Source organism: Rhodanobacter sp. ANJX3 (genome assembly GCF_014200755.1).
Classification (GTDB): Bacteria; Pseudomonadota; Gammaproteobacteria; order Xanthomonadales; family Rhodanobacteraceae; genus Rhodanobacter.
The window spans coordinates 459,799-516,905 of the sequence record NZ_JACHCM010000004.1 but is presented as its reverse complement, the minus strand read 5'-3'; the positions used below and the strand labels follow the sequence as shown (position 1 = coordinate 516,905).

Annotated in this window: 51 protein-coding genes (3 of these 51 cut by a window edge); 23 read left to right on the top strand and 28 right to left on the bottom strand. The window is 63.5% G+C overall.

The genetic code is table 11. The annotated features are described in order from the left end of the window. From HDE76_RS13990 to HDE76_RS13970, 5 genes are all read right to left on the bottom strand, one after another. Positions 1-217, bottom strand: the start of a protein-coding gene (locus HDE76_RS13990; protein ID WP_184508431.1) for an acyltransferase. It extends 932 nt beyond the left edge of the window; the window shows 217 of its 1,149 coding nt (coding positions 1-217); it begins with the start codon at positions 215-217; the stop codon falls past the left edge of the window. Then, on the bottom strand, positions 218-1,120 hold the full coding sequence (gene xerC, locus HDE76_RS13985; RefSeq protein WP_179482114.1) for a tyrosine recombinase XerC: 903 nt from the start codon (positions 1,118-1,120) through the stop codon (positions 218-220). 7 nt (positions 1,121-1,127) lie between these two features. Next, positions 1,128-1,811: a DUF484 family protein gene (locus HDE76_RS13980; protein ID WP_184508427.1), complete on the bottom strand. Its 684-nt coding sequence runs from the start codon at positions 1,809-1,811 to the stop codon at positions 1,128-1,130. Positions 1,812-1,959: 148 nt separating this feature from the next. Continuing rightward, the gene (gene dapF / locus HDE76_RS13975) at positions 1,960-2,808 is read right to left on the bottom strand and encodes a diaminopimelate epimerase (protein WP_179482112.1); all 849 of its coding nucleotides are present in this window, start codon (positions 2,806-2,808) and stop codon (positions 1,960-1,962) included. 13 nt (positions 2,809-2,821) lie between these two features. Beyond that, entirely contained in the window at positions 2,822-3,040 is a 219-nt protein-coding gene (locus HDE76_RS13970; protein ID WP_179482111.1) for a lipoprotein, read from the bottom strand. A gap of 125 nt (positions 3,041-3,165) precedes the next feature. Here HDE76_RS13970 and HDE76_RS13965 point away from each other — a divergent pair, with 125 nt between their 5' ends. Then, positions 3,166-3,855, top strand: coding sequence for a hypothetical protein (locus HDE76_RS13965; protein WP_179482110.1), 690 nt, complete (start codon positions 3,166-3,168; stop codon positions 3,853-3,855). 57 nt (positions 3,856-3,912) lie between these two features. Here the strand turns inward: HDE76_RS13965 and HDE76_RS13960 are convergent, their stop codons facing one another. After that, a complete protein-coding gene (locus tag HDE76_RS13960) occupies positions 3,913-4,386 on the bottom strand; it encodes an N-acetyltransferase (protein WP_184508424.1) in 474 nt (157 codons plus the stop codon). Positions 4,387-4,727: 341 nt separating this feature from the next. Here HDE76_RS13960 and HDE76_RS13955 point away from each other — a divergent pair, with 341 nt between their 5' ends. After that, positions 4,728-6,212, top strand: a complete 1,485-nt coding sequence (locus tag HDE76_RS13955) for a RimK family protein (RefSeq protein ID WP_179482107.1) — start codon at positions 4,728-4,730, stop codon at positions 6,210-6,212. 19 nt (positions 6,213-6,231) lie between these two features. Here HDE76_RS13955 and HDE76_RS13950 read toward each other — a convergent pair whose 3' ends face one another. Next, positions 6,232-6,504, bottom strand: coding sequence for a hypothetical protein (locus tag HDE76_RS13950; protein ID WP_179482105.1), 273 nt, complete (start codon positions 6,502-6,504; stop codon positions 6,232-6,234). A gap of 200 nt (positions 6,505-6,704) precedes the next feature. Between HDE76_RS13950 and aroE the strand changes: the two genes are divergently transcribed. From aroE to HDE76_RS13930, 4 genes are all read left to right on the top strand, one after another. Next, positions 6,705-7,535 carry a shikimate dehydrogenase gene (gene aroE / locus HDE76_RS13945; RefSeq protein WP_184508421.1) on the top strand — a complete coding sequence of 277 codons (831 nt, stop codon included), beginning with the start codon at positions 6,705-6,707 and terminating at the stop codon, positions 7,533-7,535. Continuing rightward, positions 7,532-7,798 carry a YkgJ family cysteine cluster protein gene (locus tag HDE76_RS13940; RefSeq protein ID WP_343205712.1) on the top strand — a complete coding sequence of 89 codons (267 nt, stop codon included), beginning with the start codon at positions 7,532-7,534 and terminating at the stop codon, positions 7,796-7,798. Before aroE ends, HDE76_RS13940 begins: the two co-directional genes overlap by 4 nt. A 118-nt stretch (positions 7,799-7,916) precedes the next feature. Next, the gene (locus HDE76_RS13935; protein WP_255481593.1) at positions 7,917-9,695 is read left to right on the top strand and encodes a peptide-N4-asparagine amidase; all 1,779 of its coding nucleotides are present in this window, start codon (positions 7,917-7,919) and stop codon (positions 9,693-9,695) included. A 237-nt stretch (positions 9,696-9,932) separates the two neighbouring features. Then, entirely contained in the window at positions 9,933-10,400 is a 468-nt protein-coding gene (locus HDE76_RS13930) for an energy transducer TonB (RefSeq protein ID WP_255457889.1), read from the top strand. 37 nt (positions 10,401-10,437) lie between these two features. On the opposite strand, the gene HDE76_RS13925 is transcribed toward HDE76_RS13930, so the two are convergent. Then, complete coding sequence (locus tag HDE76_RS13925; protein WP_218862521.1) at positions 10,438-10,767, bottom strand: low molecular weight protein tyrosine phosphatase family protein; 330 nt, start codon at positions 10,765-10,767, stop codon at positions 10,438-10,440. Continuing rightward, positions 10,767-11,303: a gamma carbonic anhydrase family protein gene (locus HDE76_RS13920; RefSeq protein ID WP_184508418.1), complete on the bottom strand. Its 537-nt coding sequence runs from the start codon at positions 11,301-11,303 to the stop codon at positions 10,767-10,769. The genes HDE76_RS13925 and HDE76_RS13920 overlap by 1 nt, the downstream gene beginning before the upstream one ends. Positions 11,304-11,739: 436 nt before the next feature. Here HDE76_RS13920 and HDE76_RS13915 point away from each other — a divergent pair, with 436 nt between their 5' ends. Together HDE76_RS13915 and HDE76_RS13910 are read left to right on the top strand one after the other, a co-directional pair. Continuing rightward, positions 11,740-11,943 carry a DUF6229 family protein gene (locus HDE76_RS13915; protein ID WP_184508415.1) on the top strand — a complete coding sequence of 68 codons (204 nt, stop codon included), beginning with the start codon at positions 11,740-11,742 and terminating at the stop codon, positions 11,941-11,943. Between the two features lie 105 nt (positions 11,944-12,048). After that, positions 12,049-14,949: a type 2 lanthipeptide synthetase LanM family protein gene (locus tag HDE76_RS13910; protein WP_184508412.1), complete on the top strand. Its 2,901-nt coding sequence runs from the start codon at positions 12,049-12,051 to the stop codon at positions 14,947-14,949. A gap of 38 nt (positions 14,950-14,987) precedes the next feature. Here HDE76_RS13910 and HDE76_RS13905 read toward each other — a convergent pair whose 3' ends face one another. Next, positions 14,988-16,715, bottom strand: a complete 1,728-nt coding sequence (locus tag HDE76_RS13905) for a patatin-like phospholipase family protein (protein ID WP_184508409.1) — start codon at positions 16,713-16,715, stop codon at positions 14,988-14,990. 150 nt (positions 16,716-16,865) lie between these two features. Here HDE76_RS13905 and HDE76_RS13900 point away from each other — a divergent pair, with 150 nt between their 5' ends. Further along, positions 16,866-18,923: a M3 family metallopeptidase gene (locus tag HDE76_RS13900; RefSeq protein WP_184508406.1), complete on the top strand. Its 2,058-nt coding sequence runs from the start codon at positions 16,866-16,868 to the stop codon at positions 18,921-18,923. A gap of 152 nt (positions 18,924-19,075) precedes the next feature. Here the strand turns inward: HDE76_RS13900 and HDE76_RS13895 are convergent, their stop codons facing one another. Continuing rightward, positions 19,076-19,285, bottom strand: coding sequence for a cold-shock protein (locus HDE76_RS13895; RefSeq protein WP_007809889.1), 210 nt, complete (start codon positions 19,283-19,285; stop codon positions 19,076-19,078). Positions 19,286-19,622: 337 nt separating this feature from the next. Between HDE76_RS13895 and xth the strand changes: the two genes are divergently transcribed. The 5 genes from xth to HDE76_RS13870 all read left to right on the top strand — a co-directional run bounded on the left by xth (position 19,623) and on the right by HDE76_RS13870 (position 24,858). Continuing rightward, positions 19,623-20,405: an exodeoxyribonuclease III gene (xth, locus tag HDE76_RS13890; RefSeq protein ID WP_184508403.1), complete on the top strand. Its 783-nt coding sequence runs from the start codon at positions 19,623-19,625 to the stop codon at positions 20,403-20,405. Next, positions 20,402-21,079: a YecA family protein gene (locus tag HDE76_RS13885; protein WP_179482085.1), complete on the top strand. Its 678-nt coding sequence runs from the start codon at positions 20,402-20,404 to the stop codon at positions 21,077-21,079. Before xth ends, HDE76_RS13885 begins: the two co-directional genes overlap by 4 nt. An 87-nt stretch (positions 21,080-21,166) precedes the next feature. Then, positions 21,167-22,948, top strand: coding sequence for a zinc ribbon domain-containing protein (locus HDE76_RS13880; RefSeq protein ID WP_184508400.1), 1,782 nt, complete (start codon positions 21,167-21,169; stop codon positions 22,946-22,948). 53 nt (positions 22,949-23,001) lie between these two features. Further along, positions 23,002-23,907 (top strand): hypothetical protein, encoded by a 906-nt coding sequence (locus tag HDE76_RS13875; protein ID WP_184508397.1) that lies wholly within the window; start codon positions 23,002-23,004, stop codon positions 23,905-23,907. A 117-nt stretch (positions 23,908-24,024) separates the two neighbouring features. Next, a complete protein-coding gene (locus HDE76_RS13870) occupies positions 24,025-24,858 on the top strand; it encodes a pirin family protein (RefSeq protein ID WP_179482078.1) in 834 nt (277 codons plus the stop codon). 49 nt (positions 24,859-24,907) lie between these two features. Here the strand turns inward: HDE76_RS13870 and HDE76_RS13865 are convergent, their stop codons facing one another. From HDE76_RS13865 to HDE76_RS13830, 8 genes are all read right to left on the bottom strand, one after another. After that, positions 24,908-27,679: a carbohydrate binding domain-containing protein gene (locus HDE76_RS13865; protein ID WP_184508394.1), complete on the bottom strand. Its 2,772-nt coding sequence runs from the start codon at positions 27,677-27,679 to the stop codon at positions 24,908-24,910. 160 nt (positions 27,680-27,839) lie between these two features. After that, entirely contained in the window at positions 27,840-28,661 is an 822-nt protein-coding gene (locus tag HDE76_RS13860) for a carbohydrate ABC transporter permease (RefSeq protein ID WP_179482076.1), read from the bottom strand. Beyond that, complete coding sequence (locus tag HDE76_RS13855; RefSeq protein WP_179482074.1) at positions 28,658-29,542, bottom strand: sugar ABC transporter permease; 885 nt, start codon at positions 29,540-29,542, stop codon at positions 28,658-28,660. The genes HDE76_RS13860 and HDE76_RS13855 overlap by 4 nt, the downstream gene beginning before the upstream one ends. 10 nt (positions 29,543-29,552) lie before the next feature. After that, positions 29,553-30,746, bottom strand: a complete 1,194-nt coding sequence (locus HDE76_RS13850; protein WP_255457893.1) for a sugar ABC transporter substrate-binding protein — start codon at positions 30,744-30,746, stop codon at positions 29,553-29,555. Positions 30,747-30,859: 113 nt separating this feature from the next. Next, positions 30,860-32,209, bottom strand: a complete 1,350-nt coding sequence (locus tag HDE76_RS13845; protein WP_255457887.1) for a glucoamylase family protein — start codon at positions 32,207-32,209, stop codon at positions 30,860-30,862. A 202-nt stretch (positions 32,210-32,411) separates the two neighbouring features. Continuing rightward, on the bottom strand, positions 32,412-33,932 hold the full coding sequence (locus HDE76_RS13840; protein ID WP_184508388.1) for a tryptophan halogenase family protein: 1,521 nt from the start codon (positions 33,930-33,932) through the stop codon (positions 32,412-32,414). Positions 33,933-34,031: 99 nt separating this feature from the next. Beyond that, positions 34,032-37,067: a TonB-dependent receptor gene (locus HDE76_RS13835; protein WP_179482068.1), complete on the bottom strand. Its 3,036-nt coding sequence runs from the start codon at positions 37,065-37,067 to the stop codon at positions 34,032-34,034. A 40-nt stretch (positions 37,068-37,107) separates the two neighbouring features. Further along, positions 37,108-38,130, bottom strand: a complete 1,023-nt coding sequence (locus tag HDE76_RS13830; RefSeq protein WP_184508385.1) for a LacI family DNA-binding transcriptional regulator — start codon at positions 38,128-38,130, stop codon at positions 37,108-37,110. 599 nt (positions 38,131-38,729) lie between these two features. Between HDE76_RS13830 and HDE76_RS13825 the strand changes: the two genes are divergently transcribed. Beyond that, a complete protein-coding gene (locus HDE76_RS13825) occupies positions 38,730-39,188 on the top strand; it encodes an SPFH domain-containing protein (RefSeq protein ID WP_179482064.1) in 459 nt (152 codons plus the stop codon). A gap of 170 nt (positions 39,189-39,358) precedes the next feature. Next, positions 39,359-39,988, top strand: a complete 630-nt coding sequence (gene rsmG / locus HDE76_RS13820; RefSeq protein ID WP_179482062.1) for a 16S rRNA (guanine(527)-N(7))-methyltransferase RsmG — start codon at positions 39,359-39,361, stop codon at positions 39,986-39,988. Between the two features lie 54 nt (positions 39,989-40,042). Here rsmG and HDE76_RS13815 read toward each other — a convergent pair whose 3' ends face one another. Then, a complete protein-coding gene (locus tag HDE76_RS13815) occupies positions 40,043-41,401 on the bottom strand; it encodes a GH1 family beta-glucosidase (protein ID WP_184508381.1) in 1,359 nt (452 codons plus the stop codon). 142 nt (positions 41,402-41,543) lie between these two features. On the opposite strand from HDE76_RS13815, the gene ugpC reads away from it, so the two are divergent. From ugpC to HDE76_RS13795, 4 genes are all read left to right on the top strand, one after another. Further along, positions 41,544-42,635, top strand: a complete 1,092-nt coding sequence (gene ugpC / locus HDE76_RS13810) for a sn-glycerol-3-phosphate ABC transporter ATP-binding protein UgpC (protein ID WP_184508378.1) — start codon at positions 41,544-41,546, stop codon at positions 42,633-42,635. 89 nt (positions 42,636-42,724) lie between these two features. Continuing rightward, positions 42,725-43,600: a ParA family protein gene (locus HDE76_RS13805; RefSeq protein WP_184508375.1), complete on the top strand. Its 876-nt coding sequence runs from the start codon at positions 42,725-42,727 to the stop codon at positions 43,598-43,600. Positions 43,601-43,602: 2 nt separating this feature from the next. After that, positions 43,603-44,478: a ParB/RepB/Spo0J family partition protein gene (locus tag HDE76_RS13800; protein WP_184508372.1), complete on the top strand. Its 876-nt coding sequence runs from the start codon at positions 43,603-43,605 to the stop codon at positions 44,476-44,478. 336 nt (positions 44,479-44,814) lie between these two features. Continuing rightward, complete coding sequence (locus HDE76_RS13795) at positions 44,815-45,531, top strand: glycosyltransferase (protein ID WP_184508369.1); 717 nt, start codon at positions 44,815-44,817, stop codon at positions 45,529-45,531. Between the two features lie 20 nt (positions 45,532-45,551). Here HDE76_RS13795 and HDE76_RS13790 read toward each other — a convergent pair whose 3' ends face one another. Together HDE76_RS13790 and HDE76_RS13785 are read right to left on the bottom strand one after the other, a co-directional pair. After that, positions 45,552-46,496, bottom strand: coding sequence for a patatin-like phospholipase family protein (locus HDE76_RS13790; protein ID WP_184508366.1), 945 nt, complete (start codon positions 46,494-46,496; stop codon positions 45,552-45,554). Positions 46,497-46,659: 163 nt separating this feature from the next. Continuing rightward, entirely contained in the window at positions 46,660-47,643 is a 984-nt protein-coding gene (locus HDE76_RS13785; RefSeq protein ID WP_179482049.1) for a YafY family protein, read from the bottom strand. Positions 47,644-47,683: 40 nt separating this feature from the next. Here HDE76_RS13785 and HDE76_RS20785 point away from each other — a divergent pair, with 40 nt between their 5' ends. Both HDE76_RS20785 and HDE76_RS13780 read left to right on the top strand, forming a co-directional pair. Then, the gene (locus HDE76_RS20785; RefSeq protein ID WP_255457886.1) at positions 47,684-47,806 is read left to right on the top strand and encodes a hypothetical protein; all 123 of its coding nucleotides are present in this window, start codon (positions 47,684-47,686) and stop codon (positions 47,804-47,806) included. Positions 47,807-47,846: 40 nt separating this feature from the next. Continuing rightward, complete coding sequence (locus HDE76_RS13780) at positions 47,847-48,689, top strand: DUF481 domain-containing protein (protein ID WP_179482047.1); 843 nt, start codon at positions 47,847-47,849, stop codon at positions 48,687-48,689. A 185-nt stretch (positions 48,690-48,874) separates the two neighbouring features. On the opposite strand, the gene hemC is transcribed toward HDE76_RS13780, so the two are convergent. After that, entirely contained in the window at positions 48,875-49,792 is a 918-nt protein-coding gene (hemC, locus tag HDE76_RS13775; RefSeq protein ID WP_179482045.1) for a hydroxymethylbilane synthase, read from the bottom strand. Positions 49,793-49,917: 125 nt separating this feature from the next. On the opposite strand from hemC, the gene HDE76_RS13770 reads away from it, so the two are divergent. Further along, complete coding sequence (locus tag HDE76_RS13770; protein WP_184508365.1) at positions 49,918-50,673, top strand: Bax inhibitor-1/YccA family protein; 756 nt, start codon at positions 49,918-49,920, stop codon at positions 50,671-50,673. 71 nt (positions 50,674-50,744) lie between these two features. Here the strand turns inward: HDE76_RS13770 and tkt are convergent, their stop codons facing one another. After that, positions 50,745-52,799, bottom strand: a complete 2,055-nt coding sequence (gene tkt, locus HDE76_RS13765; RefSeq protein ID WP_184508362.1) for a transketolase — start codon at positions 52,797-52,799, stop codon at positions 50,745-50,747. 135 nt (positions 52,800-52,934) lie between these two features. Continuing rightward, positions 52,935-53,636 (bottom strand): VIT family protein, encoded by a 702-nt coding sequence (locus tag HDE76_RS13760; RefSeq protein ID WP_218862519.1) that lies wholly within the window; start codon positions 53,634-53,636, stop codon positions 52,935-52,937. Between the two features lie 111 nt (positions 53,637-53,747). Then, a complete protein-coding gene (pgm, locus tag HDE76_RS13755; protein ID WP_179482039.1) occupies positions 53,748-55,400 on the bottom strand; it encodes a phosphoglucomutase (alpha-D-glucose-1,6-bisphosphate-dependent) in 1,653 nt (550 codons plus the stop codon). Next, positions 55,397-57,107 carry the 3' portion of a glucose-6-phosphate isomerase gene (pgi, locus tag HDE76_RS13750; RefSeq protein ID WP_184508359.1) on the bottom strand. Its footprint extends 2 nt past the window's final position, so the window shows 1,711 of its 1,713 coding nt (coding positions 3-1,713); its start codon straddles the right edge of the window (only 1 of its three bases is visible, at position 57,107); the stop codon is at positions 55,397-55,399. Before pgi ends, pgm begins: the two co-directional genes overlap by 4 nt. After that, positions 57,106-57,107, bottom strand: partial view of a transaldolase gene (tal, locus tag HDE76_RS13745; protein ID WP_184508358.1) — a 2-nt sliver only. Its footprint extends 1,102 nt past the window's final position; only 2 of the gene's 1,104 nt are visible here; its start codon lies beyond the right edge, outside the window; only part of the stop codon is in view: it crosses the right edge, with 2 bases visible at positions 57,106-57,107. The genes pgi and tal overlap by 4 nt, the downstream gene beginning before the upstream one ends.

The window sequence follows — 57,107 nt, the reverse complement described above, 5'->3', positions numbered from 1 at the left end:
CCGCCGGTGCCCCCGGAAACCAGGATCGATTCACGTGCATCAGAATCGTACCGATGGCGAGAATTCCGCGTAATCCGTCGACCGCAGGAAAGTAGCGCGCCGGCTGATCGCTTCGCGCAAGATCGTCGACAGCACGGATCGCGTCGTTGTCCAAAATGGTTCGGCGCTCGTTGGAGTTAGGCAGATCCGGCGACGATGACCGCAGAAGCGTGCGCATTCAGCCCCTTTTCCGTGCGCGCGGGTGCGCGGCGTCGTACACCTTGGACAGGTGCTGGAAGTCGAGGTGCGTGTAGATCTGCGTGGTGGCGATGTCGGCGTGGCCGAGCAGCTCCTGCACGGCGCGCAGGTCGCCGGAGGATTCCAGCATGTGGCTGGCGAACGTGTGCCGCAGCAGATGCGGGTGGATGTGTTTGGGAATGCCCTGCTGCAGCGCCAGCTTTTTCATGCGCAGCTGGATCGTGCGTGGATTGATCGGCGCGCCGCCGCGGCCGCGGAAGATCGCACTTTCGGCGATCATGCCCTCCTCGGCGCCGAGCGCGCGCAGCGCGCTCACGGCATGCCGACCGACCGGTACGATGCGGGTCTTGCTGCCCTTGCCGAGTACGCGCACTTCGCCGCCGTCGAGGTCAAGATCGAGCCAGCGCAGACCGACCAGCTCGGACAGGCGCAGGCCGCTGGAATAGAACAGTTCAAGCATGGCGCGATCGCGCACGGCCAGCCTGCCTCCGCTGTCGGTTTCGACCAGCGCGCTGGCTTCGTCGACATCCAGCACCTGCGGCAGCTTGCGCCGTACCTTCGGGCCGCGCACGCCCAGCAGAGGGTCGTGGCTGAGCCGACCTTCGCGGGTGAGCTGGCGAAACAGGCTGCGGCAGGATGACAGCAGCCGCTGCAGGCTTTTCGGCGCCAGTGCTTCTCTGCCCTTGCTGCCGCGATGTTCGGTGGCGACAAAGCTGCGCATGCGGTTGGCGTCGAGCGCATCGAACGATGCGATGGCGTTTTCCTGCATAAAGCGGGTCAACTTCGCCAGGTCGCGCCGGTAGCCGGCGACCGTGTGCGGGGACGCCTGCCGCTCGCTGGCGAGGCGTCCCAGCCAGTCCTCGATCTGTCGTTCAGGCGTCACTGTCGGCTCAGGAAACGTCCCGCGAGCGGGCCAGGGCCGCGGTGATCGTGGCGGCGATCATTTTCAGGAACAGATTGCCCATGCCGGGCTGGAAGCGGTCCGGATCGCCGCTGCCTATCGCCAAAATGCCGGCGGCACCCAGGCGCATCATCGCCACCGAGCGGGTTTCGGACGCGGCGCTGCCGAACAGTCGCTCCAGCCTTTCCTTCGACAAGCGGCCGGACATCGGCTCGTTCTGCTGCAGAAAGTCGCTGAACTCCGGCAGTGCATCCGGTCCCGTCACCTGCACCAGCCATTCGGCGCGCGGCAGCAGCGCTTCGCTGCCGAACAGCACCAGGCGCACCTGATCGGTGTGGAAATCGGCCGTCAGTTTGGCCACCACACTGCGCGCCGTGACTTCGATAGTGTTGGCACGCAGCAGCGCAACGGTAAGCGCATGCACGCGCTCCATCAGCTTTTCGTTCTCGGCCGCAATCGCGATGAGTTCGGCCAGCCGGCGTTCGAGCTCGGCGTTTTTCTCGCGCAGACTCTGCAGCTGATAAGTCGCCAGCGAGGCGACCGGACCTTTGTCGTGCGGCATCTTCAGCTGTGCCGCCAGCTCCGGATAGTCGCTGAGGAATTCCGGATGCAGCTTCAGGTAGGAGGCAACAACACGCGCCTGGGTCGCGTCATTGAGCAGGGTGGCGGTCATGCGGGTACCTCGGAGCAGGGCGGGTCGAAACAAGGCCTGTGCGCGCAAAAAGCGGCGTCGGCTGGCGCAGTGTGCGATGGACCGGCCCGCGCTTCAACTGCGAGGCCCGATGAGCGACGAAAACGCATGGGAAATCGCGTGCCAGCGTTTACGGCAAACCCTCGGGCACGATCCATTCGCCGTCGAAGACGAAGGTTGCCGAGCCGCTCATCCACAGTGGCTGGCCGGGGCCGGTCCAGTCGATCTGCAGCATGCCGCCGGGCAGGCTCACCTGCACGCTGTCGTCGACATCGCCGCGTTGATGCAGCACGGCCATGGCGGCGCAGGCACCCGTGCCGCAAGCCAGCGTCCATCCCGCGCCACGCTCGTGCACGCGTAGCTTCAGGTGACCCCGATCGATGCGCCGCACGAAGCCGGCGTTGACGCCTTCAGCGAAGCGTGCGTGGGTAGATAGCAGCGGGCCGAGCCGTTCCAGTTCGGGACTGTGCAGATGCTCGACCTCGATCACCGCGTGCGGGTTGCCCATCGAGACCACGCCGATCTGCCGTATGGCGCCAGCGATATCGATCGGGTAATGCGTGGCCGCGCGCGTCGCATCGAAGCCGCTTTGTGCCGGCTCGAAGACGGGTACGCCCATGTCGACGACGACTTCATTGGCGTCGATCAAGCGTACGGCTACCGGACCGGAGGGGCTTTCGATGCGTACCGTCTCGCCGATCGCCAGCGCACCTTCCCGATGCAACCAGGCGGCCACGCAGCGCACGCCGTTGCCACACTGGCCCGAGGGCGAGCCGTCGGCATTGGAGATGCCGTAATAGAACGCGCAGGTAGGATCGCTCGGCCGGCCGATCCCCAGCAGCTGATCGAAACCCACGCCGGTATGCCGATCCGCCATGGCGCGGATCTGCGCCATCGTCATGGAAAAAGGCGTGTCGCGGCAGTCCAGCACGACAAAATCGTTGCCGATCCCATGCATCTTGGAAAAGCGCTGCTTCATGATCGATCGCGACTCAGTACTGCGTGTTGTCCGGCCGCTGGTTGTCGGGTATCGCGCTGTTACCAGTGATGGCTGGCTGCTGCGGTTTTACCGTGCTGGTGGCCGAGGCTGGTACCGGCTTGGTGGCCGGCGGCAGGTACAGCGGGCCTTTCTGGCCGCAGCCGGCGAGCGTGCTGGCTGCGATGCAAAACGAGACCAGCAAAAGCGAATTCAGTGAGATCGGTCGGCGCATGACGAGGTTTCCTGAAGAGGCATGCAGTATAGCGAGGCGCGCCCGATTCACCGCAGCACGGCGTGGTCATGCCGTTATGATGCGCGCATCGAATCACGTTACGCCCGGGCGGCGAGGATCTCACGATGGACTGGAGCACATTGCTGCGCATGCCGATGACCGTGCTGCTGGTGCTGGCGGCGGTTTTCCTGCTGATCACGCTGGTGCAACTGGTCGTACTGCGTCAGCACTTGCACGGCGGTCGCCGAGCTGCCGCCGCGGGACGCGCGCTGCTATGCGTGATTTTCTTCGTGCTGGCTCTGGTTCTGGGCGGCACCGGTTACGCGCTGCGCGGCTATCGACTGCTCAGCGAAGAGACGCCGGTGGTCGACATCGAGGCCCATATTCTCTCGCCACAGCGCTGGGCGCTGACCCTGAGCTGGCCCGACGGCAGTACGCGGCAGGTCGAACTCGCGGGCGACGACTGGCGGGTCGAGGCCATCGTGTTGAAATGGAAGCTGCCCGCCCTGCTTTCGGGCATCCCGCCGCTGTACCGGCTCGATCGTCTGTCCGGTCGCTACGACGACCCCGCCCAGGAAATGAGCGCGCCGCGCACGGTCGTCAGCTTCGATCACGCCGATGGTTTCGATCTGCTCGACCTGCACAAGCAGTATCCCGACTGGCTGCCCGAGGTAGATACCTTGTACGGCAGCGGCGCCTTTCTGCCGCTGGTGGATCAGGGGCACTACACCGTGAGCCTGATGCGTACCGGCGCGCTGGTGGCCAGGCCGGACGAAGCGACACAGCAGAAGATCGGTCAGCCGTTCGGCGGCTGATGCGCGCCGGACGCCGGCCTCGGGTTGTTCAGAAAGCGCTGCCGTGAAAGCGATCGTTCAGTCGAGCTGCTTCTCGTAGCGCCAGCCATCGGCACCATCCTGGTAGTAGCCGGGGAGTGAACCGATACATCGGTAGCCGAGGCGCTCGTACAGCTTGATGGCGCTGACGTTGTCGGTGCGCACTTCGAGCCGCAGCCGTCGGCAGCGGCGCAGTCGAGCCGCCGCCTCGGTCGCCTCGACCAGCGCGGTACCTACGCCCTTGCCGCGCGATTCGGGCTGGCTGGCCAGCGAGTAAAGCCGCGCCACGCTGCTGCCTTTGCGGAAAAACACCACGGCGGTGCCGAGAAAGCGGCGGTGGTTGGCGCTGGCGACCAGCACCAGTGCCGTATCGCTGTCGAGATGACGCCGATACTGGTCGCGCGTCATGCGATCGCTGTCGAAGGTGCGATCTTCCAGCGTGACCAGATCGTCGAGATCGGAGGTTTCGGCGCGGCGCACGCGCACGCTGGCGGTGGACGGCGTTGGACGCATGCTGGCGGGATCCTGGTGTCGCACGTTTTCCAATGCCATCGGCGGCTGACGGTCAGTGGAAGAAAATCCTGATGCCATGGAGTCGAAGTCCCGCAGTAGATGAGTGACGCGGCGGATGTGCAGAGAAATCGAATCGCCATTCGAACCGCGCGGACTCTAGCAGCCGGCGGCATTCGCCGCGTGTATTTTTCATTGCAGCCAACGTCGGCGCGGATCGCGTTTAATCCCGCTTCAGCGCTTTGACTTGTGCGATGCCGCCCCTGTGCCAAACTGCGCGCCGTGCAAATCGCGCCCCGCCACTGCTGGGCAATCTGCTCCAACCGCATTGCCTGAGTGGTGTCATGACCCGTCTGGTCATCGTTGTCGAAAAAGCCTCCGACTGGGCTTCGTACTACCCGTCCGTCGACGTGATGAGCGCGATGGACTATCTGCGCGAGCCGATCAGCAACGACGACGAGCGAACCCACGTCATCAACCTGTGCCGCAGCTACAAATATCTCGGTACCGGCTATTACGTGTCGCTGCTGGCCGAAGCGCGCGGGCACAAGGTGATGCCGTCGGTACGCACGGTCAACGATCTGCGCCGCCGCTCGCTCTACGGTGTGGATATCGACGATCTCAACCAGAAGCTCACGCACTTTCTCCCTGCCGGCGGCCGCGATACCACCGACCTCGGCATCTTGGTCTACTTCGGCGAGACGGCGTATCCCGCGCTGCAGGATCTGGCGCGGCAGGTGTTCGAAACCTTTCCCTGCCCGCTCATGCGCATCGAGTTCGAGCGCGACCGCGTATGGCAGGTGAGCTCGATCAAGCCGGTCGGCCTGCACACGCTGGACGACGCGCAGGAAGACGCGTTCGCCGAAGAGCTCGACCGCTTCTCGCGCAAGCTGTGGCGCAAGCCGCGCGCGCGCAAGCTGTATCGCTACGACATCGCGATGCTGGTGGATCCGAAAGAGATGATGCCGCCGTCGAACAAAAAGGCACTGAAGTCCTTTGTGGCGGCAGGCAAGCAGCTCGGTATCGAAGTCGACATGATCGGCAAGAACGACTATCAGCGCCTGGCCGAGTACGACGGTTTGTTCATTCGTGAAACCACCGCCAGCGACAATCACACCTATCGCTTCGCCCATCGCGCCGAGAAGGAAGGCATGGTGGTGATGGACGATCCCACGTCGATTCTCCGCTGCACGAACAAGATCTTTCTCAACGACCTGATGGTGTCGCGCAAGCTCGCCGTGCCGCACACCGAAATTCTGTATCGCGACGATGCCAAGGGCATGAAGGAAGTGGTCGGCAAACTCGGTTTTCCGCTGGTGCTGAAAATCCCCGACGGCTCGTTCTCGCGCGGCGTAGTGAAAGTGCAGAGCGAGGAAGCGCTGGAAAAGGCCGCCGGCGAACTGTTCCAGCACAGCGCGCTATTACTGGCGCAGGAATACCTCTATACCGAGTTCGACTGGCGCATCGGCGTGCTCAATCATGAGCCGCTGTTTGCCTGCAAGTACTACATGTCGCGCGGTCACTGGCAGATTTACAACCACGGCGCCAAGGGCACGGCCAAGAGCGGCGGCTTCGAAACCATTGCGGTGAGCGAGGCGCCGGCCGACGTGGTGAAGCTCGCGCTGAAAGCCACCGCGCCGATCGGCGATGGCCTCTATGGCGTCGATCTGAAGCAGGTGGGCAACAAGCCGGTGGTGATCGAGGTCAACGACAATCCGTCGATCGATGCCGGCGTCGAAGACGACCACCTGGGCGACGCGCTGTATCTGCAGATCATGCAGGAGTTCCTGCGCCGGATGGAGCGCAAGCGGCAGGGCATCACCGGTTAGGGAATTCGTTGGTCGGGTCTCAGTGCCACATGGCCGTGCGCAGGGTGCTTTGGCGGGGCCGCCGCAGGGCGAGCAGCTGACGCGGCAGCGACGGCTCCAGCGTCAGCAGCACGATCAGCGGCGCGCCGACCAGCCAGAACGCCGATGTCCAGCCAAGCATTTCGCTATAAACCGGCACCAGGGTGGTGGCCAGCAGAAAGCTGCCGGCCAGAAGCCACAGCACGGCGCTCCCGAGCAGGTGCCGGTGGCTGGTATTGTCGCGGTGGTTGTCGGAAAGCGGTTGTGGTCGCATCGGCAGACTCCTCGGGTTCGGATGCCTGCAGCTTCCAATACGCGTATCTCACAGGCTGCGACCGGTCGGCAGTCAATTCAAACGGGTGGTGCCGCGACGGCAAGCGGTTCCGGTTTCCGCAGAATCATCGCGAATAGATGGCTAGTAGAATGGCCTCGATGAGGCCGGACGCGGCGAACCCCCCAGCATTCTGGAAAACCATGGCTCCCCTTTCCTTTGCCGTCTTCGGCCATCCGATCAAGCACAGCGTGTCGCCGCCGATCCATCGGGCGTTCGCCGAGCAGTTCGGCATTGCGCTGGAATACCGAGCCATCGACGCGGCGCCGGCCGAGTTCAACGATGCTGTGCAGCAGTTCTTTGCCGACGCTGGCCGCGGCGCCAATGTCACCCTGCCGCACAAGGCCGCGGCCTTTGCTCTGGCCGATGAGCGCAGCGAGGCCGCGACACGCGTCGGCACGGCCAACGTGCTGACGCGTCTACCGGATGGCCGTCTGGCCGCCCATAACACCGATGGTGCCGGCATGGTGCGAGACATGACCGAACGGCATGGCATCGCGCTACGGAGCAAGTCGGTGCTGATGCTGGGCGCCGGCGGTGCGGCTCGCGGCGTCGCGTGGAACCTGCTGGATGCCGGTGTGCAGACGCTGACCATCGTCAATCGTTCGCGCGCATCTGCCGATGCGCTGGCCGGCCTGATCGACGATGCCGAGCGCGTGCAGTCCCATGACTGGCAGCAGCTGGCCGAGCTTGGCTGTTTCGACCTGATCGTGCACGCCACCTCGGCAGGGGTGCTGGGCGAGGCGCTGCCGCTGCCTACTTCATTGGTCGACGAACATACGATCGGCTACGACCTCTCCTACGGCGCGGCGGCTGCCGGCTTTCTGGCATGGGCCAAGAGCGCCGGTGCACGCCAGGCCGTCGATGGCCTGGGCATGTTGCTGGAAACCGCCGCCGATACGTTCGCCCTATGGCACGGCCAGCGCCCGCAGACGGAGCCGGTCTATCAGTCGATGCGCCGGCAAACCGCGTGAGCGGGTTGCCGTGCCGCGCGGGCTGTGGCGCCTGCTGCATTGCGCCGTCGATCAGCTCGTCGATCCCAGGCATGCCGAACGGCAAGCCCGCCGGCGTCCGCTGCGTGCAGCTCACCGAGGAAAACCGCTGCGCCATTTTCGGTGACCCACGTCGCCCACCCGTATGCGCGAGCCTGCAGCCGGAGCCCGCGATGTGCGGCAGCGATCGCGGACAGGCGATGGCGTGGCTGACAGCACTCGAGACCGCCACCGCTGCCGGCTGACCCGTGTTGTGAAGTGCGGCAGATATTTCGCCGCGTAATTTTCTGCACCCCGCTTTTCATCCCTCAACCGTGTGCTACTTTTCCCAAACAGGGGCACCATCTCGTGGGGGAGTCACGCATGTTGCCGAAAGGGTTTTTCGATCGTCGAGCGGTAGTTATGGCGGGTCTGGCCTTGGTTCTGGCCGGCAGCGCCTTTGGCGCCGCTGCCAGCAACACCAGTCCGATCGGCTCGACCAATGTCACCGTAGCCGATCCCACCGTGCCGCGGCCGCCGGGCACGCCGTGCACGGTGCAGCTGTTCAGCGGCGTGGCGTTCAACGACTTCAACCCGCGTCCCTATGCCTACACGCCGCCGACGGGCTGCGGCACGCACTGGTCGAAAGTGGTGCTGGAAGCGGATTTTTCGGTCACTGCCGGGCGCCAGTTCGATCGCACCGCCACTCTTTGGCTCGGCGGTGTGAACCTGTATTTCGGTACGACCGAGGAACCCTCGTCCACGGTCGCACCGAGCTGGCACGTCGAGCGCGATCTCACCGACTACAGCGCCCTGCTGCGTCAGGCCGGCAACGGCCAGGCCCTGATCGGCAACGTGGTCGACAGCACCTATACCGGCGTGATCTACGGCAGCGCGAAGCTGCTGTTCTATCCGGTCTCGATTCTGGCACCGGCGGCGCCCGCGCCCGACGCCGTGATCCCGCTGGGCAGCGATCCGATCGGGAACACGGTGTCGCTGACGACATCCACCAGTCAGCTGAGCAAGTCGCTGACCCTGCCCACTAACGTCGAGCGTGCCTATCTGGACGTATTCGCGCAGAGCCAGAATGCCGACGAGTTCTGGTACACCTGCGTGCCCGATCAGTACGCCGCCGAGGTACAGGAATGCGGCGGCGGCAATTTCCGCGAGGCCGAAGTCAGCATCGATGGCCAGCCGGCCGGCGTGGCGCCGGTGTATCCATGGATCTACAGCGGCGGCATCGATCCTTACCTGTGGCGGCCGACTACCGGTGTGCAGACGCTGAACTTCATGCCGTACCGCATCGACCTGACGCCGTTCGCCGGCGTGCTCAGCAACGGCGCGGCGCATCAGGTCGCGGTAAGCGTCGCGGGCGCGAACAATTATTTTTCGGCCACGGCCAGCCTGCTGCTGTATCTCGACCCGCATGCGAAAACCGTCAGCGGCCAGATCGAGCGCAATACCTTGGTTGGCCAGCCGCCCACGCCGACCATCGGCAGTACGCTGAGCACCGATGCCTCGGGCAATATCACCGGCGCCATCACCACGCAGCTGAGCCGGCATTTCATCATCACAGGGTACGCCAATACCTCGCGTGGCCGCGTGGAAACCACGGTGGATCAGACCGTGGGTTTTGGCGACGTGCAGACGTTCACCATCAACGACACCACGTACTGCCAGGTGACCGATCAACAGACCTCGTCCGATAGCACCAGCCAGAGCAGCATCGGCGGATTCGTTACCGGCAAGTACAGCGAACACGTGCGCTATCCGTTGCATCTGGATGTCAACGAAGCGATTGCTGCCGACGGCAGCTTTAGGTTGGCCACGGTGGCGCATCAGGGCGACGAAAAGAGCACGGTGCATCAGCTGTTCGGCATCACGCTGTATTCGGCCAAGCTCAACAATACAGTCGATAGCGACGACACGCTGGCCTTCGACGCCAGCGGCAACCTTACCTCGCACAGCAACCAGCAGAGCACGCAAAGCTTCACCTTCAACGATTCGCTGGGTGGCTGCTATCGCACCGACGTCGGCAGCTTCAACGGGGCGGTATCCAGCTATGCCACCGGCACCGGCTGCCCGAACAAACAGAACCGCGTGTTCTGGTTCACCCACCCGGACGGCTCGCCGGAGAACGGCAACGCCGTGCTCGGCTGGTGATTCTCGCGCACGCTAACAGGTGATCGTCGCTTGCGTGGAGCGGCGACGGTTACATAGCCGTATTCTTCCTCGCGTTTCGTCACGCCGCTGACATATGGCATGACTATGGTGACGACCGCTTCCGCCGAAGCGCCCGATCGCGGGCGCCTTCGCGCGCGGTACGATCACTATCCGAGCGCCATGTCTACTTTTTCGTCTGCTGCGTTTTCCCGACGCGGACCAATTTTTGCGTCTGGCTTGGCACTCATTGTCTTAGCCGGCGGCATCGGCTGGTATGTTCACGCGGCAGGTTCAGCCCAAGCCGAAGCCGCGGGTTCCGGCACCTCGACCGACGCCAGCGGCGAGGGCATTCTGCTGGGCCTGGCGAAATCCGCGGTCAGCGAACACCGGCTCGTTGCGCCCGCCGGCAGCAATGCCTACGAGTTCTACCTCAGTCTGCTGCAGCTCGATCCGAAAAATGCGGTTGCGCGGGACGACCTGAATACGCTTTTTACGCAAGCCTGCAACGACGTCGAGCAAGCCATCAACGCGCGCGATGTCGACGAAGCGCAGCGCGAGCTTTCCCTGCTGCGCGATTACGACAGCAACAATTACAAGCTGGCACTGCTGGGCAGCAAGCTCAGCGCCCAGCGCATGGTGATGATGCGCGAGCACGAAGCGCAGGCGGCGGCGATCCAGGCGCGTACGGAAAGCGCGACACTGTAGCTCCTCGTCGCGTGCAGGCGGCGGGCGCGACATCTGTCTATCGCAGCACAGGCCCCACTTTTCGAAGCAGCAGCTCGATCAGCTCGGGCTGCATGAAAGCATAGTTGTCCGGAATATCCAGCACTACGACGTGCTTGCCTTTCAGATACCCGCGGTGACGCTGCATCAGCCGTCGCCGGTGCGACGGCTCCATCACGACGATCAGATCGGCCCATTCCAATTGCTCGCCCGACAGTGACACGTCGGCGTCATCGGCGAGCCCGGCCGAGTCGGTTTCAACATCGGGCCATGCGGCAAACACCTGTTCTGCCGTCGGGCTGCGCAGCCGGTTGCGGCTGCAGAGAAACAGTACATGGCGCACAGCCATCAGCCGGCTGCCAGATACTCGTCTTTCAGGCGCACGTAGTGGCTGGCCGAGTAATGCAGCTGCTCGATCTGGGTGTCGCTGAGCAGCCGCACGAACTTGGCCGGGTTGCCCAGCCACAGCTCGCGCCCGCCGACGACTTTCCCCGGCGGTATCACGCTGCCCGCGCCGACGAAGCCGTACTTTTTTATCGTGGCGCCATCGAGCACGGTCGAGCCCATGCCGATCAGGCAGAAGTCCTCGATCGTGCAGGCGTGAATTACCGCGCCGTGGCCGATGGTGACGTCCTCGCCAATGATGGTGGGAAAGCCGCCGGGCGAATACGGGCCGTCGTGAGTCACGTGCACGATGGTGCCGTCCTGCACGTTGCTGCGTGCGCCGACGCGGATGTAATGCACGTCGCCGCGCAGGACCACGCCGGGCCAGATCGATACGTCGTCACCGAGTACGACGTCACCGATCACGGTTGCCGCGGTGTCAACGTAGACGCGTTCGCCGAGGGTTGGGAGCAATCCTTTGTAGCTTCGTATCGAGGTCATGGCAGCATTCTAGCGTTCGCGATCGTGCGGCGGCGGTCGATCACCGCAGCGCGGTGTATTCGCTTTCCCATTGCTTCGCACGCCATGACGCTAATCGGTGCCGAAAACAGGTCGTTGCCTAGTTTTCTAGGCACTTTCAATGGATTTCATCACGCTTCAAAACGTCCGAGGCGTAAATTCTTGTCATGCCGCGATGTGACACAGAAACTTGTTGACAGGTTGGCGTCTCTGAAAGCACTGTCCAGAGGCGGAACTTGGATATGGGGCACGATTGGACTGTTAACCAATTAGGTCCAAGGAGTTTCGCGAGCACGTGAACGTCAATGTCCGGAGCTGGCTCCAATGGTGCGATTGATCTAGTAAGGGAGCTACCGGATTCTTCAATACAACTCATGATTGATACAAATCATGGTCAATAATCAAATGGAGAAAGATTATGCAATTGAATGACGAAATCGTTTCAGGTTGGCTCAGCGGTTCCGATAGCAGCAGCGGCTACGACAATCCGGCTGGACCGCTGTATATCGAGGGACTGGCCGTTACCGAAGCGGCACTGACGAGCGCAGGTCCCGAGATAATCACGTTGACATTGCGCGGAAGTACGACCTGTTCAGTGGCTGGTGGTTGCGCCTGCTGTTGATCTAGGTTGCCGCCTGCGGGTATCAATTTTTTTGTGCTTAGGTACGCGCAGGCGGTCTTTCCAGCCAATTTCGGCCCCATGAACTGAAAGGACTCTTGGTGCACGATGACCGAAACCAACGCATCGGATGCCTTCGCGCGCATCATCGAACACTTTGCTGCTCCAACGTGCGTTTCCTTCGCCGCGCAGCTTGCGGAAATCGCATATGGACTGGATCCTGAAGAAGCGGCACTGATCCAGTCGGTTGCCGAACAAGCTCTGCAAAATAGTGCGCGGCTCAGACTGAGTCGATTAATGCTGCTGGAACTTCATGCGTCCAAGTTGGCGGGCGAGCTGAACGCAGGAGACGAAGCCGGCCAATTTGCACAATTCGTCGAAAATGCATTAAAGCCTGCCTTCGCCGAACATCTCGACCGCCGCTATCCCCCATTGCGCGCGCGTCTGCGGCGCCTGCTCGCCCAGCAGTCCAACGCCATTCACTCGCTGGTGGTGCGCTTTATTGCCGATCGCGCAGAACTGGGACACCTGCTGAAACAGCCTGCCGGGCGTTTGATCGGAGTGACTTTGGGCCAGGGCGATTTGCATGCGGGTGGCCAGACCGTGGCTCGGTTGTCGCTGGAAGGTGGCGAGGTCATGTACAAGCCACGTTCGCTGCGTGTCGACGAGACGCTTGAGGTGTTTCTTGGCAGCGTATTCGGTGACGCGGTCGATCGTGTGCGTGTGCCGCAGGTGATCGATCGCGGCGACTATGGTTGGGCTGCCTTTGTCGCGCATCGTTATTGCTCCGGTGAAGATGAGCTGCGGACCTTCTATCGTGGCTTGGGTCACTGGCTGGCCGTATTACGCCTGCTCGGTGGTACCGACATTCACCTGGAAAACCTCATTGCCGTCGGTCCGGTGCCGATAGTGATCGATGTGGAAAGCCTGTTTTCGACTCCTATTTCCGCGCCACCTTCCGGATACGGCCAAGCCTACGATCTTGCGGCCGCGATGATCCGCAGCTCGGTATTGCGCACGGGCATCGTGCCGTATCGCACGCCAGCGCTTGGATTCAATGGGGTCGATGTTTCCGCTGCTGGCGCACTGCCCGATCAACAGCCATTGGTGCACAAGCCGATCATTGTCGACGAAGGCACCATGTCGGCAAGGGTCGAGGTCGTCAGCGTGGACATGGTTTCGGCATTGAACCATCCCAGTCCGCGTCCGAAGGTATCCCTTTACTGGGACCAGATCAGCGAAGGATTCCTCGAAGCCAGCGCACGTCTGCACTCGCTGGATGCCGAGGAGCGTCTTGCACCGCTGCTGGCTTGCTTCGAGGGTTGCCGAGTGCGCGATGTCCGTCGACCTACCCAGGCTTATGTGGAGCTTGGTCGCATGCTGTGGCATCCAGCTTCGCTGCACGATGAAGGCAAGGCCATCGAGCGCGTTCGCGACCTTCTCGCACGCAATGCCGCCATAGTGCCGATCGCACCATCGGCGCCAGAAGAGATCATGGCCGAGATCGACGACCTGCGTCATGGCGATGTGCCGATCTTCGTTGCGTCGTTGAGCCGGTCCCAGATCGATGAAGTTTATGCCGACTGGCGGGCCATGCGCATCGAGCTTGAGGAACTGACGATACGCAGTGCGCTCGTTGCGACCGATCTCAACCAGCGTCTTCGCGATCGCGAAGAAGAAAGTAGCGGACGTTTCTACGCCGCTCAGCGGCCACACACCCACCGGCTCGACGAACGCCGACGCAAGCTGGCCGCCAATGCGGTCGAGCGTCTGTTGCGGCTGGCCGTGAGGGGCGACGATGGATCGGCAACCTGGATTACGCCAGAAATCGGTCGGAGCGGTTGGGCGGTTCAACCCGTCTATGCGGATGTGTACTTCGGTCTCGGCGGCATTGCGTCGGCGTTGGCTGGCTACCGGTTCGAGGTCGAGCATGGCCGTGCCGACGCAGTGCCTGGGATCGATGAAGCATTGGCGGGAGCCTTGAAGGTCATGCGGTCCATGGAGGTGGCCGACAAACCGCAGACAGTTGGCGGTTTTTCCGGCTATGGCGCACAGATCTGGGCCTGGTTGAGCCTGTATGAGCTGCAGCAAGATCCGGAGTTGCTGGCGCGTGCCATTGCGCGTGCCGAAGCTCTGGAACAAGAAGGTTTCGAAGGCGACGAACTGTTCGACATCATTGATGGCGCCAGCGGCGCGATCATTCCGTTGCTGGGGCTGGCCGAAGTCACCGGCGACTCACGCTGGCACGTGCTCGCAGCTCGCGCGGCGCAGCGTCTGGAAACGACCGCGATCATTGACGAGCGCGGTGCGCGCTGGCCGATGGCAGGGACCGCGGAGCCGGCCGGTGGATTCGCGCACGGTGCGGCCGGCGTCGCCTGGTCGCTGGCGCGGCTGGCGCTGACCGCCGCTGGCAGCGCGGAAGATCGAGCTCGCTGGGTTGCCCTATCGGATCAGGCGTTCGCCTTTCAGGACTCACTCTACGATGAGGCGCAAGGCAACTGGATCGACATACGCGCAAATGCCGGCGATAACAGCTTCCATACCTGGTGCAACGGTAGCGTCGGCATTGGCCTGGCTGCCGGCGATCTGTATGCGCGCACGCGCGATCTGCGTCATTTGCGGACGTTGCGCCGTGCGGCTGCCGCTGCCCGCGGGAAGTGGGGTGCCAGCCATACGCTGTGCCATGGCGACATGTCTCTATGGGAACTGCACGTGCGCGCCGCGGAACTGGACCCCGACGGCTGCGCTACCGATCCGGACGAGGCCACCGCAGAGATCGTCTCTGCCATTGAAGAGCACCGAGGTATGGTCGGCGGGCTGACGCGTGCGGCTTTCACACCGGGTCTCATGACTGGCCTGGCTGGGGCGATACACGGCCTCAACCGAATGCATCCGCAGTGCACTCTCGCCTCACCGTTGCTGCTTGAACGTCGTGGGCAGAGACATAACTTGAAAAGTGCCGTTTTGCAGAAAACGATCCAAGCGTCAGAGATGCAGGCTGAGCGATAATCGGCCAAAAGATCGAGCCGAGCATCGCTTCAATCAAGCTATTGCAGCTGATTCAGCACCTCGATCGCATGCCGGTAGCCCGAGTCGATCGCGCGCTGCCAGTCCTTCCAGTCGAGCATGCCGATGTGATCCAGCGGCGGTGTGAACAGCAGCTGTGCCTGCGCGCGCCGGCGCAGGCTGGCTTCCTCGCCGTTGACCATGCCGGCGCGCACCAGGGTGGAAACCAGCCCCGGACGCTGCAGTGTTTTTCGTTGCAGCAGCAATCGCCACCACGGCGGGCTGGAGGATTCGTTGACGTCGGTGCGCAGCGCGATATCCGCCTGCACGTCCAGCGCGGTGATGTGGGCGATGCCATCGGCGACCATCACGTCGGTGGGCAGGTTGTTGACCAGCGCGCCGTCCACATGCACCTCGCCGTGCTGCAGCACCGGCGGCAGCACGCCGGGTATCGCGCTGGAGGCGCGTAGCCACAGCCACAGCGGCCCGTGCCGGTGCACGGCCTGACCGCCGCCGGAGAGCCGGGTCGATACGCAGAAATAGGGTAGATGAAGATCCTCGATGCCCAGCACGCCGAACGTGCGGCGCAGCATGCGCGAGGCGTGTTGGCCGCGGGTCAGTGCCAGTAGCGGCAGGGTCCAGTCCGACAGCGGTCTTCCTTCGACGAAGGCACGGCGGAAGATCTCGGTCATCGTTTCGATATCCCAGCCGTTCGCCACGCCGGCACCGAGGATGGCGCCGATGCTGGTACCGCCGACGGCATCGAAATCGTGGCCTGCCTCGCGCAGGGCGCGCAGCACGCCCAGATGCGCCAACCCGCGCGCGCCGCCGCCGGCCAGCACCAGTCCGCGACCGTGGCCGCTGACCAGCCGCGCCATTCGCGCGATGTCGCCATCGCCGCAAATATGGTGATGCTGCAGTTCGCCGCTGAACACCGCGCGCCAGCGCAGCGCTGCGCCCAGCGCCACCTGATGACCGGCATGCAGCAAGATCAGATGCCGCGGCCGATGGCGCGCACGCGAAGCGTGCACCGGCACCATCGTCGGCCAGTCGCGCGCCGGCTGTGCCGCGAGGGCCGGCAATAGCAGCACGTCGGCCTGACGCAGGCAGCGTTCGCGCCAGAGGCCGTCGTCGTTTCGTTGGCCGGGCACGTCGAGATAAATCACGAAGCGATGCTGTGCCTCGCGCGCGGCAAACCAGTCGCTGCCGCGTCCGTGTCCCAGTTCGGCGTCGACCACGAGACAGCTGCCGTAGGTTTCCAGCGCCATCACCAGCTGCATGGTCAGCGCGCGCGCCGGCACCGCGCCATCGAACGGCAGCACGGCGAAGGTTCTCGGCAGCCCGGGCGTTTCTTCGCCGCGGTCACGCCGCTGCAGGCGTTCGATCGCGGCGCGCGCGACGCCGAGCAGCGCCTGCGGATGCCCGGCCAGCACGCGCTCGAACGCGGCCCGGTCCAGTCGCAACAGTTCGCTGTCGCGCAACGCTCGCACCATGCGGCCGCGCGTCTCGCCGCCGAGCAGGCTGATCTCGCCCACGCTTTCGCCGGCGCTGACGAGGTGACGCAGCACCGTCGGGTTGTCGAATACGCCGAGGCTGCCGCTTTTTACCAAATACAATGCGTCGGCCGGCTCGCCCGGCTTGAACAGCGGCCGTCCGCCGGGCAGGCCGAACCAGACCAGCTCATCGGCCAACGCTTCCAGCGCCGCCGGCGGCAGCTGCGCGAACGTGGCGCTATCTTTCAGCAGTTCTCTGACATCTGTTCGCCACATGGCGAGGATGTTACGGGGCCAATCATGACAATACGGCGCGTACGGTACGCGAACGTGGCGCAAGCGCGCCCTGTGCGGCTTTGTTCCGCTTGATTTCGCGCGCTGGCGTCGCCACGCTGGGGGTCTTGAGAGAACTTGCATGAGATGCGCATGAACCAGGCCAACCCGCTGCTCGCCGACGACGTCCTGCCGGCGTTTTCCCAGATTCTTCCGGAACACGTCGAGCCGGCGATCGATGCGCTGCTGGCCGACTATCGCGACGATATCGCCGCGCTGACCGCGCCCGACGCACCGCGCGATTTCGCCACCGTGATGCTGACCCAGGAGCGGCTCGAACAGCGCCTGTCGCGTGCGTGGGCACCGGTGGGCCACCTGCATTCGGTGGCCGACAGTGACGCGCTGCGCCAGGTCTACGGGCCGGCCGAGGAGAAACTGACCGAACACTCGATCGAACTAGGTCAGAACCGCGAGCTGTATGCCGCCGTGCAGGCACTGGCCGATGCGCCGGACTTTGCGCAGCTGCCGCGGCCCGAGCGCGCGCTGGTGGAGCATTCGCTGCGCGATTTCACCCTTTCCGGCGTGGCGCTGGATGAGCCGGCGCGGTCGCGCTATCGCGACATCGGCGTGGAGCTGTCCAAACTCTCTACCGAATTCTCCAACGCGGTGCTCGACGCAACCGAGGCATGGCAGGAGCACGTGACCGACGAGCGCGATCTGGCCGGCATCCCCGAATCCGGCCGCGCGGTGCTGCGTCAGTACGCCGAAGATCAAAAGCTCGCCGGCTATCTGGTCACGCTGAAACAACCCAGCGTGCAGGCCGTGCTCGGCTATGCCGACAACCGCGGCCTGCGCGAGCGCGTGTACTGGGCGTACCAGACGCGCGCCTCGGATCAGGGCCCTAACGCCGGCAAGTTCGACAACTCCGAACGCATCGAAAAAATCATGGCGCTGCGGCACGAGTCGGCCCAGCTGATCGGTTTCCGCAACGCCGCCGAGGAATCGCTGGCGACCAAGATGGCCGGCTCGCCGACCGAGGTGATGGAATTCCTGCATGACCTGGCCGCACGGGCCAAGCCGGTCGCGCAGCAGGAGCTGGCCACGCTGCGCGACTTCGCCCGCGACGAACTCAAGCTCGACAACCTCGAGCCCTGGGACGTCGGCTACGTCTCCGAAAAGCTGCGCCAGCGGCAGTACGCGCTGGATGAGGAACAGCTAAAACCGTATTTTCCGCTGCCGGCGGTCATCGACGGCCTGTTCGCGCTGACCAGCAAGCTCTACGGCATCACGTTGGCGGCCCGGGACGATGTCGACGTGTGGAACCCTGACGTGCGCTTTTACGACGTGCGCGATGCCGACGGCCGCGTGTTTGCCGGCGCCTACATCGACCTGTATGCCCGCAACGGCAAGCGTGGCGGCGCATGGATGGACGTCTGCCGAGCCCGTTTCGATGACGGTGAGCAACGTCAGCTGCCGGTGGCCTTTCTCACCTGCAACTTTCCGCCGCCGACCGGCGGCAAGCCGGCCCTGCTCACCCACGACGACGTGCTGACCCTGTTCCACGAATTCGGCCACGGCCTGCATCATCTGCTGACCGAAATCGCCCTGCCGTCGATCGGCGGTATTGATGGCGTGGAGTGGGATGCGGTCGAGCTGCCTAGCCAGTTCATGGAGAACTTCGGCTGGAATCGCGAGGCGCTGGACCTGTTCGCCCGCCACTACGAGACCGGTGAGCGGCTGCCTGACGAATTATTCGAGCGCATGCTGGCGGCGCGGCATTTTCAAGCTGGCCTGTTTCTGGTGCGTCAGCTGGAGTTCGCGCTGTTCGATTTCACCCTGCACCTGGAATACGACCCGGCCCAAGGCGCGCGGACCATGAGCGTGCTGGACGAGGTGCGTAAGCAGGTGGCGGTATTGTATCCGCCGGCCTGGCAGCGGTTTCCGCACGCCTTTAGTCACGTCTTTGCCGGCGGTTACGCGGCCGGTTACTACAGCTATTTGTGGGCCGAGCTGCTCTCTGCCGACGCCTTCGGCACCTTCGAGGAGCAGGCGGAAAAATCGGGCAGCGTCATCGACCGCGCCACCGGCGATCGCTTCCGCCGCGAGGTACTGTCCGTGGGGGCCAGCCGGCCGGCGCTGGAGAGCTTCATCGCCTTCCGCGGACGAAAGCCCGAGCCGGAGGCGCTACTGCGCAGTCACGGTTTGGCGTGAGCCAGAACTAGACGGTCGCCGCTCGTTCGGGGGGCGACCGAACTTTCATGCGTTCCTGGGCGTGGCTTCTGCATTTCCGGTGTGCCGGCCAGCCACGGCCATAAAAAAAGCCCGCCGAAGCGGGCTTTTCAAATCGCTAAAGTCCGAAGGACTTAGGCAACCTGGACTTCTTCAGCCTGCAGGCCTTTCTGGCCCTTGGTGACTACGAACGTGACGCGCTGACCTTCCTGCAGGGACTTGAAGCCCGTGCCCTGGATCGCGCGAAAATGCACGAACAGGTCATCACCGCTTTCCGGCGTGATGAAGCCAAAACCTTTGGCGTCGTTGAACCACTTGACTGTACCGCTCTGACGATCCGACATGTAACATTACCTTTGAAGCAGTGATGGTTTGCGGCTCGGAGCGAATAGCACTTTACCGCAGTATGAGCAGGAACCTAGGGTCTCCCCGAGGGCTTGCTTCCTAAGCATACACCGTAAATACGGTTACCGGTCGGTTTTATCCCCGAAAATCCTGAAAGTTCCTTTTCCTCATCGGAAAAAGGCCGCTCTTTTTGCGCTTTATCCAAATCTAATCAAGGGTTTTGCCGGTTTCAGGGTCATGCTCGATCGAGCCCCTTGCCTGGCCTGCGGTCGCTGATGATGGCGGGATGGTTGAAATAGCCGGGGCCGGCATTGGCTCATCCCTTACAATATCGCCATGAAAATCGCCTCATGGAACGTCAACTCGCTGAAGGTGCGTCTACCCCACCTCACCCAGTGGCTAGCCGACGCGCAGCCGGACATCGTCGCCCTGCAGGAAACCAAACTGGAAGACGCCAAGTTTCCGGTCGACGAGCTGGCGGCCGCCGGCTATCGCGCGGTCTTTTCCGGCCAGAAAACCTATAACGGCGTGGCGATCCTGACGCGAGCCGATACCTGCGCCGAGCCGCGCGACGCGGTGACCGACATTCCAGGGCTGAACGATCCGCAGCGGCGCATTCTGGCCGTCAACATCGGCGATCTGCGCGTAGTCGATCTGTACGTCGTCAACGGCAAGGCGGTCGGCGACGAAAAATACGCGTACAAGCTGGACTGGCTGGCCAGAGTTCGTGACTTTCTCGAAGCCGAACTGGTGCGCCATCCGAAGCTGATCGTGCTGGGCGATTTCAATATCTGCCCGGACGATCGCGACGTCTACGACCCGGTCGCCTGGGGCGAGGACATTCTGTGCTCGCCGCCGGAGCGTGCCGGTCTAAAGGCCATCACCGAGCTCGGCCTGCACGACAGCTTCCGCCTGTTCGAGCCCGACGCCGGACACTTCAGCTGGTGGGATTATCGGCAGGCGGGATTCCGCCGCAATCTGGGCCTGCGTATTGACCTGATCCTGATCAGCGATACTCTGAAATCGATAGCCAAGGCCGCCGCCATCGACCGCGAACCGCGACGCTGGGAGCGCCCTTCCGACCACACGCCGGTGCTGCTGGAACTGGACACGAAATGACTGCAAAGACCGAATGGCCCAGCTCGCTGGACGATAACGAACTGGAAGAACTGGACCGCTATCTACGCGCCCATTCTGGCGAAGGTGACCTGCTGCTCGATGGCGTGCACGGCCTGCTCAGCGCGCTGGCGGTCGGCCCGCTGCTGGTGCTGCCGGACGAGTGGCTGCCCGAGGTGCTGCACGAGCCCTTCGCCGACGAGGACGAGGGCAACCGCGTGCTGGCCCTGCTGGCCAAGCTCAACGATTCGATCAGCGCCGAACTCGATGTCGACGCGTACGAGCCGATTCTCGGCGAAGTGGAGCTGGAAACCGGCCCGATGCTGTCGGCCGCCGGCTGGTGCGAAGGCTTCAGCCGCGGTATCGATCTGCGCGCCAGCCTGTGGGAAAACCGCCTGTCGGAAGACCCGCAGCTGATGGAGCTGCTTGGCCCGGTGATGGCGCTGGCGGTGGACGAAGGCATCCTCAGCGCCGATACCGAATTCGAAAAGCTCAGCGACGACGAATACGACGAGTGTCTGTCGCAGGTGCCGGCCGTGCTCGGTGCAGTCAATCAATACTGGCAGGCCAAGCCGGCGACCGAGGCCGAGGTGGAGGCGATGGTGCAGGCCATCCCCGAGACCAAGGACGACGACAACGCCCCGCCGCGCCAGCGCAGCGGCCACTGGGTGCATTGATTCGAGCGACGCTCGTCCCGGCCGTTGGGCGGTCGCGCGCCGTCATCGATCACGCCGTTATCCATACCGTGTCGACAGGGAATATCCATGGCTTATGAATACGGTTCCAGCGCCAAAGGCCTGGATTTTCCCAATCCCTTCCGCGTCGAAAACGTCTTCCGCTTTATCGCCGCGGCGATTCTGATCGGCGGCGGACTGATCGCGCTTTTTCAGGGTCGCGCCGGCCTCTACGCGCATATCGGCGGCTGGGCGTTGGCGCCCATCATCGTCGGCGTGGCGATGTTCGCAGCAGGCATTCAGCACGCGGCGGTGGGGCTGAGCCGGCTGCGCTTTTTCTTCGGTCGCGGCAAACCGGCCGGCCTGGCCGGTGAATTGGCCGACGCCCAGCTCGGCGAACTGGCCGGCGCGGTCGCGCTGAAGTCGACCATTCGCGGTGGCGCCATCTCGGTCGACGAGCCCACGGGCGCCTTGAATGGCCTGCTTTACAGCCTGGTGCGATCGTTGATCTGGGCGCCGCAGCGGATTCAGTGGGTGGCGCAGCGTTTATTTCGCACCGGCCTGACTCTTGCCGTCGTCCTGCTCGGCCTGCTGGTCTCGTTGCTCGGTGTGCTGAGCGAAAAGGACATGGCCTGGCTCGGCCTGTTCTTTTTCATCTACACCGCTGCATTGCTTCTCAAACCGCTGGAAAGCGGCTCGCAGGCGAGCACGCACCTGGGCTCCGCCGGGCTGATCGTGCTGGTACTGGTGGCGATACTCGCGCCGGTGTTGATCCATACGATTTCGCCCGCGCTGCCCAATCTCGGCGGCATCGACCTCAGCGGGCAGGCGCTGTTTCTGCTGCTTTGCGCGCTGATATCCGTACTGGTGTTTTTCGTCGCCGTGCTGCGGCAGATGGTGGCGCCGCCGCAGACCACCATGGCCTGCGAACTGGCGACGGTATCGATGAACGCGCCGCCGAACCAGATCCTGGTCGAGCTCGATCGCGAAATGCAGCGCAACTGGATCGAGCAGATTCCCAACCGCCGCTACGCGCGCTACGTGCCGCAAACGGTGGGCGACAACGGAACCTTCCACGGCGAACTGCTGGAGGAAACGCAGCCGATGCCGCGCGAGGACATGCGCACGGTGAGCTTTTCGCACGCGCTGGCCGAACCGCGCTACCGCTGGCTGACCGTGCTAAGCGCGCTGGGCGTTCTGTATACCGTGGCCGGTTCGATTGCGCTGCTGCTGTTTACCCATCAGGTGACGATGGGCGAGCTGGCGCCGACGCTGTGGAAATACGTCTGCTACGCGGGCGGCATGTTTTCGCTGGCGCTGTTCTGCCTGCGCGCCGGGCATATTCTGTGGGCGCGGTTTGATTTTGTTTCGCTTATGACCTGGGTCGAGATCGACGGCAGCTTTCAGCGCGCGCATACGGCAGTCGGTGCGCCGTTCACCGATCGCGTGCGCACCGAGAAAGACATCGTCAGCGTCAACGACATGACCCTGCGGGTGTGGGTGGCCGAAGTGGACTCGGTCACTTTCGGCAGCGAATCCGAACGGCGCATCGTCGGCCTGCGCGGCCTCACCGATCGGGCCAGCGCCTTGCGCAAACAGCTGGAAAACTTTGCCGCGGACCAGAGCAGCGTCGACATGCCGACCTCGCGCCGCGACGTTGAAAAGATCGCCGCGCTGGGCGCGATGAATCAGTTCGGCGGCCGACCCGCCTCACCGGATGCGCTGCTCAAGGCGATGGGCGGTGCGCCCGCGCCAACCAGCGCGCCGACCGATGCACCGAAACCACCGGCCTTTTGCCCTCACTGCGGTGTAGCGACATCGGTCGGCGCACGTTTCTGCGCCAGCTGCGGTCATTCTCTGGGAGCCATGTGAAGCCATCGGGTCTATCATCGACGTCAGACAGATGCTAGTCGAAAGGAATCAGCGTGTCGCAAACGCATTTGAATGTGCTCGCCATCTTCCTTTGCGCTGTCCTCGCGCACGTTCTTCCCGCAACGACATGGCTCGGCGCCTACGCGGTCCTCGGTCCGGCCCATTACCTCACCGAAATTTCCTGGCTGCATGACCGAAAGTATTTTGTGAGCCGTCCAAGGCTGTGGATCATCACGGCGCTTGCGGTGCTGATGATCATGCTCGTGCGCCCGAACCAGCCCGAGGCCGACGGTGTGTTTTGCGCGTTGCTTGGAGGATTGGTCGCCGCGGACCTGGGCATGTCGATGGTCGTGACTGTCCTCGTCACGGCTTTCTCGGCCGGTATTGGCATGGCGGGCGCAAAGCTGGGCTGGGGCTTCGTTCTGGCGGTGGTCGTGCTCGTGCCAACGCTTATCCACGTCTTTGCATTCACGACGATGTTCATGCTGGCCGGTGCGAGCCGCACGCGCCAAACAAAGGATTGCTTGCCGCTTGCTGCTCTGGGGCTGGCGGCGGCCAGTTTTCTTTTGCTGCCGACCGTGGATCTCGGCGACGGCAGCTTCTTGAAGACGGCCGAAAAAAGTTTTCCACGACTATTGGAGTTGTTGTCGGTACCAGGCCACGGTGTTGCGTTACGGCTGGTGGGCTTCCTGGGCTTTGCTTATGCCTATCACTACGTAAACTGGTTCCTGAAAACGGGACTGCTGGGCTCGCACCGTGTGTCATCGACGCGGCTGGTGCTGCTGGCGAGTGCGTGGGCTGTGGTGATGTTTGCCTATGCGCAGAGCATCGTTGTCGGCCTGCTTGTCAGCTTGCCGCTGAGCCTTGGCCATGTGCTGCTGGAGCTTCCGTTGAATATGCGCACGGTACGCGGACTTTGCAGCACATCGTTCCTGCGCCCCCGTCTGCCTACGGCCTGATTCAAGCGCATCGAGCCCTAACTGGCGAGCTCTAGGAAACAATCCGTTCCCATGAGCGCCCTTGGCAGCGTGCCGCGTCGGGTCCATCTTGCTGGAATCTTTTGACGGAGAGCAGACATGACCGATCGCCATATCGTCCGCCGTATCCGCGGCATGGATACCTCCGACGGCGCGGGCGTCAAGCTCAAGCGCATTATCGGCCAGCCGGGGCTCGACATGCTCGACCCGTTCCTGATGCTGGACGAATTCCGCTCCGATCAGGCGGGCGACTATATCGCCGGTTTTCCCGAGCATCCGCACCGCGGCTTCGAGACCGTGACCTACATGCTCGCTGGCAACATGCTGCACAAGGACAACCACGGCAACAGCGGCGATCTGAAGCCCGGCAGCGTGCAGTGGATGACGGCCGGCCGCGGCATCCTGCATTCGGAGATGCCACAGCAGGAAAACGGCCTGATGTGGGGTTTCCAGCTGTGGGTGAACCTGCCGGCGAAGGACAAGATGATCGCGCCGCGCTACCAGGACATCGCGCCGGAGAACATCCCGGTCGTGCATCCCGCCGACGGTGTGGAGGTGCGCGTGCTGGCCGGCGAGCTTGCTGGTGCAACCGGCCCGGTCGAGGGCATCGCCACCAACCCCGTCTATCTGGATGTCAGCCTGCAGGCGGGCGCCGCGCTCACGCTGGATCTGCCGAAGGGTCATCACGGCTTTGCCTACGTGTTCGATGGCGAGTCGGCCCTGGTCGGCGGTGAGCAGCTCAAGCGCAGCGAGTTGGGCGTGTTTTCCGACGGCGACAGCATTCAACTCAAGGGCGCTGAAAAGGCCTCGCGACTGATTGTGGTCGCAGGTCGCCCATTGAACGAGCCCGTCGCCCGTTACGGCCCGTTCGTGATGAACACGCAGGCGCAGATCCACGAGGCGATTGCCGACTTCCGCGCCGGCAAGTTCTGAGGCCTGTGCCTTCCGCCACGGGAAGGCAAGCTCACTCGGTCTAGGGAATTCAGCGCGGGTGCTGCACGCGCAATTGGGCAGGAACGCGGCGAATGACGATTTCGTCGCCGCGCCACATCACCGGACGCCCATCCAGCGACGCGTTTTTTGCGCCTGGCTTGCCCGGGTAAGGCCATGGTAGAACCAGACCGCCGGGTGGCACGGTCAGGCCGCCGTCGATCTTCAGTTCGAGTGCCGTGCCGGTTTCCCGCAGCGAATAACTCAGTTCCCCGTACGGGGTGCGCAAGTGCGCGATGCCGACACCCTTGCCGCCCATCCACGCCGGTGAGATGCCGGCCGCCAACACCAGCGCGCGATCGCTGCTGCGCTCATAGGCAAACATGTCGTAAACCGAGCGCATGAAATCCGAGGCGATCCACGCGTGCGGCATGTCGCCGACAAAGCGCGGTTGGCGCGGGTCGTGTCCGACCACTTCGGCCCACTGGTTCCATGCCGCCGGGCGGCGGCCGTCGAAAAAGAACGTAAACAGCTGCTGCAGTCGATCGCGCCAGCCCAGCCGCACGAAGCTGCCGATGGTACGGATTTCGTACGGTGTGTAGTCGGTCCACGGCTGCTTGCCGTCGCGACGCGCGATGAAATTTTGCCAGTAGCGTTCGAATGTGCGTGGCAGCAGGTCCGGTGGCAGCCAGTCGATGGCATCGCCAGGCGACAGGGCGATCGTGGTCGAGGTCGCGTCGAAATCGCCGAGCTCGGCCGAGCCCGGAACGTAGTCGATGTGATGCTGCTGCATGGCCAGCAGGATCGAGGCCTTCAGATCGGCCTGGAACTGATCGCGCGAGGCGGCAAATTTCTTTGTCTCTTCGGTCTTGCCCAGCGCCGTGGCCAGCTGCACGGCATCCTGATAGCCGATCAGCGACCAGAAATCGTCCCAGTACGAATGCATGGGCTTGGCCCAGTAACCTTCGTGACTGATCGATGCGGGCATCAGTCCATACAGGGCACGCTTCGCATCCGCGGCGTTGACGGATGTGCGCTCGCTTGCGCGCAGCGTGTCCATATAGGCGACGGTTTGTTCGACGTGCGGCCACAATTTTTCCAGGCCGGTGCGATCGCCGCTGTAGCGCCACCACTGCGCGATGGCGAAAATCAGCTCGCCCTGGCTGTCGTTCTCGGGCACCGGATCGGCGCCGCGCTTGTCGATGCAGCAGGGCACCTTGCCGGTATGAAACTGCTGCGGTGCGTACCAGTTGATAAAGTCGCCGGCCGCGTCGGCGTGGCCACTGCGCAGAAGAGCCTCGCTCATCATGGCGCCGTCGCGGATCCACGAACGAGCGTAGGAGCGCGTGCCCGGCTGCAGCGCGTCGCCGTCGCGCGACATCAGAATTTGCGCCAGCGTGCTGCGCGCGGTATCGGCGATGGCCTGCTGTCCGTCGGGCAGCTGCAGCGTGACGCGGTTGAGCTTTTCGCGCCAGGCCGCCGCGGTTTGATCCTGCTGCTGCCGAAGCCACTGCGCAGCATCTGGTGGCAGCGCGAACGACGGCTGTTCCCCGGTAGCGCCCAGGTTGGGCACGACGAGCCCGAGCGTTGCCTCGCCATGCGCGGGCAAGGTGAGTCTGTAGAGCAGTGCGCCCTGAGCGTAGCCGGAGCCGTCGTGCAGTGAGGCCTTCTCGATGCCCGCATCGATTTTCGCCGGTGTGCCGCTGGCCAGCTTTTCGGGCAAGGTGACCGTGCCATGTGGGCTGGCCACAAAGGCAGACGGCGCCTGCAACGGCACGATCTGTTGCGAATCGTTCACGCGCAGCGCGCGGCCGCTCCAGTCCAGATCGTGGATCGGGCTGATGCCTGATTTCATATTCAGGAACTGCGTCGGCGGATTGACCTGGAACGGCCGGACCAGCAGCGCGAGCATCAGCGAGCGTGGCGCGTCGCCGTCGTTATGCAGCCGATACTGCGCGAAGAGGTTCGAATCCTTTGGCGTGCCGCTGGCGAAGGTGGTCGTCTCCAGACTTAGGCCGTTCGCCTGCCAGCGTACCGTGGGTATCGGCAAATAGCCGTCCAAAAGCTTTTGCTGCGTTTTTACCGTCGCCCAATCGATGACCGTATGGCCATCGAACAGCATCGGCTCGATCGACCAGCCGCCCTTGCCCACCTCGATCGCGCCGTCTTCGGACATCAGTGCCGAATGCGGCGCGCCACCATCGACGCCGACAAGAGTCCAGTAGCTCTGTTCGCCGCTGAGACCGCGCGGGTACATACCGCGTACCGCACGCCGCGCCTGCTGCACCAGCGGGGTCTTGTTCGGATCTTCGGTTGGCGTAGTCTGTTCCGAAGCAGCGGTCACCGGCAGCGGCGTCAGGCGCAGGTTGCCGAAGCAAAGCTCGCCCTTGCCGCCGTGGCCGGCGTAGACGGTGAACTCGATCGCACTGCTCTGGTGCAACACCTTGTCCTTGGCGGTTCCCCAGGCGAAATCGATATCCCGCTTGCCGACCTCGATCGTCTGCCAGTTTTCGCCGGGCTGAAACGCCTCGTGACGGTACCACCACACATTGTCGCCACTGGCATCGACCAGGCGCAGCTGCAGATCGTTCGCCGGCATCGCACCACGCACGTCGAACGACAGCGCATAGTTGGCGGGGAACCGGATAGGCAGCGCGCGGTGCAGCGTCACACCGCCGGACACGCCGTTGAAATTGAAATCCACGCAGACGGCATTGCCGCTTTTGCCCTTGACCGCTTTTACCGACGTACTGATGTCATCAGTGCCGGTGGCCTTCCAGGCGTCCGGGTGGCTGAAATCATCCAACGCTTCGACGGAAGGCATCTTTGCCGCATGCCCCGCGACGGCTAACGTCAGCAACAGGCCAGCCATCAGCGTCGCGCCGCCAGGGCGACAAACGTCAATGCACACGCGCTTCAATGGCTTAACCATCATCATTTCTACCCTGCCTGCCCTATCCCGTGTGTTTCAACCTCTGCCTGCCTCAGCCTTTGACGCTGCCCAGCAGCAGACCTTCCAGGTAATAGCGCTGCATCGCCAGAAACAGCACCAGCACGGGCAGCACGGTGACGACCGAACCGGCCATCATCAGTTCGCTGTCCTGCGAGTGCTCACGCGCCAGCGAGGCCAGCCCGATCGGCAGGGTGTAATGTTCCTGCCCGGTCAGCACGATCAGCGGCCACATGAAATCGTTCCAAGCGGCGAGAAAACTGAAGATCGCCAGCGTCACCATGATCGGCTTCAGCAGCGGCATCACGATCTGCAGAAAGATCCGCCATTCGCCCGCGCCGTCGATGCGCGCGGCTTCCATCAACTCGTCGGGAATGCCGCGCGCATACTGGCGCACCAGAAAGATGCCGAACACCGTGGCCATCCCGGGCACGATCACGCCGGCATAGCTGTTCACCAGTCCGATGTATTTCAGCAACAGAAAAAGCGGCAACATCGCGACCTGGGCGGGAATCACCAACGCGCCAATCAGCGCCTGGAACAGGCGCTCGCGCCCGGCGAAGCGCAGCTTGGCGAAGGCATAGCCGGCCATCAGATTGAACGACAGCGACAGCAGCGTGATGGCACCCGATACCAGCAGGCTGTTGAGCAGGTACGTACCCATGCCGGCATGCACGAACAGCTCGCGATAGTTGTTGAGTGTTGCATGCGATGGCAGCAGCGGCGGCGGCAGCGAGCTGGCCTCGCCCGGCTGCATGAAAGACACGGACAGCATCCACAAAAGCGGAAACAGCGCGATCACGGCGCCGCCGATCAGCAGCCCGTTGATCATTGCCTTGGCCATGCGCGGGCTCATGCGTCGGCTCCTTCGCTGCGCCGGGACAGGCGCAGCATCATCGCCGTCACCGCAAACATGATCAGGAAAAGCAGAAAGGCCACGGCGGAGGCCGAGCCAAGATTCCACCACTTGAAACCTTCCTCGTACATCAGGTACAGCACGCTGGTCGTGCTCTGCAGTGGCCCACCCTCGGTCATGACATAGGGTTCGGCGAACAGCTGGAAATAGCCCGACACCGTGAGAATGCTCACCATCAACAGCGTCGGCCCCAGCATCGGCAGGGTGATGTGGCGGAACTGCCGCAACGCCGAGGCGCCGTCGATGCGGGCGGCCTCGTACAGATCGATCGGAATCGCCTGCAGGCCGGCCAGAAAGATGATCATGTTGTAGCCGAAGTTCTTCCACACAGCGAACAGAATGATCGTCGGCATGGCCCAGTGCGGATCGCCGAGCCAGTCGATCGGATGGACGCCCAAATGTCCGAGCACATAGTTGGCTATGCCGTACTTGGTGTTGAACAGGTAGCGCCAGATCACCGCCATCGCCACCACCGTGGTCACCACTGGCGCAAACAGCGCGGTGCGGAAGAACGGCTTCATCCGTGCCAGCGGCGAGTTCAGCAGCATGGCGGCGCCCAGTGAAGCTCCCATCGACAGCGGTACGCCGACGGCGACGAAATACACCGTGTGCCCGAGCGCCGACCAGAACAGCGGCCGCTGCAGCAGCAGCCAGTAATTGCTCAGCGCCACGAAGCGCAGGTTGTGGATATTCGCCAGCGCATAGATATCGTAGTCTGTCAGGCTCAGCGCCAGCGCCGCAATTACCGGCAGCAGAAAGAACAGCCCCAGCACGATCAGTGCCGGTGCCAGGAATAGCCATGCCATGCGCTGCTTGTTCATCGGAAACCTTTCATCGTGCGTCGCTCCGCAGCGAGTGATCGAGCATCCAGCGACGCTTCTCGAGAATCGCGTCGGTACGCTGATCGAGTTTTGCCGTCGCCTGGTCGATGCTGAGTTCGCCGGCGATGGCCTGCGCCGCGACGAGCTGCATCTCGCTGGCGATGCGCTCCCATTCCGGCACCGGCGGTGTCGGTTTCATACGTTCCATCTGTTCGCGGAAGGCGTGCGCCTTCGGGTCGTCGCGCAGGCTGGCACCTTCCCACGACGACCGCCGCGGCGGCATGTCGCCCAGCAGATCGTAGAAGCGCTGCTGCACCGCCGGCTGCGACAGGTATTCGATCAGCGTCCACGCCGCCTGCTTGTGCGTGGACGTGCGAAAGATCACCAGGCTGGAGCCGCCGGCCACCGATGCGCCGGGGCCGTTCTCACCGGGCAGCGGCATCGTCGACCAGTCGGCCTGTTCGGTAGCGGGAAGGCGTGAGCGAAACTCGCCGATATTCCAAGGGCCGGAAAGATAAAACGCGTAGACGCCGCGGCCGAATTCGGACCACGGGTTGCCGGCTTCGACATTGGTGATCGCCGGTGCCTGATGCAGCTTGAACGTGTCCACATAAAACGTCAGCACCCGCTTGAAGCCCGCGCTTTCGAAGTTGCCGTAGCGTCCGCCGTCGCGCAGCAGCGGGTCGGGTGACTGCAGCGCCAGCGCCATCAGCGGTTCGTATTCATTCGTCGGTAGCAGAATGCCGTAGCGGTGCCTTGCAGGATCGCTGAGTGCGCCGAGAACGTTTCGCCACTGCGCCCAGTCCTGCGGCGAGCGGTCGAAGCCGGCCTGCTTCAGCAGATCGGTGCGATAGAACAGAATGCGCGTATCGACATACCACGGTACCCCGTACAGCGTGCCGTCGATCAGATTGGTCGACCAGATGCTCGGGAAGTAATCGTCGCGTTTCACGATGCTCGAACGATCGACGCGCGACTGCAGCGGTTCCAGCGCATCCAGCGCCACCATTTCCGGCAGCCAGGTGTTGCCGAGCTGGGTCAGGTCCGGCGTCGAGTTGCCGGCGAAGGCGGTCAGCAGTTTCTGGTGGGCGGCGGTCAGCGGCAGCTGCTGCACCTTGACGTGGATATCCGGATTTAGGCGTTCGAAATCCGGCAGCAGTTTGGCGATGGCTTCGCCTTCCCGACCGATCGTCCAGAACACCAGCGCGTTATCGTCTACCGTGGTTTTCGCGCAGCTGCCAAGCGCGCCAAGGCATAGCAGAAGGCCGACCGACCACAGGCGTCGATAGCGAAAGATGCGCAGTGAGCGAAGGCGATTCACGGCGCTGCCTTCTCCGCATCCAGCCAGCCGCCGGTGAAGCCGGCGCGCTCGAGCCCCTTGCGGATATAGGGGTTCTTCCGCATCACCCGCCAGACAAAACCGCTGCGCCAGTTCTCGCTCATCAGCACGATCGGACCCTGGTCGATACCCAGCTGTTCGGTGTCAAACCAGCCCTGGCCTGGCAGCAGCTGACCGGTGCGCGTCTCGGTTTTGGTGTGGAAGGTAGGGTTGAACGCGTCGACGAAGCCGAATCGGTTGTACACGCGCTTGCCGTAGCGGCGCTGCATTTCCTGCAGTGCGGGCACCACGATTTCCGGTGCAAAGGCGATCGAGCCGGCCGCAGCCGTCGGTGCGATGGTGCCGTCGTCGCTGATGTAATCCATCCCCGCACCGCGTGCGGTGTAGCCGTAATACGTGCGCTCGCCGCCGGCATCCTTCACCACGAAACCGCCGGGGCCGTTGCTGGCGGTCAGGCCCCAGATGTTTTTGCCGTAGTCGTTCCAATGGCCCGGGTTGGCGATCGCATACGCCTGCTGCGAGTAGGCCGCGCGGCGGCTGTTCTCGAAATAGTCCAGATCGTGCTGGCGGTTCCACGCATCGCGGATGCCGCGAAAATCGATCCACGACTGGCTGTACTGGTGGCCGAACAGCGGCGCGAAGTTCAGCAGCTGCTGCCCCTGAAACTTGCCCCACTGACGATCGTAGGTGGACGTCCACGCCGCCCACGCATCGCTGCCCACGGCATGCGTCGGCGAGCCCAGCGCCAACACGTAGATCAGCATGCCTTCGTTGTAGCCTTCCCAGTCGTGCGGTATGAACTTGCCGCCGGGCGTCCAGCCCATATTGATCAGTGGCGCGCGAGGCTGTGCCCAGGTCCAGTCGACGCCGCGATAAATGGCGTCGGCCAGCTGACGGATTTCCTTTTCCTTCGGCGTGTCGCGGTCGTAATACGACTGCGCGAACAGGATGCCGCCGAGCAGCAGCGAGGTATCCACGGTGGATACTTCGACCCAGCGCGCCTCGCGTTTGCCGGTCTGCATATTGAGGAAGTGATAGAAAAAGCCGTGGTAGCCGGTGGCATCGTCCTCGCTGTCGTTCTGCGGCGCTTCCTTGAAAAAGTGCAGCGTGGCCAGGGTTCGATCGATCGCCTGGTCGCGCGTGATGTAGCCGCGCTCCACACCGATGCCGTACGCGGTCAGGCCAAAGCCGACCGACGCGATGCTGGCAAACGAATCCGCCGGGTAGTGGTCCGGTATCAGGCCGTTGACGGGGTTGGCGCTCTGCCAGAACCAGTCGAAGCTGCGTTTTTCGATATCCGCCACCATCGCCTGCTGCGGCTTTGCCAACGCAGCGTAGCCAGTGGGGACGTCTCTGGCAGATAGCGCAGAGACACCGCCGATGCCGACGACGAGAAGCGAGACAAGAAGTTTGGTAGCGAGGGTGCGAAGCAGTTTTTTTGCCATCGTCAAAAGGCTCGATGTTGTTGCGGTGAAGGGGAATGTGCGGCCAGGCAATCGCGCTCGACCGCGGAGAACATGTCGGCTGCCGTTAGAAAGTCACCTTTGGCGCGGCGCAATGCCGGTCGATAAACGCCTGATGCATCGGCATCGCATCGACGCAGCTGGAGATCACGTGACCCACGCTGGCCATGAATTTCTGCAGGTCGTCCTGCGGCATCTGATCGACCATCGGGTGATAGCCCTGTGGCACGATCCCTTGGCCGATCATCACCTGCACCCAGCTCACGCTGGCGAACATCTCTTCGGCGTTGCGATAGAAGCGCCCGCTATCCTCGAACAAGCGCATGTTTTCCCGCAGCGATTCAGGAATCGACAGGGTGCGGCAGTCGTTCCAGAACGCCGTGTCGTCGCGCTGGGTCGCGCAGTAGTGCAGGATCAGAAAATCGCGGATGCGCTCGAACTCGAAGGCTGTTTGTGCGTTGTAGCGGTCGGCCAGAACCGTGCTGCAATCGCGCTGCGGAAACAGGCTCAGCAGACGGGTGATGCCGGACTGGATCAGATAGATGCTGGTCGATTCCAGCGGTTCCATGAACCCACTGGCCAGGCCGAGTGCGACCACGTTCTTGTTCCAGCCCTTGCGGCGCATGCCGGTGGTAAAGCGCAGCGGTCGCGGTTCGGCCAGTGGGCGACCGTCGAGATGCTTCAGCAGCGTGGCGGCCGCCTTGTCGTCGCTGAGGTGTGCGCTGGAGTAAACGTAGCCGTTGCCGGTACGGTGCTGCAGCGGAATGCGCCACTGCCAGCCGGCCGCGCGCGCGGTCGAGCGCGTATACGGCGTGGGCGGCCCGACCTTTTCGCAGGGTACTGCGAGCGCCCGATCGCACGGCAGCCAGTGGGTGAAATCGATATAGCCGGTATGCAGCGCCTGTTCGATCAGCAACCCGCGAAAGCCCGAGCAGTCGATGAAAAGATCGGCCTCGATGGTTTCGCCGCTTTCCAGAACAACGGATTCGACAAAGCCGTCGTCCGCACGGAGGCGCGTCTGCGCGATCTTGCCCTCGGTGCGCGTCACGCCGATGCGCTCGGCGTAGCCGCGCAGAAATTTGGCGTACAGCCCGGCGTCGAAGTGATAGGCGTACGCGATATCCGCCAGCGGCGAACCGGCGGGAACGTCCGTCGCCGACGGCATGAACTTGCCGCGCGGCGCCGCTACGGTATTGATCGAATACGCGCCGATGTCGGTCGCGAGACCCAACTGACGGGCCTTGATCCAGAACTGATGAAAAGGCAGCAGGCTGATGTCGTGGCCGATGCTGCCGAAGCCATGAATATACGAGTCGCCCAGCTGACCCCAGTCATTGAACTGGATGCCGAGCTTGAACGTGCCCTGGGTCTGTTTGACGAACTCGATGTCGTCGATGCCGAGCAGGTCGTTGAACAGCTTCAGATGCGGCACTGTCGCCTCACCCACGCCGACGATGCCGATCTCTTCCGACTCGATCAGGCGTATCGAATAACCGGGGCCAAGTACCTTGGCCATCGCAGATGCAGCCATCCAGCCGGCCGTGCCGCCACCGACGATAAGAATGTTTTTGATGCGGTCAGCTGTCATCGAAAAGCGCTCATCGTGTCGCAAAAAACAAAGCCCGCACGTCGCGGGCTCGGGTCGAGGCCCGCGTGCCGTTGCCGGCACGGAGCCTACAGGGCAAGCCTAGAAGTTGATGCCTACGGATACTTTCAGCGTGCGCGTGTAGCCGGTGATTTCGCCGGTCGGGTTGTACGAAACGCGTACCTTGTTGAGCACGCCGTTGGCGCCGAAGGTTTCAATATAGTCGGTGTAGTTGTCCCAGTTGAACGCGTTGATCAGGTCCAGCCGGACGTAGCCACCCAGGCCGCCGTAGAAGGTAAAATTCTTCGTTGCCTGAAAATCGATGTCGCGATAGCCGAAGAACTTTCCACCGATCAGAAAGCGGCCGGTGGCCGCCGGAGCAAACGACACCGACCGACAGCCCGCACCGTTGATACCGTTGGCATCTTGATTGGTGGCAGCGGCCCCGTAGCAAGCCAGGTTGAGATCGGGTACTGGCGTGGAAAGCGTCAGCTTGGAGCCGAACACGAAGCCCCAGGGGCCGTCGATGGTCCCGGTGGCGACCAGGCGATGTTTGGAAACGCCCGAGCCGGTATACGGGTAGTTGCCGATCGTCTCGTAATCGAATGCGTACTGGTCGTCCGGCGAGTTGTTGTCGTTGTTCTGCAGCGCATGGGTGTAGGTGTAGGCAATGGTCGCGCCCCAGCCGGATTCGTGGGTGTACGGTTTTTCGGCTGACAGCAGTACCTGAGTGGTCTTAGTGACCAAGCCGTTGTTGCCGATGATCAGGCTGCCGAAACCGGGAATACCGTTGCCCCAGGGCTGGCTGCCGTTCTGCCAGAAAGCGCCGTCCGGATAGCGGTTGCCGAGCGTGTAGACCAAACCATCGTGGCTGTGCACATAGGCCACCGCGGCGCTGGTATTCCAGTCGCCCAGCTTGTTGCGCATGCCGAGACTGAGCTGGTCGGAATACGGCGCCTTCAGGTTGTTGGTGATCAGATCGACTTCCTTGCCGGAGGTGCTGCCTGCCACGAGCGCCTGCAGATTGGGAATCTGGTAGTACTTCGGATCCCACGCGTAGCAGGAGTTCTGCCCCACGACGCAGGGTTTGTCGGGTGTATTGAAAAGCAGCGTTGGCTGCGACAGGACCGACTTGGTCTGTTCGACCTGCAAAGCCTCGTACAGGTCGCGGTCGTAAGAGCGGCCGATGCCGCCAAAGATCACGTGCGCCTCGTCGCCGTTGAGGTCGTAGGAGAAGCCCAGCCTTGGCTGGAACTCGTTCTTCGGCGCGCTGCGGTTGTGACCCGTACTGATGTAATCGTTTACATTGACGCCGCCTTTAGCCAGCGTCTGGGCATAGGTCTGGCCCGGCGGCGCGTTGGGATCCTGGCTGTTGAAGGCGTCGATGACATTTTGCGGCGTGACGTAGTTGAGGTACGACGGCGTTTTCTCGTAATCCCAGCGGATGCCGAGGTTCAAGGTCAGCTTGTCGTTGACCGCCCAGTCGTCCTGGATATACGTACCGAACTGTTTGTCCGAGCTTCTCGCCACCGGGCTCAAGCCCGGTGTAGGCGAGCCGAACTGCACCTGATACGGAATGCTCTCGGTGCCATTGTTCTGGCTGACGGCGTAGCTGTAGAGCGCGTTCGTGTCGCCAGCGTCTTGTGCGGTGAGCTTCGCCTCCTTGTACTTCACGCCCATCTTGATGACGTGGTCGCCATGCCATTCGAAGTCGTTGAAGGTCAGGTCGTCCTGCAGCGCCGGACCTTTCTGACCCTTGTTCTGCTGGGACAGCGGCGAGTTGCCGGTAGTCAGAATGGTCTGGTTCTGGTTCTGCTGCTCGACGTAGGCGCTGCCGTCACCGGTAAACACAGGCGTTGGCGTGTAGAAAGCATTTTCGTAGGTTGCCTGCAAACGGTTGAACCAGCTGTCCGTGCTGTGATCCCAGCGGATATCGAAGCGTTTGTCGAAGTTCTTGGTATTGAGTGCGGCGGTGGCAGCGATAGGCCCACCAATGCCGCTGATCGCGCTTTCATCGCGATATTTGCCGCTTATTTCGAAACGATCGCGGTCGGTCGGCTCGAAGTCTATCTTGCCGAACCAGTCGTTTTCCTTGAACGGCAGGCTGGCTGGGCCCAGCAGGCTCTGCACGCTTGTGGGCAGCTGGCTGATGTAAGAAGCGTCACCGGCCGGGACGACGGTCGTCGGGCTATCGAATTCCTTGCCTTCGTAAGCAATGAAGAAGTGCGCCAGGTCCTTCGCAATCGGACCGCCCAGATCGAATCCATAATCCTTTTCATGCGACGACGTTTTCTTGTCGGCGGCCTGTTCGGCGGGCGTTTCCGCACGCATGGCCGTGTTGGTGAAACTGCCCAGCACATCGCCGTGGAATTCATTGGTGCCGGACTTGGTTTCGGCGGTCACGGCGGCGCTCGATATCTGGTCGTATTCCGCCTTGTAGTTGGAGGTAATGACCTTGTATTCGCCGACGGCAAGTTGCGGGAACGGATTGCCCTGGCTGTTGTTCTGGCCGGTGACGCCGCCCGACAGCACGTAGTTCTTCTGGCCGACGCCGTCGATATACACGTTGATGGCCGATGTCGCCTGAGCACCGGCGCGTAGGCTGGTGGTGCCATCGGCGCTCCGGGTGAAAACCATACCCGGCACGACGTCGGCAAACTCGAGGAAGTTGCGCGAGGCTTGCGGCGTGGTGTTGATCTGATGCAGCGAGACCGTGGTGCCGACTTCCGACGTTTTGACTTCGCGCAGATCGGTGGCCGACACGGTGACGCCGTTGAGGTTGGTGGCGTTGGCGGTCGATGGTGCGTTGGCGGCCGCCGCAAGCAGGTCGAGAGACGCGGTGGAGGCTACGCTCAGCGTGACGGTTCTTTCGGTTCCCGGACCGGCATCGACCTGATACGTGCCCGGCGGCAAGCCGACCAGCGCATAGCTGCCGTCCGTGTCGGCCTTGGTGCGACGAACGGCACCGGTGGAAATCTGCTTGGCCGTTATCACGGCTCCAGGAGCGGCATGTCCTCGAAGGTTGGCATCGGCACTCGCCGCGACCGACATACTGGGTACACCCGCAGCGATCGCGGTAACCGATGCCGTGATCAGACTGGCGAGCAATTTCTTCTTGAAGCGCGTTGACGTTTTCATGATTCCCCTCCCCGGGCAATGTGACGTGCTAATTCGGACTTTATTCGTGGGACGCTGGGGCGCCACGGGCGCCGCAGGTTTCGCGCACAACGATTTCGCAGCCGAAGGTCGGTCCGGCTGTGACTTGGTGATCGGGGTTTTCCAGCATGCTCGCCACAGCCTCGAGCGCGCTGCGTCCGAGGTCGACGATGCGCACGCGCACCGTGCTGAGGGGCGGCGCGACATAACGGGCGACCGGAATATCGTCGAAGCCGGCCAAAGCGATGTCTTGGGGTACACAGACACCGGCTTCGCGGAATGCGTGCATGCAACCGACCGCCATCATGTCGTTGGCCGCGAATACTGCATTCGGTCGCTTCTTCCGAGCTAGCAGTGCTTCACCGGCGCGAAAGCCGGCTTCCTCGGTGAAGTCGCCGGCGACGACAACGGGTTCGACCTTGGACGCGTACTTGGCCATCGCCGCGCGATAGCCGTTCTCGCGCTGCTGTGCGTCGAAGTTGTTCTCTGGGCCGGCAATAAACGCAATGTCCTGGTGACCGGTGTCGATCAGATGCTTGGTCATCGCGCGCGCGCCAGCGTAATTGTCGACGTTGATGACGCGGTAGGCCTCATCTTGCACCGGGCTGTTGATCAGTACGGTCGGCAGATCCTCGGGCAGATTGGCGCGCAGGAATGCGTCGTCGACGTGCGCGGACATGATCAGCATGCCGTCGACGCGGCCCTGCATGGCGCGCAGGGCCGCGGCGGCGTCCTCGGAACTGTCGTGGGAGCTGGAAACCAGCAGATGCAAGCCGTGCGCGCGGGCGGCCAGATCGATGCCGCGAATCAATTCGGAAAAGAATTCGCCGTATAAATCCGGAAGCAGGGCGCCGATGGTGTTGGTGCGACGGGTGATCAGCATGCGCGCCGCAGCGTGCGGGATATAGCGCAGGCGCAGGGCCACGTCGCGAATGCGCTGGCCGGTTTCGGCGGTGACGCCGCTGCCGCCGTTCAGCGCACGCGACACCGAAGCCACCGACACGTTGGCTTCGCGCGCTACATCCTTGATCGTGATGGTTGCCATGACAAGCTTCGCTAACCCCCGGAATCCCCCAGTGGCGGGAACGTAAACGTTTTCATGGCTGCTTGTAAAGTGTTTGCAAAACAAATATTTGTTGCAGCGCAAAAGGGTTTTCGGGATGCCGAGCGTGCCGAATCGGAAAACGCCTAATTGGCGCTAAATATTACGTTTGAGCGTCGAAAAAACCAGTGCGGCTCCGCAACATCAGGCGCTGACGCCGTCGGGTCTCGGGATCGGGCGATGGGTGACTTTTGCATCGTCACACGCTCAGTGTCCTCGCTAAAGTTTTGGCGCCAGCAGACGTTTAAGTAGATGGAGACGATCACGCACGCACCCGCGCTGAACGGAAAGCGTTTGGAGAAAGCGACATGGCTGTCGGTGATGGGTGGCGTTGAAGGGGGTGCGTATTTGTTGCCGGCTACTTGGATCAAGCCGGCCGCTGATTGATCGCCGAGGGTTATGTCCACGCAAAAAGAAGGACTTGTTAAAGTTTTGCAGATGCCGTTAAATCAAGGTTAATGTTTGACCGCTCAAGCGCCTGTACCATCAACTTCCTGCAAACAATCACCATAAAGCGATTAAGTCGCTGTTTCTGAAACATTATGTTCATCTCGCTCATCGTTATCGCCCTGTTCTTCGCCGCGCTGTTCGTCAGCGCCGTCAAGCGCGTGCCTGCGGGTCAGGTCTACAGCCTCTATCGCCAGGGCAAGCCGGCGCGGCTGCTGCAGCCGGGTGTGCACGTGGTGCTGCCGCTGGTGGAGCGCATCGCCAACAAGATCAACCTCTCCGGCCAGGTACTGCGATTCGAAGAGCCGATGGCGGACGATCGCGACGTCAGCGGCACGGTTTACTGGCAGGTGCTGGAGCCGGAGCGCGCCGATGCGGTATTCGGCCAAGTCGACCAGCTGATTCTTCGCGGCGCTCACGAGGCGCTGTGCACCGAGCGCGATGTGGCGCATGCCGATCGCCGCGTGCTCGGCTCGCATATGAAGCAGCTGCTCAACCAGAGCCTGCGCGAGCGCGGCATGATGGTGACGCGGGTCGAACTGGACGCGGCCTGAGCCCATTGCGCCGCTCGACTGGCGTCAAATAGGCCGAGTTGCTCGCACGACTGGCAAACCGAAACCCGCTGCGGCGGGTTTTCTTTTGCATAGTTTCTTGGCACGCGCTTTGGCATTGCCGGTCGTTGCCGGAGATACTGCTCTCTTACGCCAAGCTACCAGGAATCCGGATGACCGCGCGCGACCTCTTGCAGACCCAACTGGTACGCGGCATCGCCGAGTTGGGGCTTGGCCTGCCGGCAGAGGCCGTGTCGCGCTTGCTGGATTATCAGGTACTGCTGGAGCGCTGGAACGGCGCCTATAACCTCACCGCCGTACGCGACGCGGGCGAGATGATTACCCGCCACCTGCTCGATTCGCTGGCGATTCTGCCCTATGTGCGCGGCGCCACCCTGGCGGATCTGGGCACCGGCCCCGGGTTGCCCGGCATCGTGCTGGCGATTGCGGCGCCGGGCCGGGAGATGCTGCTGGTCGATTCCAACGGCAAGAAGGTGCGTTTTTTGCGCGAGGCGATCCGCGCGCTGAAGCTCGACGGCGTGCGCGCCGTACAGTCGCGCGTGGAAGACGTGCAAGGCCAGTTTGACTGCGTCACCGCGCGCGCCTTCGCCAGCTTCGCCGACATGCTCGGTTGGGGCGGACACCTGCTGGCGCCCGACGGCATCTGGCTGGCCATGAAGGGCAAGCTGTCGGAGGACGAACTGTCGGGCGTGCCGTCCGGTTTCGCCGTGCGGGAAACGCATGTGCTGACGGTACCGGGGCTGGATGCCGAGCGCCGTCTCGTGGTGCTCGGCAGGGCCTGATTGCAGGGTGCCGGAAGGTCAGGTGGCGTGTCGCGCAACCTGACCTTCGTGGATTTACCCCTGTTCGTCCAGCACGGCGCCGTTGCTCCCGATCACCTGGGCGTAGAGTTTGGCCGTCGCCTTCGCCGTGCGCTTCTGCGTGGCGAAGTCGACGTGGTAGAGCCCGAAGCGCTTGGAGAAGCCCAGCGACCATTCGAGGTTGTCCATCAGCGACCAGGCGTAATAACCCTTGATATTGACGCCCGCCTCGATCGCCTTGTGCATGGCGCCGAGGTGCTTGCGTAGATAGTTGGTGCGCAGCGGGTCGTCCAGCACACCGTTCTCCGCCACCGGTGGATCGTAGAAAGCCGAGCCGTTTTCGGTGATGTACAGCGGAATGTCGCCGTAGCGGTGCTTGAACCAGGTGAGCGTGTCGGTCAGGCCCTGCTCGAACACTTCCCAGCCGGTTTCCGTGTAGGTCTTGTTGGGCTGGCGCACCGGCACGGCTTTCAGCGGATACGCGTCGACGTCGTGTTTGACCACGGCGCGGGTGTAATAGTTGATGCCGACGAAATCGACCTTCTGATTCGTCAGCTTGAAGTCGTCTTCCGGAAAATCCGGCCACGCGTCGCCGAAGATTTCCTTCAGCTCGGGCGGATAGCTGCCGAGCAGTGCCGGGTCGGCAAACTGCTTGTTCATATACGCGTGGGCGCGCTTGGTCGCGGCGAGATCCTCGGCGCTGTCCGAGGCGGGGTACTTGGGCTCGATGTTGAACACCACGCCGATCTCGTGCTTGCCGTGCGCGCGATACGCCTGGATACCGGCGCCGCTGGCGCGCATCAGATTGTGCGCGGCGATCGGCGCCTCGTACTTGCTGCGGTGTCCGGGCGCCAGCGCGCCGTGCAGGTAGCCGCCGTCGGTGACGACCCAGGGTTCGTTGAGCGTGGCCCAGCGCGGCACGCGATCGCCGAGCGCCTTGAACATCACTTCGGCGTAATCGGCAAACCAGTGCGCGACGTCGCGGTTGAGCCAGCCGCCACGATCGTCAAGCGCCGCCGGCAGGTCCCAATGAAACAGCGTGGCGTTCGGCACGATGCCGTTTTCCAGCAGTTCGTCCACCAGGCGCGAATAGAAACCCAGGCCCTTGGCGTTGACCCGGCCGGTGCCCTCGGGCAGCACGCGTGCCCAATTGATGCTGAAGCGATAGCCCTGCAGGCCGAGCGCGCGCATCAGCTGCACGTCGTCCTTGTAGCGGTTGTAGTGATCGCAGGCGACGTCGCCGGTATCACCGTTGGACATCATGCCTGGCGTATGCGCAAAACGCTGCCAGATGCTGGGGCCGGCGCCATCGGCCAGCGGTGAACCTTCGATCTGGTAGGCCGACGTGGCGGCACCCCAGTGAAAACCCTCGGGAAAACGAAAACGACCGGTCATGGAGCTTCCTGCAGATGAAAACGGGTGATTAAGGCTTGATGTAAACGATTACGTAGGCAGAATAGCCGAATGTTTCGCCGATGTGCAGACACCTTCACACGCCGAATGCTGGCCTTTGTGGCCGACCGCACAGGAAATGCCGATGGCCACCGTTCGTCTGGATCAACTGCGCAAGGTTTACCCCGGCGGCCACGTCGGCGTCGCCGGCGCGAGTTTCGATATCGCCGATGGCGAGCTGCTGGTGCTGGTCGGGCCATCGGGCTGCGGCAAGACCACGTTGTTGCGGATGATTGCTGGGCTGGAGTCGATCAGCGGCGGTACGCTGAGCATCGACGGTCGCGTGGTGAACGACGTGGAACCGAAGGATCGCGATATCGCGATGGTGTTCCAGAACTACGCGCTGTATCCGCATATGACCGTAGCGGAAAACCTGGCCTTCGGCCTGAAGCTGCGCGGCCAGTCCAAAGGGGAGATCGACCGCCGCGTGCGTGAGGCCGCCAAGACCCTGGAACTGGAGCCGCGGCTGGCATCGCGGCCAGGTGCATTGTCCGGCGGTCAGCGCCAGCGCGTGGCGCTCGGTCGGGCGCTGGTGCGCGATCCGAAAGTGTTTCTGCTCGACGAGCCGCTGTCCAATCTGGATGCCAAGCTGCGGCTGACCATGCGGGTCGAGATCGCACGGCTGCATCGCCAGCTCAAGGCCACGATGATCTACGTCACGCACGACCAGATCGAGGCGATGACGCTGGGCCAGCGCATCGTGGTACTCGACGGCGGCGTGATCCAGCAGATCGACACGCCGATGCATCTGTACGACCGGCCGGCCAATTTGTTCGTAGCCGGCTTCGTCGGCAGTCCCGGCATGAACCTGCTGCGCGGCAGGCTGACTCTCGGCAGGGGCTGGTCGGTGGTGACCGAGCACGGCGAGGTGATGCTGGGCCGGCCGGCGCAGGCGGCGGGCTGGCAGGAATGGCGCGATCGCGAGATCGTGCTGGGCATGCGTCCGGAAGACCTGCTGCCCGTGGAAGCGGATGAGGCAGCGTTGATCGCACAGCTCGAAGTGCTCGAACCGGTCGGCAATGAGATCTTTCTCAACCTGCGCTACGGTAGCCAGGCGCTGGTGTCGCGCGTGTCGCCGCGCGCTTTGCCCGAGGCCGGCAGCACGGTGCCGCTGGGGCTGGCTGCCGAGCGCCTGCACCTGTTCGATCCCGCCAGCGGCCTGCGCATCGGCGTTTGAGCCAGGGCGGTACGCCGAGCGCCGTCAGCGCACCGGTCGGGTCGACGCATTACACTAGCCCTCTTCACGCGTCCGGTAGCTATCTATCCATGGCCCGCATCATCGCTGTCGCCAACCAGAAGGGCGGCGTCGGCAAGACCACCACTGCCGTCAATCTCGCGGCCGCCTTGGCGGCGGCGAAACGTCGCGTGCTGCTGGTCGATCTGGACCCGCAGGGCAACGCCACCATGGCGTCGGGCGTGAACAAGCGCGAAGCCAAGCCGAACGCGTGCGAAGTGTTGCTGGAAGAAGCGGAGATCACGGCAGCCATCGTGCCCACCGACGCCCACTACGACCTGCTGCCCGGCAACGGCGACGTCACCGCCGCCGAGCTGAAGCTGATGGATGCGCTGGCGCGCGAGCACCGGCTGAAGGAAATCCTGGCCAAGGTGCTCGGCAGCTACGACACCATTTTGATCGACTGCCCGCCGTCGCTGAATCTGCTGACGCTGAATGCGCTGACCGCCGCCAACGGCGTTTTGATCCCGGTGCAGTGCGAATATTTCGCGCTGGAAGGTCTGTCCAGTCTGCTCGATACGGTCAAGGCCGTGCGTCACCGGTTGAATCCGAAACTCGAGATCGAAGGCCTGCTGCGCACGATGTACGACGTGCGCAACAACCTCGGCAACGAGGTCTCCGCACAGCTGACCCAGCACTTCGGTGACAAGGTGCTGCGCTCGATCATTCCGCGCAACGTGCGCCTGGCCGAGGCGCCGAGCCATGGTCAGCCGATCCATCTGTACGACCGCAGCTCGCGCGGGGCGATCGCCTATATCGGTCTGGCTGGCGAAATCATCCGGCGCGAACGGGGTTTGCCGCCGGCTGCGAACGTCGACGCGGAAGCCGATGTCGAAGCGGTCGAACCACCGGCCCCAAGCAAAAACGGCCCGACGCTGAAGGCGCCGGCGGCCAATCAACAGGACTAGGCATGGCTGCTGCAAAAAAACGTGGACTTGGACGCGGGCTCGACGCCCTGCTCGGCGGCGATGGTGACGTCGAGGGCTCGCCGTCGGTGATCGGGCAGGAAGGCGAGCTGCGCATCCTGCCGATCCAGCAGATCCAGCCCGGCAAGTATCAGCCGCGCCGGCATTGGAACGACGAGGCGCTGGACGAACTGGCCGCATCGATCAAGGCGCAGGGGCTGATCCAGCCCGTGGTGGTGCGCGCGCTGGGCAAGGACAGCTACGAGCTGATCGCCGGCGAGCGCCGCTGGCGTGCGGCGCAGCGCGCCCAGCTGAGCGAGCTGCCGGCGCTGGTGAAAATCGTGCCCGAGGCCTCGGTGCCGGCGATGGCGCTGATCGAGAACATTCAGCGCGAAGACCTCACTCCGCTGGAAGAAGCCGATGCGCTGAAGCGGCTGATCGACGACTTCGCCCTCACCCATCAGCAGGCGGCCGACGCGGTCGGCCGTTCGCGCGCGTCGGTATCCAACCTGCTGCGTCTCACCGAACTGCCCGCCTCGATCAAGAAACTGCTCGACGAAGGCAAGCTCGACATGGGCCACGCCCGCTGCCTGCTGACCCTGCCCGAACATCAGGCCGAAAGCCTGGCGCTGGAAGCCGCGCGCAACGGCTGGAGCGTGCGCGAACTCGAAGAAGCCGCGCGGCGCGCCCAGACCGTGCCGAAGGGCAAGGCCAAAGCTGCCCCGGCGCGCGATCCGAACATCGGCGATCTGGAACGCGAGCTGGGCGAGCGCTTCGCCACCCGCGTCGAGCTGGCGCAGGGCCGCGGCGGGCGCGGCAAACTGGTCATCCACTACCACAGCAACGACGAGCTGGAAGGGATTCTGGGCAAGATACGGTAAAGCAGGGATAGAGCAGGGAAGAGGGCGAGGGGCGAGTAGCGAGGGCGCTCCGACGGGATGCGACGAAAAATGTGGAAAAGACTCATGCTGTGACGCCCCGAATCTAGACAACTTGGCGGCGGCACAAGCGACCAGCCTTCCCCATCGCAGCTATCGCAGACGCAGAAATCGCGGTTCTTGCAACTGTTTTCTAACGTATCGCCAACTGACCGATTCGACGAACGCCACCGATGCGCCCTCGCCTCTCGCTTCTCGCCCCTTTCTTTCTCCAAACGCCCCCACCCACTAGAATCCGCCCAGCGCCTGCGCGCCCCGTCCCCGCAACAAGGCTTCCCCATGCCGCAACTGTCCGTCGTCGTTCCCGTCTTCAACGAGCGCGACAATATTCCGCCGCTGCTCGCCGAAATCGCTGCCGCCCTGCGCGGGCAGATCGATTACGAAGTGATCTACGTCGACGACGATTCCGCCGATGACAGCCGCGCCGTGCTGGCCGCGCAGAAGGCGCTTCATCCGGAGCTGCGCGTGTTGCATCACGTGACCCGCAGCGGTCAGAGCACCGCCGTATGGAACGGCGTGCGTGCGGCGAAGTCGCCGTGGATCGCCACGCTCGATGGCGACGGCCAGAACGATCCGGCCGACATTCCCAAGCTGCTGGCGGCGCGCGACAAGGCGTCGGCGGATTTGCGCCTGTTCGCCGGCTGGCGCACTACGCGCCGCGACAGTTTCAACAAGCGCATCTCCTCCAAGATCGCCAATGCGGTGCGCTCGCGCATGTTGAAGGACGCCACGCCGGACACCGGCTGCGGACTGAAGTTGTTCGATCGCGAAGTCTTTCTGCGTCTGCCCTACTTCGATCATATGCATCGCTACCTGCCCGCGCTGGTCAAGCGTGCCGGCTTCGCCTGCCAAAGCGTGCCGGTGGGCCATCGCCCGCGCACCGCCGGTGTATCCAAGTACGGCATGCTCGATCGTCTATGGGTGGGTCTGGCCGATTTGCGCGGTGTGGCCTGGCTGATGCGTCGTGGCAAGGTCACCCGCATCGAAGAGCTTTGACTTCGGCTGACCCGCGTCGGCTAACGCGGTTGATGTGAAACCGGCTTCCAGTTGGAGAATGCGGCGCGGGCTCGCTGTCGTCCCAGTTCGATCAGCTCGCGGGCGCGATAGAACTCGTAGGCGGTGGATGCGTTGCGCGGCATCTGGATCAGCAGGTCGGGCGCATACGCCGCGAGACGCAGCCGTGAGAGATTGGCCTGCATCAGGTCCATTGACTGGTTGAGCAGTTCGAACGCGCCCGGTTCGCGCGGCTTCGGTTCGCTGTGCGGCCTCAGCCGACTCAAGAATTCGCCGATCCGGTGCCGTGCCCCGTTGGCCGCCGGTTCTTCCAGCTCCTGCGTTTCCACCGGTGTGAATTCGGCGGGACCATCTACGCTAACGGCCATGATGTAGTCGGCGGTTTCGCGAATCAGCGGCGACACGGGTAGCGGGTTCAACAGCGCGCCGTCGACCAGCACGCGTCCGTTGAGGTGGTACGGGCGAAAGACGGTGGGAATGGCAATCGACGCGCGGATCGCATCGAACAGCGAGCCGCGGGTCAGCCAGACCTCGCGCTCGCGCTCCAGGTCGGTGGCAACGGCGGTGAACGGGAACGGCAGCTCCTCGATGCAGGTATCGCCGATCAGCTCCAGCAGCGTGCCCATGATGCGCTCGCCCTTGATGAAACCACCGCCGGAAAACGTCCAGTCGAGCAGCTTCAGCACGTCGAACTTGGCCAGCGTCGAGACCCAGTCGCGGTAAACGTTGAGCTTGCCCATCGCGTAGATGCCGCCGATCAGTGCGCCCATCGAGCAGCCGGCGATGGCGACGATCTCAAAACCCTGCGCCTCGATTTCTTCAATCGCGCCGATGTGCGCCAGCCCCTTTGCGCCTCCCGCACCAAGGGCCAGCGCTACGGTGGGACGGCGTGATTCGGAAAGCGCTGCGGGCAGCGCGGTAGGGTCGGCGATATCGGTGTGTGTCATGCGCAGCTTTCAATTGTGGTCGGAGCGGCCGCCACCCGCTGACGGCATGCGGCGTCTGACAAGCATGGACGCGCCACAAATTCTCGGCAAGCTGCCGTGGCCTTTCAACCTATTCATGCCGCAACAGTCGCTGCGGGAATCTAGGTTTTCCCGCGTGTTGCGATCAGAGGCTAGGCTGATAGCCGCTCATCGCCAGCTGCAGCAGGATCTTCATTTCTTCGCGCAGCGGCAGCGGAGAGACGATCTCGGCGTCGGGGCCGTACTTGAGCACGTCCATCAGCAGCTCGCGCGAATTGGAGTAGGGCACCTGCAGCTCGTAGCGACCGTCCGGCAGCCACTCGCCGCGCTGCTGCGAATGCCAGTGCTCGTCGGCGACCCAGCGCGCGGCATGCTGCGAAAAACGGATCGTGGCCCATGCCTTGGGCTTGCCCGCGAAGATGCCGTAACTGGAGGCCAGCAGTTCGTTGAGGTCGTTCTCGGCCACGTCGATAGCCGCAGCATCCAGCGCTTGCGGTTCGACGATGCGATCCACGGCGAAACTGCGCAGTGCCTCGCGGTCGTGATCCCACACGTCGAGATACCAGTTGTCGCGATAGTGGGTCAGCCGCTGCGGCGACACGGTGCGGCGGCTGTCGGTATTGGTGGTGCGCGCGCGATAGCGAAAGCGCAGCTGATGCCGCTTCAGCACCGAGCCGGCGACAATGCGGAAAACCTGCTGGCTGAGCTTGCGTTCGCCCCACGGAATCACCCGGATGCGCTCGATCGGCAGTGGCTCGTCGTTGCCTTCGCGATTGGACAGCAGGCCTTCGATGCGCTTGCGCAGCGGCGTCAGTGCGCCGGCCAGCACGCCGGTGCCGGAGCGATCGATCAGTTCGTTCAACGCCAGCAGCGCGGACAGTTCGTCCGAGGTCAGCCACAGGCCGGGCAACTCGAAGCGTTCGCCCTCGCCCACTTCATAGCGAAACGCGGCCTGGTCGCCGCCGGCGCTTTCGACCGGCGCGCCCAGCGCGTCACGCAGAAACGCCACATCGCGATAAAGCGTAGCGCGCGAGCATTCGAGCTCCTCGCGCAGCCGGGCCAGGGGAATCGGGTAATGCGCCGACTTGAGCAGTCGGTGCAAGGTGGATATGCGTTCGTAGCGGTCCATGTGCCTGATCGAAAGTATCGGGAGTGACAGCGTTTGTAGCATGGTTGCAGCCGCGCGCGGCCGCTTCAAGGCGTTGATTCGCCGCCTCGATTGCCGCAGGATCATGAAGTTCTCCGCTGCGGCGCAGCAGATTGTTCATTTCAAGTTCAATCCGGGCCGTTAAGGTAGCCAATCACTATTCTTTAACAAATGGATCATCACCCATGAAAAAGACCTTGATCGCCTGCGTTTTGCTGGCTTCCATGGCAAGTTTCGCCGCTCAGGCCGACAATGCCGCACCGGCTTCCGGGGCTGATGCCAACAGCACCAGCAATGCGGCCAACAACGGCGGCTGGAGCGGATCGGGCGAGTTCGGTTTTGCCTCCGCTACGGGCAACACGCGCTCGCAGAACGTCAACGGCAAGCTCAACCTGAATCAGGAAAACGAGCAGTGGAAGAACAACTTCTACGTCGATTTCTTGCGCGCGAAAAGCCAGCAGGCGGTGACCAACGCGTCGGGCGTCACGGTGGAGCAGTTCAACGAGACCGCCAATCGCTACGACGGCGGTGCCTCGGTCGGCTACAAGCTCGATCCGCGCAGCTATATCGTGACGGCCGCGCGCTACGAGCATGACGACTTCGGCGCCAATATCTGGCAGGGCGTGGTGTCGGTCGGTTACGGCTATATCGCGCTGAAGGACGACACCAACGAGCTGTCGTTTGAACTCGGTCCCGGTTACAAGCGCTACCGCCCGGCGGTTCAGGACACGCTGATCAATGGTGTTGAAGTGCCGCAGGAAGCGAACGGTACGCAGAGCGAGGCGATTGCCCGTGGCCTGGTCAACTACAAGCACAAGCTCACCGACAACACCTCGTTCGAAGATACATTCCTGACGGAAGCGGGTTCCAAGAACACGTATCTTCAGAATGACGCCGGTGTCTCGGTCAGCATGACCAAGAAGCTGGCGGTGAAGGTCGGTTTCCAGGTGCGCCACAACACCAACGTGCTGCCGGGTATCCGCAAGAACGACACGCTCACCACCACCAATATCGTCTACAACCTCTGACGCGTTTGTTCGGTCGAGGAGCCGGAAATGGCTCTTGCATTTCCGGTTTGGCGGGTATCCATGGCCATAACCGGAAATTGCTCCTGCATTTCCGGTTTACCGGCCATCCATGGCCATAAAATCAAAAAGCCCCGCGGTTCGCTGCGGGGCTTTTCTGTGCCGCACCTGCAGCGACGCAGGCTCATTCAGAGGCCCAGTATTTCGCCCGCGCCCTGGTCGATCAATGCGGCGGCCACCTCCCGCCCCAGCGCTACCGCGTCGTCATCGGCCCTCATCGCCTCGGCATGCAGGAGCCGACCGGATGCTGCATCGCCGACCATGCCGCGCAGATGCAGGCCGCGCTCGCCCAATACGCACCACGCGGCAACCGGTACGGTGCAGCTGCCACCGAGCGCCTGGTTCATCGCCCGCTCGGCGTCGACGGTCAGGCGCGTATCGGCATCGTCGAGCGCGGCCAGCAGGGTCAGTGCGGCCGAATGATCCGAGCAGGCCTCGATCGCAATGGCGGCCTGGCCAGGCGCCGGCAGCCAGTCCGGCGGGGTGAGACGCGAGCGGATGCGCGCGGCGAAGCCCAGCCGCTCCAGCCCCGCGCAGGCCAGCACGATCGCGTCGTAGCCGCCGGCATCGAGCTTGGTCAGTCGTGTGCCGACGTTGCCGCGCAGATCGAGCAGCTGTAGATCCGGCCGCAGCGCGCGCAGCAGCGCCTGCCGTCGCAGCGACGAGGTGCCCACCCGCGCGCCCTGCGGCAGCGCGGCGAGGTTGGCGTATTCGTTGCTGACAAACGCATCGGCTGCATCGGCGCGCGGCAGGATCGCCGGCAGCGTAAAGCCGGGTTCCAGCGTCACGGGTACGTCCTTGAGCGAATGCACGGCCAGATCGGCGCGACCTTCCATCATCGCGACCTCGAGCTCCTTCAGAAACAGGCCCTTGCCACCGACCTCGGCCAGCGGCCGGTCGAGGATCTCATCGCCGCGCGTGGACATCGGCACCAGCTGCACCGATAGCGCCGGATGCGCCGCGCTCAGGGCGGCCGCCACGTGCTCTGCCTGCCACAGTGCGAGCGGGCTCTTGCGGGTGGCGATACGCAGGATGGAAGGGCTCATCGGAACTCCGCGACGTTCGGCAAGGTCTCATTGTCGCGTAGTTATGCAGCTATGCGCGCAATGCGGTCAGCGTGCGCGGCTGCGGCGGGCCAGATACGATGGCGACGAACTCATCGGAGCACTTCATGCAAAGCGGCAACCCGGCACTGAATAAGAATACCTTCCTCGACGCGGCCAGCGGCTTGGTCGTATCGCGCAACGGCGAGGCGATGACGCTCAACGGCACGGTCAACAAGACCGGCCTGCTGCTGATCCTGGTACTGATCGGCGCCATGTTCAGCTGGAGCCACTTCAGCGGACCTGGCAGCATTCCGGCGATGTGGCCGCTGGCGTTGGGTGGCGCGATCGGCGGCCTGGTGCTTGGCCTGGTCACCTCGTTCAAGAAAACCTGGGCACCGGTCACCGCACCGCTGTACGCGCTGGTGGAAGGCGTGTTCATCGGCGCGCTGTCGGCGATTTTCGAGATGCGTTATCCAGGCATCGTGGTGCAGGCGGTCGGGCTTACCTTCGGCACCATGGCGGCGCTGCTGCTGGCCTATCGCAGCGGGCTCATTCGCGCCACGGAAAAATTCAAGCTCTGCATCGTGGCCGCCACCGGCGGCGTCATGCTGCTTTATCTGGCCAATATGGCGATGAGCTTCTTCGGCCATCCGATCGGCTTCATCAACGGCCACAGCACCGTCGGCATCGTGTTCAGCGGCGTGGTGGTGGTGATTGCCGCACTGAACCTGATTCTGGATTTCGACATGATCGAAACCGGGGTCAACGGCGGCGCGCCGAAATACATGGAGTGGTACGGCGCGTTCGCGCTGGTGGTTACCCTGGTCTGGCTTTATCTGGAGCTGCTGCGGCTGCTGTCGAAGATGCAGTCGCGTAACTGACGCTGGGCGTGTACATCGACCAGAGCGGGAGCCCGGCGGTGCGCCGGGCTCCCGCTTCGTCTATCGGCATTTTACGCTTTCTTCAGCAGCGCCTTGGCATGCGCGATCACGTTGTCGACAGTGAAGCCGTACTCGGGCAACAGTACCTTGGCCGGGGCCGAGGCGCCGTAGCGATCTACGCCCAGCACGGCGCCGTGCGGGCCGACGTAGCGATCCCAGCCCATCGATACGCCCATTTCCACCGCGAGCTTGGCAGTGACGTCCGGCGGCAAAACTTCATCGCGATAGCTCTGCGGCTGGGCTTCGAATAGATCCCAGCTCGGCATCGACACGCAGCGAACGGCTACGCCGTCGGCCTGCAGCTTCTCGGCGGCCTCCACGATCAGGCCGACTTCCGAACCGGTGGCGATCAGCACGAGCTCAGGCTTGCCCTCTTTCGCATCGCTGAGCACATAGGCGCCCTTGCGCAGGCCATCGGCGCTGGCGAACTTGGTGCGATCCAGCACCGGCAGCTCCTGCCGGGTCAGCGCCAGCAGCACCGGACGCTCGCGTGTTTCCACGGCGACCTTCCACGCGACCGCCGTTTCGTTCGCATCGGCCGGACGGATCACCGTGACATGCGGAATCGCCCGCAGGCTGGCGATCTGTTCGACCGGCTGGTGGGTCGGGCCGTCTTCGCCGACCGCGATGCTGTCGTGGGTGAACACGTGCACCACGTGCAGCTTGGACAGCGCGGCCAAGCGAATCGTCGGGCGCATGTAATCGGAGAAGATCAGAAAGGTGGAGCCGTACGGAATAAACCCGCCGTGCGCGGCCAGCCCGTTGACCACCGCGCCCATCGCATGCTCGCGCACGCCGAAGTGCAGGTTGCGTCCGGCATGGCTCCAGCCGGCGCTGTCCGAGCCCTGGGTGTCTTCGCCAGCGGTGGCGGCCGAATTGAAATCGCCGAAGCCTTTGAGGTTGGTATTGGTCGACGAATCCAGATCGGCCGAGCCGCCGAACAGCGCCGGCAGCTTCTCCGCAAACGCATTCATGATCTTGCCGCCGGCCGCGCGCGTCGCGATGCCCTTGGCGTCCGCCGGGAATGTCGGAATGTCGGCATCCCAACCGGCGGGGAGTTTGCCGTCCAGGCGATCGCGCAGTTCGGTCGCCAGCTCGGGGAAGGCTTTCGAATAGGCGTCCATACGGCCATTCCACTCGCTCTTCTGCTCCTCGCCGCGCTGCTGCGCTTCGCGGAAGTGCTCCAGCGCGGGCTGCGGTATCAGGAAATCGGGCTCGACCGGCCAGCCCAGCTTCTGCTTGGTTTCCTTGACCTCTTCGACGCCCAGCGGCGAGCCGTGCGCCTTGAACGATCCCTGCTTGGGCGAGCCGAAGCCGATCTGCGTGCGCACCAGAATAAGCGACGGGCGCGTGGTGTCCGCCTTGGCCTTTTCGATGGCGGCATCGATGGCGGCAATATCATTGCCGTCGGCCACCGTAATCGTCTGCCAGCCGTAGGCTTCAAAGCGCTTGGCGCGATCTTCGGTAAACGAGATGTCGGTGCCGGCAGCCAGACTGACGTAGTTGTCGTCATAAAGGCAGATCAGCTTGCCCAGCTTGAGATGGCCGGCCAGCGAGGCGGCCTCGGAAGCCACGCCCTCCATCAGGTCGCCGTCGCCCACCAACGCCCAGGTGCGGTGATCGATAACAGTGTGGTCATCGCGGTTGTAGCGCGCCGCGAGGTGCGCTTCGCCGATGGCCATGCCGACCGCGTTGGCGATGCCCTGACCGAGCGGGCCGGTGGTGACTTCGACGCCGGCGGTGTGGCCGCGCTCGGGATGCCCCGGCGCCTTGCTGCCCCACTGGCGAAACTGTTTGATGTCGTCCAGCGACAGGTCATAACCGGTCACGTGCAGCAGGCTGTACAGCAGCGCCGAACCGTGGCCGGCCGACAGCACGAAGCGATCGCGATCCACCCACTCAGGGTTGCTCGGATAATGCTTGAGATGCTTCGTCCAGAGCACATAGGCCATGGGCGCGGCGCCGAGCGGCAGCCCAGGGTGGCCGCTGTTGGCTTTCTGCACCATATCGACCGAAAGAAAACGGAGCGTATCGATGCATTGCTGATCGAGCGAGGAGACAGTCATGGGGAGTCCTTGGGGAGGCAGGTATTCACTGCGGGGAGGCATATCTAGAACACTTAGCATGACGGTTGCCGGGTAAAGCTACCGTCAAGTTTTCAGACAGGCTGCGCAAGCCGGTGCGCACACGCGTCAAAACAGTCAGGCCGCATGTCCGATCAGCGCGCCAATGCCGGCGGTCATGGCCATGGCCAGCGCGCCCCAGAAACCGATGCGCAAAGCACCTGCCAAGACACGGGCGCCGCCCACGCGCGCAGCGAGCGCGCCCAGCAGCACAAGAAACAGCAGCGCGCTAAGAAAGATGCTTGGGATCAGAATCGGTTCCGGCGTCACAGCGGCTACCAGCAGCGGCAGCGCGGCGCCGATCGAAAAACTCAGCGCCGAGGCTATGGCGGCCTGCAGCGGTCGCGCCCGCTGCGTGTCGGTGATGCCAAGCTCGTCGCGCGCGTGCGCATCCAGCGCGTCGTGCGCCATCAGCTGCACAGCCACCTGCGCAGCCAGCGCCGGATCGAGCCCACGGCCGACGTAGATCGCAGCCAACTCTTTGTGCTCGCCTTCGCTGTCGGTGTGCAGCTCGAGCTGCTCCTTGGCCAGCTCGGCATTTTCGATATCGGCCTGGGAGTGCACCGACACGTACTCTCCTGCGGCCATGGACATCGCGCCGGCGACAAGGCCTGCCGTACCGGCGACCAGAATGCTGGCGTGGCTGGCGTGCGCTGCAGCGACGCCCAGCACCAGACTGGCGGTGGAAACGATGCCGTCATTAGCGCCCAGTACCGCGGCCCGCAGCCAGTTGATGCGGGCTGTGACGTGGCGTTCGGAGTGCTTTCGGGAACGGGACAAAGGGTCAGCCTTTCAACGGAATCACCCGCGGGATACGGTACGCGTGCCCTGGATGTTTATCAGACGCGCACCGCTGTGGTGCGCGTCTGCGTGCTCAAGAGGCGCGCTCCATCATGCACCACCGAGCGAGGCGTCGACGATTTTCTGCGCTTCTTCCAGGATCGCTTTCAGATGATCCTGACTCTTGAAGCTCTCGGCGTAGATCTTGTAGATCGCCTCGGTGCCGGACGGCCGCGCGGCGAACCAGCCGCTAGGCGCGATGGCCTTGATGCCGCCGATCGCGGCGCCGTTGCCAGGGGCCTTGTCGAGCACTTGGGTGATCTTCTCGCCGGCCAGCTGATCGCTGTGCAGCTGATCCGGCGACAGCTTGGCCAGCTTGGCCTTCTGCGCCGGTGTGGCGGCGGCCTCGACGCGGTCGGCGAACGGTTCGCCGAGATCCTTGGTCATCTGCGCGTAGATTTCGCCCGGGTCCTTGCCGTGACGTGCGGTGATCTCGGCCGACAGCAGCGCCGGCACCAGGCCGTCCTTGTCGGTGGTCCACACCGAACCGTCGCGGCGCAGCAGCGAGGCGCCGGCGCTTTCTTCGCCGCCGAAACCGAGCGAGCCGTCGAACAGGCCTTCGGAAAACCACTTGAAGCCGACCGGCACTTCATACAGCTTGCGGCCCAGGCGCTTGGCCACGCGATCGATCATCGCGGTGCTGACCACGGTCTTGCCGATGGCTGCCTTGTCGCTCCAGTGCGGGCGGTTCTGGAACAGGTAATCGATCAGCACCGACAGGTAATGATTCGGCTCCATCAGCCCGTTGCTGCGCGTCACGATGCCGTGGCGATCGTGGTCGGTATCGCAGGCGAACGCGACGTCGTACTTGTCCTTCAGCACGATCAGCCGCTGCATCGCGTATTTCGACGACGGGTCCATGCGGATCTGGCCGTCCCAGTCCACCGTCATAAAGGCGAACTGCGGATCGACCGTATCGCTGACCACGGTGAGGTCGAGCTTGTAGCGTTCGGCGATCGGTGCCCAGAAATGCACGCCCGCGCCGCCCAGCGGATCGACGCCCATGTGCACGCCGGCGCTGCGGATGATGTCGAAGTCGATCATATTGCCGAGGTCGGCCACATACGCGTCGAGGTAATCGTGCGTGTGCGTGGTCGAGGCCTTGCTCGCCTGCGCGAACGGCATGCGCTTGACCTCTTTCAGGCCGCCTTCGATCAGCTTGTTGGCGCGGTCCTGCACCCAGTTGGTGATGTCGGTATCGGCCGGGCCGCCGTTGGGCGGGTTGTACTTGAAGCCGCCGTTGTCCGGCGGGTTGTGCGACGGCGTAATTACGATGCCGTCGGCTAATCCCGTCTTGCGGCCCTTGTTGTAGGTGAGTATGGCGTGCGAAATCGTCGGCGTGGGCGTGAACTCGCCCTTGGCCGAGATCATGGTTTCGACGCCGTTCGCCGCCAGCACTTCCAGCGCGCTCTCGAACGCGGGCTGCGACAGCGCATGCGTATCGAAGCCGATAAACAGCGGACCGTCGATGCCTTTGCTCTTGCGGTATTCGCAGATCGCCTGACTGATCGCCAGGATGTGCCATTCGTTGAAGCTGCGCGTAAACGAACTGCCGCGATGGCCGGAGGTACCGAACGCCACGCGCTGCGACGCCTCGGCCGGATCGGGCTTCAGATCGGCATACGCGGCGAGGAGCTTGGCGATGTCGATCAGGATCGACTGCGGTGCCGGCTTGCCGGCGAGCGGGCTGATCTTCTGGCTCATTTCGGTGCCGCCGGTGGTGTGCGTGCGTCTTTCAGGCGGCCATCGCGCAGCTGGCGATAGCGGTGGATCAACGCGTTGGTCGAGCTGTCGTGCTTGAGCTCGGGTTCGTCCTTCGCGGTCAGTTCGGCGATGGTGGTTTTGGCCAGCTGCTTGCCCAGCTCCACGCCCCACTGGTCGAACGAATCGATATTCCAGATCGTGCCCTGCACGAACACGCTGTGCTCGTACAGTGCGATCAGCGTGCCGAGGATGTGCGGCGTGAGGCGCGATGCGAGAATCGTGTTGCTCGGCCGATTGCCCTCGAACGTGCGGTGCGGCACCAGCGCCTCGGCCGTACCTTCGGACAGCACTTCGTCGGCGGTCTTGCCGAAGGCCAGCGCCTCGCCCTGGGCGATCAGGTTGGCCATCAGCAGGTCGTGCTGATCGCCCGCCGGATGGTCGCTGCCGTCGTGCACCGGCAGCGGGTTCAGCGTTTGGCCGAAGCCGATGAAATCGCAGGGCACGATGCGCGTGCCCTGGTGGATCAGCTGATAGAACGAGTGCTGGCCGTTGGTGCCGGGCTCGCCCCAGTAGATCGGGCCAGTAGCGTAATCGACCGTGCTGCCGTCGAGCGTCACGTGCTTGCCGTTGCTCTCCATCGTCAGCTGCTGCAGGTAGGCCGGGAAGCGCTTCAGATACTGCTCGTACGGCAGCACCGCCACGGTGGCGGCATCGAGGAAGTTGTTGTTCCAGATCGCCAGCAGGCCCATCAGCGCGGGCAGGTTCTTTTCCAGCGGCGCATGCCGGAAGTGCTCGTCCATCGCGTGAAAGCCGGCCAGCATTTCGCGGAAATGATCCGGGCCGATGGCGATCATGGTCGACAGACCGATCGCCGAATCCATCGAGTAGCGTCCGCCGACCCAGTCCCAGAAGCCAAACATGTTGGCGGTGTCGATGCCGAACTTGGTCACTTCTTCGGCGTTGGTGGACACGGCGACGAAATGCTTGGCGACGGCCGTGCCCTCGTCGGCGCCGCTGACGCCGAGCGCTTTCAGCGCCCAGGCGCGGGCGGCGTGCGCATTGGTCAGCGTTTCCAGCGTGGTGAAGGTTTTCGAGCAGACGATGAACAGCGTTTCGGCCGCGTCCAGATCGCGCGTGGCTTCGGCGAAATCGGTGCCGTCGACGTTGGAGACGAAGCGGAAGCTGATGTCGCGCTGGCTGTAATCGCGCAGCGCCTCGTAGGCCATCACCGGGCCGAGATCCGAACCGCCGATGCCGATACTGATGACGTTGCGAATGCGCTTGCCGCTGTGGCCCAGCCACGCGCCGCTGCGTACCTTTTCGGCGAAGGTGGTCATGCGGTCGAGCACCGCGTGCACGTCGGGCACGACGTCCTTGCCGTCGACCAGGATCTTCTCGCCGACCGGTGAGCGCAGTGCTACGTGCTCGGCCGCGCGTTTCTCGGTGATGTTGATCTTGTCGCCGCGGAACATCGCCTCGATGCGCTTGGGCAGGTCGCACGCTTCGGCCAGCTCGCGCAGCAGGCGCAGGGTGTCGGCGTTGACGCGCTGCTTGGAGTAGTCGAGGTACAGGCCGACCGCTTCGGCGGTCAGCGTGGTGCCGCGATTGGCATCGGCAGCGAACAGCTCGCGCAGATGCTTCTCGCCGATCTGCGCAAAGTGCTTCTTCAGCGCCTGCCACTGCGGCCGGGAAACCAGGGGTGAGCTC

Excerpts from the sequence above, each read along its gene's own strand:
- HDE76_RS13860 (WP_179482076.1), bottom strand. The coding sequence starts at position 28,661 with ATGAGCCCGCGCATGGCCAAGGCAATGATCAACGGGCTGCTGATCGGC.
- HDE76_RS13795 (WP_184508369.1), top strand. The coding sequence starts at position 44,815 with ATGCCGCAACTGTCCGTCGTCGTTCCCGTCTTCAACGAGCGCGACAAT.
- HDE76_RS13830 (WP_184508385.1), bottom strand. The coding sequence starts at position 38,130 with ATGGCAACCATCACGATCAAGGATGTAGCGCGCGAAGCCAACGTGTCG.
- aroE (WP_184508421.1), top strand. The coding sequence starts at position 6,705 with ATGGCTCCCCTTTCCTTTGCCGTCTTCGGCCATCCGATCAAGCACAGC.
- HDE76_RS13785 (WP_179482049.1), bottom strand. The coding sequence starts at position 47,643 with ATGGACCGCTACGAACGCATATCCACCTTGCACCGACTGCTCAAGTCG.
- HDE76_RS13855 (WP_179482074.1), bottom strand. The coding sequence starts at position 29,542 with ATGAACAAGCAGCGCATGGCATGGCTATTCCTGGCACCGGCACTGATC.
- rsmG (WP_179482062.1), top strand. The coding sequence starts at position 39,359 with ATGACCGCGCGCGACCTCTTGCAGACCCAACTGGTACGCGGCATCGCC.
- HDE76_RS13960 (WP_184508424.1), bottom strand. The coding sequence starts at position 4,386 with ATGCGTCCAACGCCGTCCACCGCCAGCGTGCGCGTGCGCCGCGCCGAA.
- HDE76_RS13925 (WP_218862521.1), bottom strand. The coding sequence starts at position 10,767 with ATGGCTGTGCGCCATGTACTGTTTCTCTGCAGCCGCAACCGGCTGCGC.
- HDE76_RS13825 (WP_179482064.1), top strand. The coding sequence starts at position 38,730 with ATGTTCATCTCGCTCATCGTTATCGCCCTGTTCTTCGCCGCGCTGTTC.
- HDE76_RS13900 (WP_184508406.1), top strand. The coding sequence starts at position 16,866 with ATGAACCAGGCCAACCCGCTGCTCGCCGACGACGTCCTGCCGGCGTTT.
- pgm (WP_179482039.1), bottom strand. The coding sequence starts at position 55,400 with ATGAGCCAGAAGATCAGCCCGCTCGCCGGCAAGCCGGCACCGCAGTCG.
- tkt (WP_184508362.1), bottom strand. The coding sequence starts at position 52,799 with ATGACTGTCTCCTCGCTCGATCAGCAATGCATCGATACGCTCCGTTTT.
- HDE76_RS13895 (WP_007809889.1), bottom strand. The coding sequence starts at position 19,285 with ATGTCGGATCGTCAGAGCGGTACAGTCAAGTGGTTCAACGACGCCAAA.
- HDE76_RS13980 (WP_184508427.1), bottom strand. The coding sequence starts at position 1,811 with ATGACCGCCACCCTGCTCAATGACGCGACCCAGGCGCGTGTTGTTGCC.
- HDE76_RS13870 (WP_179482078.1), top strand. The coding sequence starts at position 24,025 with ATGACCGATCGCCATATCGTCCGCCGTATCCGCGGCATGGATACCTCC.
- HDE76_RS13970 (WP_179482111.1), bottom strand. The coding sequence starts at position 3,040 with ATGCGCCGACCGATCTCACTGAATTCGCTTTTGCTGGTCTCGTTTTGC.
- dapF (WP_179482112.1), bottom strand. The coding sequence starts at position 2,808 with ATGAAGCAGCGCTTTTCCAAGATGCATGGGATCGGCAACGATTTTGTC.
- HDE76_RS13780 (WP_179482047.1), top strand. The coding sequence starts at position 47,847 with ATGAAAAAGACCTTGATCGCCTGCGTTTTGCTGGCTTCCATGGCAAGT.
- ugpC (WP_184508378.1), top strand. The coding sequence starts at position 41,544 with ATGGCCACCGTTCGTCTGGATCAACTGCGCAAGGTTTACCCCGGCGGC.
- HDE76_RS13800 (WP_184508372.1), top strand. The coding sequence starts at position 43,603 with ATGGCTGCTGCAAAAAAACGTGGACTTGGACGCGGGCTCGACGCCCTG.
- HDE76_RS13910 (WP_184508412.1), top strand. The coding sequence starts at position 12,049 with ATGACCGAAACCAACGCATCGGATGCCTTCGCGCGCATCATCGAACAC.
- HDE76_RS13790 (WP_184508366.1), bottom strand. The coding sequence starts at position 46,496 with ATGACACACACCGATATCGCCGACCCTACCGCGCTGCCCGCAGCGCTT.
- HDE76_RS13920 (WP_184508418.1), bottom strand. The coding sequence starts at position 11,303 with ATGACCTCGATACGAAGCTACAAAGGATTGCTCCCAACCCTCGGCGAA.
- HDE76_RS13965 (WP_179482110.1), top strand. The coding sequence starts at position 3,166 with ATGGACTGGAGCACATTGCTGCGCATGCCGATGACCGTGCTGCTGGTG.
- HDE76_RS13865 (WP_184508394.1), bottom strand. The coding sequence starts at position 27,679 with ATGCCTTCCGTCGAAGCGTTGGATGATTTCAGCCACCCGGACGCCTGG.
- HDE76_RS13880 (WP_184508400.1), top strand. The coding sequence starts at position 21,167 with ATGGCTTATGAATACGGTTCCAGCGCCAAAGGCCTGGATTTTCCCAAT.
- HDE76_RS13950 (WP_179482105.1), bottom strand. The coding sequence starts at position 6,504 with ATGCGACCACAACCGCTTTCCGACAACCACCGCGACAATACCAGCCAC.
- HDE76_RS13840 (WP_184508388.1), bottom strand. The coding sequence starts at position 33,932 with ATGACAGCTGACCGCATCAAAAACATTCTTATCGTCGGTGGCGGCACG.
- HDE76_RS13805 (WP_184508375.1), top strand. The coding sequence starts at position 42,725 with ATGGCCCGCATCATCGCTGTCGCCAACCAGAAGGGCGGCGTCGGCAAG.
- HDE76_RS13915 (WP_184508415.1), top strand. The coding sequence starts at position 11,740 with ATGCAATTGAATGACGAAATCGTTTCAGGTTGGCTCAGCGGTTCCGAT.
- HDE76_RS20785 (WP_255457886.1), top strand. The coding sequence starts at position 47,684 with ATGGTTGCAGCCGCGCGCGGCCGCTTCAAGGCGTTGATTCGCCGCCTC.
- HDE76_RS13815 (WP_184508381.1), bottom strand. The coding sequence starts at position 41,401 with ATGACCGGTCGTTTTCGTTTTCCCGAGGGTTTTCACTGGGGTGCCGCC.
- HDE76_RS13835 (WP_179482068.1), bottom strand. The coding sequence starts at position 37,067 with ATGAAAACGTCAACGCGCTTCAAGAAGAAATTGCTCGCCAGTCTGATC.
- HDE76_RS13885 (WP_179482085.1), top strand. The coding sequence starts at position 20,402 with ATGACTGCAAAGACCGAATGGCCCAGCTCGCTGGACGATAACGAACTG.
- hemC (WP_179482045.1), bottom strand. The coding sequence starts at position 49,792 with ATGAGCCCTTCCATCCTGCGTATCGCCACCCGCAAGAGCCCGCTCGCA.
- HDE76_RS13770 (WP_184508365.1), top strand. The coding sequence starts at position 49,918 with ATGCAAAGCGGCAACCCGGCACTGAATAAGAATACCTTCCTCGACGCG.
- HDE76_RS13905 (WP_184508409.1), bottom strand. The coding sequence starts at position 16,715 with ATGTGGCGAACAGATGTCAGAGAACTGCTGAAAGATAGCGCCACGTTC.
- HDE76_RS13935 (WP_255481593.1), top strand. The coding sequence starts at position 7,917 with ATGTTGCCGAAAGGGTTTTTCGATCGTCGAGCGGTAGTTATGGCGGGT.
- xth (WP_184508403.1), top strand. The coding sequence starts at position 19,623 with ATGAAAATCGCCTCATGGAACGTCAACTCGCTGAAGGTGCGTCTACCC.
- HDE76_RS13955 (WP_179482107.1), top strand. The coding sequence starts at position 4,728 with ATGACCCGTCTGGTCATCGTTGTCGAAAAAGCCTCCGACTGGGCTTCG.